This is a genomic window from Amycolatopsis sp. NPDC043887 (assembly GCF_056435665.1).
In genome coordinates this window covers 366303-423973 of record NZ_JBWKEB010000007.1, presented here as the reverse complement: position 1 = coordinate 423973, position 57671 = coordinate 366303, and the positions used below count along the sequence as shown (strand labels likewise).

49 protein-coding genes (2 of these 49 cut by a window edge) are annotated in these 57671 nt (G+C 67.4%); 23 read left to right on the top strand and 26 right to left on the bottom strand.

From position 1 onward, the window contains the following. From AC069H_RS21355 to AC069H_RS21340, 4 genes are all read left to right on the top strand, one after another. Positions 1-505, top strand: the 3' portion of a protein-coding gene (locus AC069H_RS21355) for an SdiA-regulated/phytase-like domain-containing protein (protein ID WP_478233570.1). The gene continues 506 nt to the left of window position 1, outside the view; 505 of the gene's 1011 nt are visible here — the last part of the coding sequence; its start codon lies beyond the left edge, outside the window; the stop codon is at positions 503-505. 92 nt (positions 506-597) lie between these two features. Further along, positions 598-1494 carry a hypothetical protein gene (locus AC069H_RS21350; RefSeq protein ID WP_478233569.1) on the top strand — a complete coding sequence of 299 codons (897 nt, stop codon included), beginning with the start codon at positions 598-600 and terminating at the stop codon, positions 1492-1494. Then, entirely contained in the window at positions 1491-2006 is a 516-nt protein-coding gene (locus AC069H_RS21345; RefSeq protein ID WP_478233568.1) for an ester cyclase, read from the top strand. The genes AC069H_RS21350 and AC069H_RS21345 overlap by 4 nt, the downstream gene beginning before the upstream one ends. A 78-nt stretch (positions 2007-2084) precedes the next feature. Next, positions 2085-2558, top strand: a complete 474-nt coding sequence (locus AC069H_RS21340) for a DUF4383 domain-containing protein (RefSeq protein ID WP_478233567.1) — start codon at positions 2085-2087, stop codon at positions 2556-2558. Positions 2559-2612: 54 nt separating this feature from the next. On the opposite strand, the gene katG is transcribed toward AC069H_RS21340, so the two are convergent. The 4 genes from katG to AC069H_RS21320 all read right to left on the bottom strand — a co-directional run bounded on the left by katG (position 2613) and on the right by AC069H_RS21320 (position 7404). Next, positions 2613-4847, bottom strand: coding sequence for a catalase/peroxidase HPI (gene katG / locus AC069H_RS21335; protein ID WP_478226084.1), 2235 nt, complete (start codon positions 4845-4847; stop codon positions 2613-2615). A gap of 32 nt (positions 4848-4879) precedes the next feature. Continuing rightward, on the bottom strand, positions 4880-5311 hold the full coding sequence (locus AC069H_RS21330) for a Fur family transcriptional regulator (protein ID WP_340681636.1): 432 nt from the start codon (positions 5309-5311) through the stop codon (positions 4880-4882). A 70-nt stretch (positions 5312-5381) separates the two neighbouring features. Further along, the gene (gene hpaB, locus AC069H_RS21325; protein ID WP_478226083.1) at positions 5382-6839 is read right to left on the bottom strand and encodes a 4-hydroxyphenylacetate 3-monooxygenase, oxygenase component; all 1458 of its coding nucleotides are present in this window, start codon (positions 6837-6839) and stop codon (positions 5382-5384) included. A gap of 31 nt (positions 6840-6870) precedes the next feature. Further along, a complete protein-coding gene (locus AC069H_RS21320; protein ID WP_340681634.1) occupies positions 6871-7404 on the bottom strand; it encodes a flavin reductase family protein in 534 nt (177 codons plus the stop codon). 59 nt (positions 7405-7463) lie between these two features. Between AC069H_RS21320 and AC069H_RS21315 the strand changes: the two genes are divergently transcribed. Further along, positions 7464-8153 (top strand): IclR family transcriptional regulator, encoded by a 690-nt coding sequence (locus tag AC069H_RS21315; RefSeq protein WP_478226081.1) that lies wholly within the window; start codon positions 7464-7466, stop codon positions 8151-8153. 345 nt (positions 8154-8498) lie between these two features. On the opposite strand, the gene AC069H_RS21310 is transcribed toward AC069H_RS21315, so the two are convergent. Then, positions 8499-9872: an MFS transporter gene (locus tag AC069H_RS21310; RefSeq protein WP_478226080.1), complete on the bottom strand. Its 1374-nt coding sequence runs from the start codon at positions 9870-9872 to the stop codon at positions 8499-8501. Positions 9873-10019: 147 nt separating this feature from the next. Between AC069H_RS21310 and AC069H_RS21305 the strand changes: the two genes are divergently transcribed. The 6 genes from AC069H_RS21305 to AC069H_RS21280 are packed head-to-tail and all read left to right on the top strand — an operon-like array spanning position 10020 to position 16355. After that, positions 10020-11501 (top strand): fumarylacetoacetate hydrolase family protein, encoded by a 1482-nt coding sequence (locus AC069H_RS21305; protein ID WP_478233566.1) that lies wholly within the window; start codon positions 10020-10022, stop codon positions 11499-11501. Further along, the gene (locus AC069H_RS21300; RefSeq protein ID WP_125676801.1) at positions 11483-12154 is read left to right on the top strand and encodes a GntR family transcriptional regulator; all 672 of its coding nucleotides are present in this window, start codon (positions 11483-11485) and stop codon (positions 12152-12154) included. The genes AC069H_RS21305 and AC069H_RS21300 overlap by 19 nt, the downstream gene beginning before the upstream one ends. Positions 12155-12170: 16 nt before the next feature. Further along, positions 12171-13676, top strand: coding sequence for a 5-carboxymethyl-2-hydroxymuconate semialdehyde dehydrogenase (hpaE, locus tag AC069H_RS21295; protein WP_478226078.1), 1506 nt, complete (start codon positions 12171-12173; stop codon positions 13674-13676). A 31-nt stretch (positions 13677-13707) separates the two neighbouring features. Then, the gene (gene hpaD / locus AC069H_RS21290) at positions 13708-14802 is read left to right on the top strand and encodes a 3,4-dihydroxyphenylacetate 2,3-dioxygenase (protein ID WP_478226077.1); all 1095 of its coding nucleotides are present in this window, start codon (positions 13708-13710) and stop codon (positions 14800-14802) included. Between the two features lie 9 nt (positions 14803-14811). Then, positions 14812-15597, top strand: a complete 786-nt coding sequence (gene hpaH, locus AC069H_RS21285; RefSeq protein ID WP_478233565.1) for a 2-oxo-hept-4-ene-1,7-dioate hydratase — start codon at positions 14812-14814, stop codon at positions 15595-15597. Continuing rightward, positions 15582-16355, top strand: coding sequence for an HpcH/HpaI aldolase family protein (locus AC069H_RS21280; RefSeq protein WP_478233564.1), 774 nt, complete (start codon positions 15582-15584; stop codon positions 16353-16355). The genes hpaH and AC069H_RS21280 overlap by 16 nt, the downstream gene beginning before the upstream one ends. Positions 16356-16586: 231 nt before the next feature. On the opposite strand, the gene AC069H_RS21275 is transcribed toward AC069H_RS21280, so the two are convergent. Further along, positions 16587-17960 (bottom strand): MFS transporter, encoded by a 1374-nt coding sequence (locus tag AC069H_RS21275; protein ID WP_478233563.1) that lies wholly within the window; start codon positions 17958-17960, stop codon positions 16587-16589. Positions 17961-18061: 101 nt separating this feature from the next. Beyond that, a complete protein-coding gene (locus AC069H_RS21270) occupies positions 18062-18304 on the bottom strand; it encodes a winged helix-turn-helix transcriptional regulator (RefSeq protein ID WP_478233562.1) in 243 nt (80 codons plus the stop codon). Between the two features lie 178 nt (positions 18305-18482). On the opposite strand from AC069H_RS21270, the gene AC069H_RS21265 reads away from it, so the two are divergent. Next, complete coding sequence (locus AC069H_RS21265) at positions 18483-19118, top strand: DsbA family oxidoreductase (RefSeq protein ID WP_478233561.1); 636 nt, start codon at positions 18483-18485, stop codon at positions 19116-19118. A 604-nt stretch (positions 19119-19722) separates the two neighbouring features. Further along, a complete protein-coding gene (locus tag AC069H_RS21260) occupies positions 19723-20271 on the top strand; it encodes a hypothetical protein (protein WP_478233560.1) in 549 nt (182 codons plus the stop codon). Positions 20272-20297: 26 nt separating this feature from the next. On the opposite strand, the gene AC069H_RS21255 is transcribed toward AC069H_RS21260, so the two are convergent. Beyond that, positions 20298-20702, bottom strand: a complete 405-nt coding sequence (locus AC069H_RS21255; RefSeq protein WP_478233559.1) for a hypothetical protein — start codon at positions 20700-20702, stop codon at positions 20298-20300. A 307-nt stretch (positions 20703-21009) separates the two neighbouring features. Here AC069H_RS21255 and AC069H_RS21250 point away from each other — a divergent pair, with 307 nt between their 5' ends. Then, positions 21010-21645 (top strand): hypothetical protein, encoded by a 636-nt coding sequence (locus AC069H_RS21250; protein WP_478233558.1) that lies wholly within the window; start codon positions 21010-21012, stop codon positions 21643-21645. A gap of 70 nt (positions 21646-21715) precedes the next feature. Here the strand turns inward: AC069H_RS21250 and AC069H_RS21245 are convergent, their stop codons facing one another. The 15 genes from AC069H_RS21245 to AC069H_RS21175 form a co-directional block, all read right to left on the bottom strand. Then, a complete protein-coding gene (locus tag AC069H_RS21245; protein ID WP_478233557.1) occupies positions 21716-25450 on the bottom strand; it encodes a glycoside hydrolase family 2 TIM barrel-domain containing protein in 3735 nt (1244 codons plus the stop codon). A 22-nt stretch (positions 25451-25472) separates the two neighbouring features. Further along, positions 25473-26930: a family 43 glycosylhydrolase gene (locus AC069H_RS21240; RefSeq protein ID WP_478233556.1), complete on the bottom strand. Its 1458-nt coding sequence runs from the start codon at positions 26928-26930 to the stop codon at positions 25473-25475. A 2-nt stretch (positions 26931-26932) separates the two neighbouring features. Next, on the bottom strand, positions 26933-29467 hold the full coding sequence (locus AC069H_RS21235) for an alpha-L-arabinofuranosidase C-terminal domain-containing protein (protein WP_478233555.1): 2535 nt from the start codon (positions 29465-29467) through the stop codon (positions 26933-26935). 241 nt (positions 29468-29708) lie between these two features. Continuing rightward, entirely contained in the window at positions 29709-30956 is a 1248-nt protein-coding gene (gene mmsB, locus AC069H_RS21230) for a multiple monosaccharide ABC transporter permease (RefSeq protein ID WP_478226065.1), read from the bottom strand. A gap of 3 nt (positions 30957-30959) precedes the next feature. Next, entirely contained in the window at positions 30960-32483 is a 1524-nt protein-coding gene (gene mmsA / locus AC069H_RS21225; protein WP_478233554.1) for a multiple monosaccharide ABC transporter ATP-binding protein, read from the bottom strand. Between the two features lie 4 nt (positions 32484-32487). After that, positions 32488-33615 carry a multiple monosaccharide ABC transporter substrate-binding protein gene (gene chvE / locus AC069H_RS21220; RefSeq protein ID WP_478233553.1) on the bottom strand — a complete coding sequence of 376 codons (1128 nt, stop codon included), beginning with the start codon at positions 33613-33615 and terminating at the stop codon, positions 32488-32490. Positions 33616-33641: 26 nt separating this feature from the next. Continuing rightward, on the bottom strand, positions 33642-35147 hold the full coding sequence (gene araA / locus AC069H_RS21215; RefSeq protein ID WP_478233552.1) for an L-arabinose isomerase: 1506 nt from the start codon (positions 35145-35147) through the stop codon (positions 33642-33644). Beyond that, positions 35144-35830: an L-ribulose-5-phosphate 4-epimerase gene (locus AC069H_RS21210; RefSeq protein ID WP_478233551.1), complete on the bottom strand. Its 687-nt coding sequence runs from the start codon at positions 35828-35830 to the stop codon at positions 35144-35146. Before AC069H_RS21210 ends, araA begins: the two co-directional genes overlap by 4 nt. Continuing rightward, the gene (gene araB, locus AC069H_RS21205; protein WP_478233550.1) at positions 35827-37500 is read right to left on the bottom strand and encodes a ribulokinase; all 1674 of its coding nucleotides are present in this window, start codon (positions 37498-37500) and stop codon (positions 35827-35829) included. Before araB ends, AC069H_RS21210 begins: the two co-directional genes overlap by 4 nt. A gap of 148 nt (positions 37501-37648) precedes the next feature. Continuing rightward, positions 37649-38632, bottom strand: coding sequence for a galactofuranose ABC transporter, permease protein YjfF (gene yjfF, locus AC069H_RS21200; protein ID WP_478233549.1), 984 nt, complete (start codon positions 38630-38632; stop codon positions 37649-37651). Continuing rightward, positions 38629-39666, bottom strand: coding sequence for an ABC transporter permease (locus AC069H_RS21195; RefSeq protein WP_478226059.1), 1038 nt, complete (start codon positions 39664-39666; stop codon positions 38629-38631). Before AC069H_RS21195 ends, yjfF begins: the two co-directional genes overlap by 4 nt. Next, positions 39663-41165: a sugar ABC transporter ATP-binding protein gene (locus AC069H_RS21190; RefSeq protein WP_478233613.1), complete on the bottom strand. Its 1503-nt coding sequence runs from the start codon at positions 41163-41165 to the stop codon at positions 39663-39665. Before AC069H_RS21190 ends, AC069H_RS21195 begins: the two co-directional genes overlap by 4 nt. Before the next feature lie 22 nt (positions 41166-41187). Then, positions 41188-42159 carry an ABC transporter substrate-binding protein gene (locus AC069H_RS21185; RefSeq protein WP_478233548.1) on the bottom strand — a complete coding sequence of 324 codons (972 nt, stop codon included), beginning with the start codon at positions 42157-42159 and terminating at the stop codon, positions 41188-41190. 78 nt (positions 42160-42237) lie between these two features. After that, positions 42238-43251: a LacI family DNA-binding transcriptional regulator gene (locus AC069H_RS21180; protein ID WP_478233547.1), complete on the bottom strand. Its 1014-nt coding sequence runs from the start codon at positions 43249-43251 to the stop codon at positions 42238-42240. Between the two features lie 108 nt (positions 43252-43359). Then, a complete protein-coding gene (locus tag AC069H_RS21175; protein WP_478226056.1) occupies positions 43360-44406 on the bottom strand; it encodes a LacI family DNA-binding transcriptional regulator in 1047 nt (348 codons plus the stop codon). Between the two features lie 224 nt (positions 44407-44630). Between AC069H_RS21175 and AC069H_RS21170 the strand changes: the two genes are divergently transcribed. Genes AC069H_RS21170 through AC069H_RS21155 form a run of 4 tightly spaced genes read left to right on the top strand, consistent with a single transcriptional unit; the run spans position 44631 to position 49176 of the window. Next, a complete protein-coding gene (locus tag AC069H_RS21170) occupies positions 44631-45932 on the top strand; it encodes an ABC transporter substrate-binding protein (protein WP_478233546.1) in 1302 nt (433 codons plus the stop codon). A 3-nt stretch (positions 45933-45935) separates the two neighbouring features. Further along, positions 45936-46916, top strand: a complete 981-nt coding sequence (locus tag AC069H_RS21165) for a carbohydrate ABC transporter permease (RefSeq protein WP_478233545.1) — start codon at positions 45936-45938, stop codon at positions 46914-46916. Further along, positions 46913-47770 carry a carbohydrate ABC transporter permease gene (locus AC069H_RS21160; protein WP_478233544.1) on the top strand — a complete coding sequence of 286 codons (858 nt, stop codon included), beginning with the start codon at positions 46913-46915 and terminating at the stop codon, positions 47768-47770. The genes AC069H_RS21165 and AC069H_RS21160 overlap by 4 nt, the downstream gene beginning before the upstream one ends. 2 nt (positions 47771-47772) lie before the next feature. Continuing rightward, positions 47773-49176 (top strand): GH1 family beta-glucosidase, encoded by a 1404-nt coding sequence (locus AC069H_RS21155; RefSeq protein ID WP_478233543.1) that lies wholly within the window; start codon positions 47773-47775, stop codon positions 49174-49176. Positions 49177-49223: 47 nt separating this feature from the next. On the opposite strand, the gene AC069H_RS21150 is transcribed toward AC069H_RS21155, so the two are convergent. Then, positions 49224-50477 (bottom strand): hypothetical protein, encoded by a 1254-nt coding sequence (locus AC069H_RS21150; protein WP_478233542.1) that lies wholly within the window; start codon positions 50475-50477, stop codon positions 49224-49226. A 389-nt stretch (positions 50478-50866) separates the two neighbouring features. Here AC069H_RS21150 and abc-f point away from each other — a divergent pair, with 389 nt between their 5' ends. After that, entirely contained in the window at positions 50867-52486 is a 1620-nt protein-coding gene (abc-f, locus tag AC069H_RS21145; RefSeq protein ID WP_478226052.1) for a ribosomal protection-like ABC-F family protein, read from the top strand. A gap of 764 nt (positions 52487-53250) precedes the next feature. Here abc-f and AC069H_RS21140 read toward each other — a convergent pair. Further along, positions 53251-53595, bottom strand: a complete 345-nt coding sequence (locus AC069H_RS21140; RefSeq protein WP_125683301.1) for an MmcQ/YjbR family DNA-binding protein — start codon at positions 53593-53595, stop codon at positions 53251-53253. A 124-nt stretch (positions 53596-53719) separates the two neighbouring features. Between AC069H_RS21140 and AC069H_RS21135 the strand changes: the two genes are divergently transcribed. Together AC069H_RS21135 and AC069H_RS21130 are read left to right on the top strand one after the other, a co-directional pair. After that, entirely contained in the window at positions 53720-54349 is a 630-nt protein-coding gene (locus AC069H_RS21135; protein ID WP_478233541.1) for a class I SAM-dependent DNA methyltransferase, read from the top strand. A 2-nt stretch (positions 54350-54351) separates the two neighbouring features. After that, positions 54352-55146: a glycosyltransferase gene (locus tag AC069H_RS21130; RefSeq protein ID WP_478233540.1), complete on the top strand. Its 795-nt coding sequence runs from the start codon at positions 54352-54354 to the stop codon at positions 55144-55146. Here AC069H_RS21130 and AC069H_RS21125 read toward each other — a convergent pair. Then, entirely contained in the window at positions 55064-55660 is a 597-nt protein-coding gene (locus tag AC069H_RS21125; RefSeq protein ID WP_478233539.1) for a TetR/AcrR family transcriptional regulator, read from the bottom strand. The two genes, AC069H_RS21130 and AC069H_RS21125, sit on opposite strands and share 83 nt — an antisense overlap. A 90-nt stretch (positions 55661-55750) precedes the next feature. On the opposite strand from AC069H_RS21125, the gene AC069H_RS21120 reads away from it, so the two are divergent. Continuing rightward, a complete protein-coding gene (locus AC069H_RS21120; RefSeq protein ID WP_478233538.1) occupies positions 55751-57133 on the top strand; it encodes a cytochrome P450 in 1383 nt (460 codons plus the stop codon). A gap of 96 nt (positions 57134-57229) precedes the next feature. Then, a protein-coding gene (locus AC069H_RS21115) for a carboxymuconolactone decarboxylase family protein (protein WP_478233537.1) crosses the window boundary here: on the top strand, positions 57230-57671 show its 5' portion. The gene runs 11 nt beyond the window's last position; the window shows 442 of its 453 coding nt (coding positions 1-442); the start codon lies at positions 57230-57232; its stop codon lies off the right edge, out of view.

The window sequence follows — 57671 nt, the reverse complement described above, 5'->3', positions numbered from 1 at the left end:
GGCCAACGACGGCCTCGAAGCCGTCTCGTGGATCCCGGACAGCGCCCTCACCGCCAAGGGGTTCGTGGACCAACGCACGAAGGCGGCCTACAACCCGAGCAGCTACCCCGGCCACGGGACCGGTCTCTACCTCGTCGGCCTCGAGAGCAACGGGATGATCTACGCCTACGCGCTCGACCAAGCGGGCGGGAAGTACACCAGGGTCGCGAGTTTCGCGAGCGGGCTCGACTCGATCATGGAACTCGAGTACGAGGCTTCCACCGGCAAGCTGTGGGCGGTCTGCGACGACACCTGCGGCGGTGACTCGGCGACGCTCGCGGTGGACGCGCGGGGCGCGTTCGCCGTCACGGCCACGCACGACCGGCCGAGCGGGATGCCGGACTACAACAACGAAGGCTTCGCGATCTCGGCCACGTGTGCCTCCGGGACCAAGCAGGTGGTCTGGGCCGACGACGGGAACGACGGCGGCCACGCGCTCCGCGCCGGCACCCTCTCCTGCGGCTGAACCGGTACTCCATTCCGGCGCGAATCCGCGCCGGAATGGAATGCACCGATTCCGGCCTTTCTTGCATCCCGCTCGTGAACTAGTTTGTCGGAATGAAATTCGCCTCTCTCGCGATTCTTCCCGCACTGGCCGCTCCCCTGCTTCTGCCGTCCGCGGCGCTCGCCGGTGACGGCTGGGAATCCATCGGCGCCGGGATGACCTCGGGCGCCAGCGGCATCGCCGTCCTCGACCGGGACGACGACCGGATCGACGCGCTTGTCCTACGGGACAACAAGAAGCCCGGCGAGAACCGGGCGGTCCGGGTCCGGCTCGATCACGGCAAGGTGTCCAAGGTGGACTCGATCGACTGGCCCGGCGAACTCCCGGTCGATCTGGAAGCGGCCGAAGCGGTGCCGGGAAAGACCGGCGAATTCATCGCGCTGGCCAGCGGCGGCAAGGGCTTTCACTTCAAACTGAAGGACCAGCGGCTGAAAGTGCTCGGTACTTTCCAGGTGCCGAAAGGTGACCCGGAAGACAATTACGAGGGTTTCGCGCTGAAAAAGATGAATGATCGATTGTTCGCGGTCTGGGCGGACCGCGGCCAGGACGCCCGCCCGGCCACGCTCTACACCGCGGAGTTCTCGGTCTCGAAGCTGTCCTTCAAGAAGCCGAAGTCGATCCCGTTCCGGGTCCCGTACCCGGCCACGGACGTCCGTCACACCTCGGACGTCGAGATCACCGCGGACGACCGCGTCCTGGTCTCGGCCGCCTCGGACCCCGGTGACGAAGGCCCGTTCGACTCGGCCGTGTACGCGGCGGGGGTGCTTCGCTCCGACGGTTCGATCGCCCTCTCCCCCGTTCCGGTGAGGATCGGCGACTTCCCCGGCCACAAGATCGAGGCCATGACCTGTCTTTCACGCTCGTGCGGCAGCCTGCTCTACGGGACCGACGACGAGGCCGCGGGCGGTAGGCTCCGGATCGCGACCAGGAACAACCCGGAGGCCCAGTGATCAGCGACGACCTGCGCGAGCGCCGCCACAAGATCATCGAAGAGCACATGGATACCGAGGTGGCCCACGAGTTCGACCGCACGCTGGGCACCTTCAACGGCCATCCGCACTACGAGATCATGGCGACCGGCCAGATCTTCGACGGCGACGAAGAGGTCATGGCGTACTACCGCATGACCCGCACGGCCTTCCCGGACCAGCGGCACGACAACGTCCGGTACCACTTCGCCGACGAGTCGGTCATCGTCGAATTCGACCTGCTCGGCACCAACCTCGGCGAGTTCTACGGCCGCCCGCCCACCGGCAAGGCGTTCCGGGTGCCGATCATCGCGGTGTTCTTCTTCGACGAGGATCGGATCACGAACGAGCGCATCTACTTCGACGCCGCCAGCCTGATCACCCAGGCCGGGCACGCCGAACTCCTGACCCTCCTGGCGTCCGGCGACGGTGCGCGGCGCCCGCCCCATGGACCCGGCCGAGAGCGTCGACCACCGAAACCCGAACTCGCCTGAGGAACAGCGCAAGAGCGTCGAGCAAGGCGACGAAGAGCGGGAAGGTTCCTCGGACGAACGCCTGGACGGCCGCGACTCATGACCGCGCACGGCATCCGCACCCTACGGCGTCCGCCGCGAGTGGCCGCGCTGGCGGTCGGCGCGGTCTTCCTCGTGGTCGGCGTACTCGGCTTCGTCCCGGGCATCACCACCGGCTATGCCGAGCGCGAATTCGCCGGGCATCAGTCCGGCGCCCGCTTGTTCGGCGTCTTCGCCGTGTCGATCCTGCACAACGTGGTGCATCTGCTGTTCGGCGTGGTGGGCGTGCTCGCCGCTCGCAACCGCGCCGCTTCCCGGGTCTTCCTGATGGTCGGCGGCGGGATCTATCTGCTGCTGTGGATCATCGGCCTGGCGATCCCGCAGAGCAGCCCGGGGAACTTCCTGCCGTTCAACGTCGCCGACAACTGGCTGCATCTCGGCCTCGGCGTCGGCATGATCGCGCTGGGTGTCCTCACCACCGCGCTCGAACGCAAGGCCGGCGACTACCCGGAACCGGATCTGCAGCGCCAGTGAAAACGTCCGGGCCCGCCGCGGAAGCGACGGGCCCGGACGCTCGGTCGGCTGGCTTCAGACCAGGTCGTACCGGTCGAGGTTCATGACCTTGTCCCACGCGGACACGAAGTCACGGACGAACTTCTCCTTCGCGTCGTCGCTGGCGTAGACCTCCGCCACCGCGCGAAGCTCGGAGTTGGACCCGAACACCAGGTCGGCACGGGTACCGGTCCACTTGACCTCGCCGGTCGCGGAGTCGCGGCCTTCGAAGGTCTCCGCGTCCTCCGACGTGGCGGTCCACTGGACTCCCATGTCGAGCAGGTTCACGAAGAAGTCGTTGGTCAGCGACCCCGGCTTCTCGGTGAACACGCCGTGCTTGGACTGCTGGGCGTTGGCGCCGAGGACACGCAGACCGCCGACGAGGACGGTCATCTCGGGCGCGCTCAGGTTCAGCAGGTTCGCGCGGTCGAGGAGCAGGTACTCCGTCGGGAGACGGTGGCCCTTGCCGCGGTAGTTGCGGAACCCGTCGACGGTCGGCTCCAGCGGGGCGAACGACTCGGCGTCGGTCTGCTCCTCCGTCGCGTCGGTGCGGCCCGGGGTGAACGGCACGGTGATCTCGTGGCCGCCGTCCTTCGCGGCCCGCTCGACGGCGGCGACGCCGCCCAGCACGATCAGGTCGGCGAGCGAGACCTTCTTGCCGCCGGTCTGGGCGCTGTTGAACGCCTCCTGGACACCCTCGAGGGTCCGCAACACCTGGGACAGCGTCTGCGGGTCGTTGACCTCCCAGTCTCGCTGCGGCTCGAGGCGGATGCGGGCACCGTTCGCGCCACCGCGCTTGTCGCTGCCCCGGAACGTCGAGGCCGACGCCCAAGCGGTGGAGACCAGCTGCGAGACCGACAGGCCCGAAGCGAGCAGCTTCTCCTTGAGGGAGGCGATGTCCGCGTCGTCGATCAGCTCGTGGTCGACGGCGGGCACCGGGTCCTGCCAGATCAGCGTCTCCTGCGGCACCAGCGGGCCGAGGTAACGCTGGATCGGGCCCATGTCACGGTGGGTCAGCTTGAACCAGGCACGGGCGAAGGCGTCCGCGAACTGGTCCGGGTTCTCGTAGAACCGGCGCGAGATCTGCTCGTAGACCGGGTCGAAACGCAGCGCCAGGTCGGTGGTGAGCATGCCGGGCGCGCGGTTGAGCTTGCCATCCTCGGGGTCCGGCACGGTGTTCTTCGCCTTGCCGTCCTTCGGGACCCACTGGTGGGCACCCGCCGGGCTCTTGGTCAGCTCCCACTCGTACTCGAAGAGGTTGTGGAAGAACCAGTTGCTCCACTGGGTCGGGGTCGGCGTCCAGGTGACCTCGAGGCCACTGGTGATCGCGTCGCGGCCCTTGCCGCTGCCGAAGGTGTTCTTCCAGCCCAGGCCCTGCTCCTCGATCGAAGCGCCTTCGGGCTCGGGGCCGACGTACTTGTCCGGGTCGGCCGCGCCGTGCGTCTTGCCGAAACTGTGGCCGCCGGCGATCAGCGCGACGGTCTCCTCGTCGTTCATCGCCATCCGGCCGAAGGTCTCGCGGATGTCGCGGGCCGCGGCCAGCGGGTCCGGGTTGCCGTTCGGGCCTTCCGGGTTCACGTAGATGAGACCCATCTGCACGGCGGCCAGCGGGTTCTCCAGCTCACGGTCGCCGGTGTAGCGCTCGTCGCCGAGCCACGTGCGCTCGGGACCCCAGTACACGTCCTCGTCCGGCTCCCAGACGTCCGCGCGGCCACCGGCGAAGCCGAAGGTCTTGAAGCCCATGGTCTCCAGGGCACGGTTGCCGGTGAAGATCATCAGGTCGGCCCACGAGATCTTGCGGCCGTACTTCTTCTTGACCGGCCAGAGCAGGCGGCGGGCCTTGTCCAGGTTGCCGTTGTCCGGCCAGCTGTTGAGCGGGGCGAAACGCTGCATGCCGGCGCCCGCGCCGCCGCGGCCGTCCTCGATGCGGTAGGTGCCCGCGCTGTGCCACGCCATGCGGATCATGAAGCCGCCGTAGTGGCCGAAGTCCGCGGGCCACCAGTCCTGCGACGTCGTGAGGACGGCGTCGACATCCTTGGCGAGTTCGGCGAGGTCGAGGGTCTTGAACTCGGCGGCGTAATCGAACCCGGCGTCCATCGGGTCGGAAGCCGCCGAGTGCTTCCGGAGGATCTTCAGGTTGAGCTGGTTCGGCCACCAGTCACGGTTGCCCGCGCCTTCGGTGGGGTGGTTGCGGCGGCCCGACGAGACGGGGCAGCCGCCCGCGCTCTCTTCGTTCATTTCGCCGATGACGGCGTCCGGGCTGTCAGACACGGGAATCCTTCCGGGAATCAGAACTGCAGGGCTCAGGAACGGGGTTCAACGGCACAGTCGGGACACAGGCCCCAGTAGATGACCTCGGCCTCTTCGATCACGAAGCCTTGGTCGTTCGACGCGGTCAAACAGGGTGCGGGACCGACGGCGCAGTCGACGTCGGCGATGGCACCACAGGTTCGGCACACGACGTGGTGGTGGTTGTCCCCGACCCGGGACTCGTAGCGTGCCACGGACCCCGACGGCTGGATCCGCCGAACGAGACCCGCGGCGGTCAGTGCCCGCAACACGTCGTAAATGGCCTGGTGAGAGACCTCTCCGAGTTCCGTACGCACGGCACCGATGATCGAGTCGGTGTCGGCGTGCGGGTGGTCGCGTACCGCTGTCAGCACGGCCACCCTGGGACGCGTCACGCGCAGGGAGGCCCCGCGCAGCATCCGCTCGAAGTCCGGGGTCGTGGGCACGGCCGCAGTCTGGCCCATTTTCTGGAATGAATCAAGTTCTTGCATCCCGGGCGTGTCCGGCCCGACTCCCTCACTCCTCCCGCGCCAGCAGTTCCCGGACCCGTTCCTGCAGCGCCTCCCTCGGGTACGCGTTCACCTGGGCACCCGCCATCCGCACCGGGTCGCCGAAGAAGAAGTACTCGTACAGCGACTCCCGCCCGGCGAAGCTCGAGACCGACGCGTCGAACGCCAGCTTGAACAGCCGTGCGCGGTCCTTGGCCGGCAGCGTGGCCGACTGGAGGTACGTGTCGATGTCAGGACGCCCTTCGGCCTCGAAGTCCGCTTCGCCCGGCAGGGCCATGAGCCCGGAGGCGGAGAACTTGCGGATGATTTCGGTCAGCCGCGGCGAGACCTTTGTGGGATACCAGTTCCGGGCGGCGTTAAGGACTTCCCACTTGGGCAGGAAGACGCCGTCCTCGCTCAGTTTTCCGTCTGCCTCGGCGGCGCGCAGCACGGCCTTCTCGATCTCGACGTAGGAGATCAGCTCCGACAGGTCCTGCTGGATGTGCTGGAAACCGCCGATGCCGATCGCGGCGGCGATCTCACTGGCGAGGCCGAGGTAGAACTCCGTCTTGGCCAGCGTGCGCGTGACGACCTGGTGGGTCATCAGCGCGCCGGCGCCGGTCTCGGAGTACCAGGCGTTGCACAGCTCCGGGTGCCCCAGCAGGAAGACCCGCTCGCTCGGGACGAAGACGTCGTCGAACACCACGACCGCGTCCATTTCCTCGAACCGGGAGGCGAGCGGTTCGTCGAAGTGCGAGCGGCCGTGGTCGACTCCGGCCCGGCAGAAGTACTTGAGACCGGGCGCGTCGTTCGGGACGGCGAAAGCGTAGGAGTACGGGGCGTCCTCGGGAGTACCGCGCAGGACTGTCGACGGGAAGACCAGGAGTTCGTCGGCGATCGGCGCGATGGTGGCGAGCATCCGCGCGCCGCGGACGACGATGCCGTCTTCCCGTTCCTCGACCACCTTCGCCGACAGGTTGCCACCGCCCTGCCGGCTGCCTGACACCGAACGGTTGACCTGCGGAGGGATCAGGGTATGCGTCGCGAGGAGGTCGTTCTCGCGCGCCATCTCGTAGTACTTCGCGATGCGCTCGCCGTAAACGGGATCAGCCTGGGAGAAGAACTTCTTCGCGGTCGAGAGCGCGGTGAGCGACGAGTTCATGTAGTCGCCGGTGCGGCCGAGGAAGCCGTTGGAATACTTCGCCCAGACGGAGAAGGCGGCGCGGCGGCGCTTGAGGTCTTCCTCGCTGCGCGGCACCAGGAACGAGGTTCCGACCCGCTCCCCCGTGGTCGGCGATTCGTAGGTCAGGACGTCACGGTGCGCCGGGTCGTGCTGGAGGTCGAACAGCTTCGCGTAGGTCAGCGCGTTGTTGCGGAAAGCGGGGTGCTCGGCGACCTTCGAGGTCACCTTCTCGCCGTCGACGTACAACTCCGGCGTCATCGCGTTGAGCTTGTCGAGGTACTGCTGTCCGGTACGGGCTCCCATGTCGTGCTCCTTTTCGGGATGGACGTCGTTGTCAGAACAGGGATTCGTGGCCTTGCGCGGATTCGTGGATGGTCGAGAACTGCCCGTTGACGAAGCCGAGCGCGTCACCGGAGCGGTAGTCGAACTCCCGCACCTCGCCGAGGAACAGGGTGTGATCGCCGCCGTCGTAGGCGGCCCACGGCGTGCAGTCGAACCAGCTGAGGACGCCGCCGAGCCGCGGCGCGTGCCCGCCTTCGACCCACGTCGGCGCGCCTTCGGGGGTCGGACGGCCGGCGAAGTTCATCGCCAGCGCCTCCTGTTCCGCGCCGAGGACGTTGACCGCGAACGGGCGACCGGCGAGCAGGTCGTGGCTCTTCACGGTGCGCTGGATCGAAACGAGGACGAGCGGTGGATCCATCGAGACCGCGGTGAAGGAGTTCACCGTCAGGCCGTGCCGTTTCGCAGCGGCGTCGAAGGTCACAACGGCCACTCCCGTCGCGAAGCGGCCGAGACAGCCTCGGAAGAACTGCGCGGGTGGCCGATACAGGCTCGAACCCGGCGAGAAACTGGTTTCGCGTGACATCATCGTCGATTCCTGTTCTATAATCGAACAGCCAGTTCAACTATCGAAATGGATCGTATACGATGGTTTCGGAGTCCCGCAAGACCGCGAGCACGTCCCAGACGCTCAGCCGCGGCATCCGCGTGCTCGAAGTCCTTGCCGACGCCCAAGAACCGCTCAGTGTCGACCGGATCGCCGAACGGCTCGGGGTGCACCGCTCGATCGCGTACCGGCTCATCCGCACCCTCGAAGAGCACGGACTCCTCACACGGGAACCCGCCGGGAAGTACGAACTCGGCGCGCGGCTGGCGGCGCTCGCGGCCGGGATCAAACACGATCTGCAGGCCGCGGCGCTGCCAGAACTGACCGCGGTCGCGAACGAACTCGGCATGACCTGCTTCGTGGCGGTGATGGACCGCGAGGAATGCGTGACGCTGGTCAGCGTGGAACCCCGGCACGCCATCGCGTCCGTCGCGCAGCGCCCGGGGTCCAGGCATCCGTTCACCGCGGGCGCTCCCGGCCGCGCGATCCTTTCCCAGCTTTCACCGGAAGACCGGCCCGTGGAAGTACAGGAAGTGGCTGCCCGCGGCTACGCGGACAGCCATGGTGAAGTGATCGAGAATCTCAGCTCGGTGGCCGTGCCGCTCCCCTTGCGCGGCCACGCCCCCGCGGCGCTCGCGGTCGTCTACTTGTCCAGCACGCGCACTCCCGCCGAGCTCGCGGAGCGGCTCAAGGCGGCGGCGAAGGCCGTCCGTGACGCTCTCGGCGGGTGAGCGTCACGGACGGCCGGGGGTCCACTTCTGTCGTGAGTGGCAAAGAAGCTTAGAACGCAATGCCACGGATGGGGGTCTTGATCGTAAGCGGTGAGGGTTGCCGCAGGTCATGCGCTCGGTTGCCGTGGCCGACAGGAGCCGACCGCGCCCCTGGGTGTCCACAAAGGACACTTTTCGTTGACTCAATGTCCGAGTGATGCCCAGATGGGCGATTTCACGACCAACCCGACCCACGACCGAGAGCCTTCACCCCACCTGTCAGCACACGGAGCAGACTCGATGTACCTCGTGGGCCGCTGGGACGAAGACGGCCTGCGCCGCAGGGCCTCGATCACGCCACGTTCGTCACTTGCCGAACCGGAGCGGGCTCACCGCCTGCTCGGCTTCGTGGTCCGGTCCGAGCGGGATTCCCGACCGGTCACGCAGCAGCAAGGTGGCGATGAGACCGACGACGGTCATCCCGGCCAGATAGACGGCCACGGACACCGACGTGCCGGTCGCGTCGACCAGCGCGGTGGCGATCGTCGGCGCGAACGCGCCGCCGAGGATCGCACCGAGCGCGTACGAGATCGAAACGCCGGAGAAGCGGATCGACGCGGGGAACAGCTCCGCGTAGAACGCCGCCTGCTGGCCGTAGGTGAACCCGAGCCCGACGCTGAGAATGATCAAGCCCAGCGCCAGCAACACGATGTTCCCGGTGTCCACCAAGGGGAAGAGCAGCGCGACGCCGGCGAGTTGCGCGATCCAGCCGACCACGTAGGTGCGCCGCCTGCCGAACCGGTCGGACACCGCGCCCGCCGCCCACGTCGAGAGCAGCCACGTCGCCGCCGACGCGGTCACCGCCCACAGCACCGGGCCGCGGTCGAGGCCGATCGGCCCCTTCGGGTTGGTCGCGTAGTTCTGGATGTAGCCGCCGGTGGTCATATAGCCGACTGCGTTGTTGCCCGCGAATACCAGCGCGGCCACCAGGACGAGCATGGCGTGCTTGCGGAACAGCTGGATGATCGGGGTCCGGGTCTGCTCACGCCGTTCGGCGATCTCGCGGAAGACCGGGCTCTCCTCGACGCGGCGCCGCACGTAGTGGCCGACCAGGATCAGCCCGACACTGAGCAGGAACGGGATGCGCCAGCCCCAGTCGAGGAACGCCTGACCGGGGACGAGCAGGCTGGTCAGCGCCAGGACGCCGGAGGCCAGCAACAGCCCGAGCGGGACGCCGATCTGCGGCGAGGCGCCGAAGAGTCCCCTGCGCTTCGACGGCGCGTGCTCGACGGCCATCAGCACGGCGCCGCCCCATTCCCCACCAGCCGAAACGCCCTGCAGGATCCGCAGCAGGATCAGCAGGACCGGCGCGAGGACACCGATCTGGTCGAACGTGGGGAGCACGCCGATCAGCGTGGTCGCGGCGCCCATCAGGATCAGGGTGAGCACCAGGACCACACGACGGCCGTACTTGTCGCCGAAGTGCCCGGCGAGGAACGCCCCGAGCGGGCGGAACAGGAAGCTCACGCCCACCGTGGCGAAGGAGACGAGCGTGCTGTTGGCACCGAGACCGGAGAAGAACAGCTTGCCGAAGACGAGACCGGCGGCGGACGCGTAAACGAAGAAGTCGTACCACTCGACCGTGGTGCCGACGACGGTCGCGAACGCGACCCGGCGCCGATCGGAAGACGGTGGGGCGGTCCGGCCGGGCGTGCGTTCATCCTGCGCTGGATTCGACACCTTGACTCCTTTGACATAGGCCTGACGCGAGTGGCGGCCCGCAGGGATCCCGGGCGAGGCGAAGGCCACTCGGTGACCGCCTTGCCACTGTGGCACGGAATCATATACGTTATTAGATACGAAGCAAGGTCGAGGATTCAGGGGAACATGGGCACTTACGAGGCATCAGCGCCTTCCGGCCGCACGTCCGGTCCGCTGGGCACCCGGCCGGGCAAGATCATCGCCGTCCATCTCAGCTACGCGTCACGCGCGGAGCAGCGCGGACGGCGTCCGGCGAACCCGTCGTACTTCTTCAAGCCGTCGAGCTCGATCGGCACGTCCGGTGGCACGGTCGAACGTCCGGCCGGGACCGAACTGCTGGCCTTCGAAGGCGAGATCGCGCTGGTCATCGGCACCGCGGCCCGGTGGGTCAAAGCGGACCAGGCGTGGGAGCACGTCGCCGCGGTCACCGCCGCGAACGACTTCGGCCTCTACGACCTGCGCGCCGCGGACAAGGGGTCCAACGTCCGCTCCAAGGGCGGCGACGGCTACACCCCGCTCGGCCCGGGCCTCATCGAAGCGCGCGACGTCGATCCCTCGTCGCTGCGCGTCCGCACGTGGGTGAACGGCGACCTGGTGCAGGAGGACACCACTGCCGGACTGCTGTTCCCCTTACGGCAGTTCATATCCGACCTCTCCCAGCACTTCACCCTCGAACCGGGCGACGTCATCCTCACCGGGACCCCGGCCGGGTCGACGGTGGTCTCCCCCGGCGACGTCGTCGTCGTCGAAGTGGACGTTCCCGGCACGTCCGTCAGCAGCGGACGGCTCCACACCACCGTGACCCAGGGCATCCGGTCCTTTTCGGACATCGGCAGCCTGCCCGAGGCCGACGACAAGCAACGTGCCGAGGCTTGGGGCACGCCCGTCGAACAGGTCGAAGAGGACACTCCCGCGCTCAGCGAAGGACTTCGCGCCAAGCTGCTGCGCGCACCTGTGGCGGGCTTGTCCGCTCAGCTGCGCAAACGCGGGTTGAACAACGTCGCGATCGACGGCGTGCGTCCCAATCTGCCCGGTTCGAAGATCGTCGGCACGGCGAGGACGTTGCGCTTCGTGCCCAACCGCGAGGATCTGTTCAAGTCCCACGGCGGCGGCTACAACGCGCAGAAGCGCCTTTTCGACTCGGTCGGCGCCGGCGAGGTGATCGTCATCGAAGCCCGCGGTGACAAGGGTTCCGGGACCCTCGGGGACATCCTGGCACTGCGGGCGCGTTACCTCGGCGCGGCCGGGGTGGTCACCGACGGCGGAGTCCGCGACTTCGAGGCCGTCGCCGCGACAGGGCTTCCCGTGTTCTCGCAGGGCCCGCATCCAGCGGTCCTCGGCCGCAAGCACGTGCCATGGGACACCGACGTCGCGGTCGCCTGCGGCGGTGCCACCGTACTCCCCGGCGACATCATCGTCGGCGACGACGACGGCGTGGTCGTCATCCCGCCGTCACTGGCCGAAGAGATCGCCGACGCGGCGCTCGCCCAGGAGGACGAAGACTCCTGGATCGCCGAGCAGGTCGGACAGGGCCGCCCGATCGAGGGGCTCTTCCCGCTGAACCCGTTGTGGCGGGAAAGGTATGAGGCATGGCAGAAGAAGCAGTGAAGACGACCAGCAAATCCGAACTCGCCTACGAGTGGCTGCGTGAGCGGATCGCCCGGCACGAGTACGGACCCGGCTACCGGCTGGTGCTCGCCGAGATCGCCGGCGCGCTCGACATGAGCGTCGTCCCGGTGCGCGAGGCGATCCGGCGGCTGGAGGCCGAACGGCTGGTGACCTTCGAGCGCAACGTCGGCGCGCGGGTGGCGATGGTGGACCAGAACGAGTACGTCCACGCCATGCAGACCCTCGGCGTCGTCGAAGGCGTCGCCACCGCGCTGTCCGCGCCTCAGCTGTCCGAAGAGAACATCGCGCGGGCGCGGCGGGTGAACGAGCGCATGATCGCGCTGCTGGACCATTTCGACGCGCACGAGTTCACCGCGCTGAACCAGCAGTTCCATTCGCTGCTCTTCGAATGCTGCCCCAACCCGCAGATCCTCGACCTCGTGCACCAGGGCTGGACCCGGCTGTCCGGGCTGCGCGACTCCACGTTCGCGTTCGTCCCCGACCGCGCGCACCGCTCGGTCGAGGAACATGAAGAGATCCTCCGGCTGATCACCGAGAAGGCCGACCCGCTCGACATCGAATTCGCCGCGCGCAATCACCGCTGGGCCACCATGCAGGCCTTTTTGGACGCTCGAGAGCGCGCGAACCGCTGACTGAGGAGGGCTCATCTTGACCACCACGACTCCCCGGCCGATCCCCGACGGTGTCCCGGAGCGGATCCGGCACTACATCGGCGGCGAACTCGCCGATTCGGCCGACGGCGCCGTCTTCGACGTGATCGACCCGGTCACCAACGAGGTCTACGTCCAGGCCGCCGCGGGGAAGAAGGCCGACATCGACCGCGCCGTCGCCGCCGCGCGGAAGGCGTTCACCGAGGGACCTTGGCCGAAGCTGCTGCCGCGCGAGCGCTCGCGCGTGCTGAACCGCATCGCCGATCTCGTCGAGTCGCGGGACAAGCGGCTGGCCGCGCTGGAGAGTTTCGACTCGGGCCTGCCGATCTCGCAGGCGCTGGGCCAGGCACGGCGGGCCGCGGAGAACTTCCGGTTCTTCGCCGACCTGATCGTCGCGCAGGCCGACGACACGTACAAGGTGCCCGGCCGCCAGATCAACTACGTCAACCGCAAGCCGATCGGCGTCGCCGGGCTGATCACGCCGTGGAACACGCCGTTCATGCTGGAGTCGTGGAAGCTCGCGCCCGCACTCGCGACCGGCAACACCGTGGTGCTCAAACCCGCCGAGTTCACCCCGCTTTCCGCGTCGCTGTGGGCGGAGATCTTCGAGGAGGCCGGGCTGCCGCCGGGCGTGTTCAACCTCGTCAACGGCTTCGGTGAGGACGCGGGCGACGCGCTGGTGAAGCACCCGGACGTCCCGCTGATCTCGTTCACCGGAGAGAGCCGCACCGGCAGCCTGATCTTCGGCAACGCCGCGCCGTTCCTCAAAGGACTGTCGATGGAGCTGGGCGGCAAGTCACCCGCCATCGTCTTCGCCGACGCCGATCTGGAGACCGCGATCGACGCGACGGTCTTCGGCGTGTTCTCGCTCAACGGCGAACGCTGTACCGCGGGCAGCCGGATCCTGGTCGAGCGCGCGATCTACGACGAGTTCGTCGAGCGTTACGCCGCGCAGGCCGAGCGGGTCAAGGTGGGCGACCCGAGCGACCCCGCGACCGAGGTCGGCGCCCTGGTGCACCCCGAGCACTACGACAAGGTCATGAAGTACATCGAGATCGGCAAGACCGAGGGCAGGCTGGTCGCCGGTGGCGGCCGCCCGGACGGCTTCCCGACCGGGAACTACGTGACCCCGACGGTGTTCGCCGACGTCAAACCGGACGCCCGGATCTTCCAGGAGGAGATCTTCGGCCCGGTCGTCGCGATCACGCCGTTCGACGGCGAAGACGAAGCACTGGCACTGGCTAACAACACGAAGTACGGGCTCGCGGCCTACGTCTGGACCAACGATCTCAAGCGGGCGCACAACTTCGCGCAGTCCGTCGAGGCGGGCATGGTCTGGCTCAACTCGAACAACGTCCGCGACCTGCGCACGCCTTTCGGTGGAGTGAAGGCTTCCGGGCTGGGACACGAGGGCGGCTACCGCTCGATCGACTTCTACACCGACCAGCAGGCGGTGCACATCAATCTCGGCGAGGTGCACAACCCCGCCTTCGGCAAGGGCTGACCCCGATCCCCCGTCCACGAAGGATGACGCAATGAAGCCGATCCCCACCCCGAAATCGCCGCCGCCGGACGTCCTGCGCTGCGCGTACATGGAACTCGTCGTCACCGATCTGGCGCGTTCGCGCGCGTTCTACGCCGACGTCCTCGGACTGACGGTGACCGAGGAGGACGAGACCACGGTCAGCCTCCGCACGATCGACGAGTTCATCCACCACAACCTCGTGCTGCGCCAGGGACCGGTCGCCGCGGTCGCGGCGTTCTCGTACCGCGTGCGGTCACCGGAGGACCTGGACAAGGCAGTCGCGTTCTACACGGAGCTGGGCTGCCGGGTCGAACGTCGTGCGGACGGCTACACCAAGGGCATCGGGGACTCGGTGCGGGTGCAGGACCCGCTCGGCTTCCCGCTCGAGTTCTTCCACGACGTCCAGCACGTCGACAGACTCAGCTGGCGCTATGACCTGCACGTCCCTGGCGCGCTGGTCCGGCTCGACCACTTCAACCAGGTCACGCCGGACGTCCCGCTCGCGGTGAAGCATATGGAAGACCTCAACTTCCGGGTCACCGAAGACATCCAGGACGATCAGGGCGTCACCTACGCGGCCTGGATGCGCCGCAAGCCCACCGTGCACGACACCGCGATGACCGGCGGCGACGGTCCGCGGATGCACCACGTCGCCTTCGCCACGCACGAGAAGCACAACATCCTGTCCATTTGCGACAAACTCGGCTCGCTGCGGATGTCGGACCACATCGAACGCGGCCCCGGCAGGCACGGCGTCTCGAACGCGTTCTACCTGTACCTGCGCGACCCGGACGGGCACCGCGTCGAGATCTACACGCAGGACTACTACACCGGCGACCCGGACAACCCGGTCGTCACCTGGGACGTGCACGACAACCAGCGCCGCGACTGGTGGGGCACGCCGGTGGTCCCGTCCTGGTACACCGACGCCTCGCTGGTACTCGACCTCGACGGCAAGCCGCAGCCGGTGGTAGCGAGGACCGAGGAAAGCGAACTGGAGGTCACCATCGGCGCCGACGGCTTCTCCTACACCCGCAAAGGTGACGACGAAGGCGAACTGCCGGCCTGGAAACAGGGCGAGTACAAACTCGGCAACCAGCTCTGAGGCGGGGAGATGCTCGAACAGGAAACGATCACCGCGATCGCCGACGAACTGGCGGCCGCGGAGGAGGCCCGGGAAACGATCCCGCTGCTGACGGGGCGCTACCCGGACATGACCGTCGAGGACTCGTACGCCGTGCAGAACGAATGGCGGCGCCGGGGTATCGCGGCGGGCCGCCGTCCGGTCGGGCGCAAGATCGGGCTCACGTCGAAGGTCATGCAGGCCGCCACCGGGATCACCGAACCCGACTACGGCACCATCTTCGCCGACATGGTGTTCGAGAACGGTTCCGTGATCGAGCACAGCCGGTTCTCGAACGTGCGCATCGAGGTCGAGCTGGCCTTCGTGCTCCGTGATTCCCTCTCGGGGCCGGACGCCACGGTGTTCGACGTAGTGCGGGCGACCGAATACGTCGTGCCCGCTCTGGAGATCCTGTCCTCCCGGATCGAGATGGCCGGCCGGACCATCGTCGACACGATCAGCGACAACGCGGCCATGGGCGGGATGGTCTACGGCGGCAACCCGGTCGCCGTGGACGCCGTCGACCTGCGGTGGGTTTCGGCGCTGTTGTACCGCAACGAAACCATCGAGGAATCCGGCGTCGCCGCCGCGGTGCTGAACCATCCCGCGAACGGCGTCGCCTGGCTGGCGAACAAGCTCGCTCAGCACGGTGACAAACTCGACCCGGGTGACATCGTGCTGGCCGGGTCGTTCACGCGGCCGATGTGGGTGCACCCCGGCGACACCGTGACCGCCGATTACCGGGACCTGGGGGCGATCACATGCCGCTTCGTCTAGCTCCGCCGTTCCGGGATCAGCTGGGCGAGCGGCCGCGGATCGGCATGTGGGTCACGTCGGGCAGCCCGGTGGTCGCGGAGATCTGCGCGGGTTCCGGGCTCGACTGGCTGCTCGTCGACACCGAGCACTCCCCCGCCGGGCTGGAGACGGTGCAGTCGTTGCTGCAGACGATCGCCGCGTATCCGATCACGCCGATGGTGCGCGCCCCGTCCGGTGACGCGGTCGCGCTGAAGCAACTGCTCGACCTGGGCGCGCAGAACCTGCTGGTGCCCATGGTCGACAGCGCGGAGGAAGCGGAAGCAGTGGTGCGGGCCGTCCGCTATCCGCCACGTGGCGTGCGCGGTGTCGGCAGTGCCCTGTCGCGGTCGGCGCGCTGGAACCGAGTCGAGGACTATCTCGCGAAGGCCGAAGAGTTCACGTCTTTGTTCGTCCAGATCGAGTCGACGACGGGAGTCGCGGCGGCCGCCGAGATCGCCGCTGTCGACGGCGTCGACGGGGTGTTCGTCGGGCCGTCCGATCTGGCCGCCTCGATGGACCTGCTTGGAAAGCAGACGCACCCCGACGTCACCTCGGCCGTCTTGAGCACCTTCGAGGCCGTCCTTGCTCAGGGGAAACCGGTGGGAGTCAACGCGTTCGACCCTGCGCAGGCTCAGCGCTATCTTGACGCCGGCGCTTCGTTCGTGCTGGTCGGTGCCGATGTCACCCTGCTCGCACAAGGTTCGGAGGCGCTCGCGCGGCGGCATCCGCCGGACTCATGACCGGGCGGTGGGTCGAGGCTTTCGCGACGTCGAAGGTGGCGTGTCCTGGTGGCGTGTCCGTGAAGGCCTCCTTCCCTACTTTCAGGGTAGGGAAGGAGGCCTTCACGGACTTTCCTGACTCGCGGGGTTTCCGGTGGACGCGCCTACGGGGTGGTCGTGAGTGGCGTTTCGGGTTAGAGGCCGAATCGCCACTCACGACCACCTGGACCGAAGACATCCGTGCCCGTGGATTCAAGCCGGATTCATCGACCGCGCCTCACGATCAGCGACCGGATCCACCGGCAATCGACCTGCCGCGACGGCACCGGCCGCGGCAACGACACCGATGAACCCGAAAACAACACCGAAGGCCAAGGTAGGGCTCGATTCGAGACCCGCCAGAACCGCGCCCGTCACCGCCACCCCCGCCACCGCGCCCACCTGTCGCACGGTATTGAACAAACCCGAGGCACCACCCGCGGCGCCCGGTTCCACCGACGCCATCGCGATGGCGGACAGAGGCGACCACGCCATGGCATTGGCGGCGCCCAGAATCGCGGCTCCGGGAACAATCCACCAGGGACTCAGTTCGAGCACGACCACAAGGCCTATGAGCGAAAGACTCACGGTGAGCAGGCTCATGCCGAGTATCGCCGGCCTGCGCGCCCCCACGCGGTCGACCCATCGGCCGGCCGGTGGCGACAACATGACCGCCACGAGAGCGTCCGGCGACAGGACCATGGCGGCCTCGATCGGCCCGAAACCTCGCACCGCTTGGATGTAGAGCATGGTCGGCAGGGCCATCGCGAGAACCGTCGCGCCGAGGGACGCCATCGCGAGGCTTGCCGACAGGTATCCGGACGAGCGATAGAGCCGCAGTGGCGCGAGGGCTTCCGACCCTTCATTGCGTTCGTGGTGGCAAAAGAGGACGAGCAGCGCCACGGCCAAGGCGATAGCGGCGACGATCATGGGCAGCGAGAGGGTACGCCAGGACAGCAGGGCCCACACGAGAAGGCTCAGACCCGCTGTGCTCAACGCGGCACCGAGGAGATCGAACCGTGTGACGCCTCCATGGCTACCTGGGATCAGGCGGATCCCCATGACGACGGCGATGCCGCAAAGTGGCACGTTGACCCAGAAGATCCAGCGCCAATCCAGTCCCGCCGTCAGCAGCCCGCCCAGTATGGGCCCGAGCAAGGTGGCAGCGGCGGCGACCGAGCCCCAGATGCCGAAGGCGCGCCCACGCTCGTCCTCGGCGAAGAGTCGTCGAATCAGCGTGAGTGGCTGAGGGGACATCGCTGCGGCTGCGAGGCCTTGCAAGACTCTGAAAGCGACAAGCCATCCGATTGAGGGCGCGAGCCCACACAGCGCGGAGGCGACGGCGAAGCCTCCCATACCGAAGAGGTAGACGCGCTTCGGATCGAAGAGGTCTCCGAGTCGTCCGGCGATGAGCAAAGGGACCGAAAACGCCACCAGATAGCCGGCCGTCACCCAGAACAGCCCGGCGACGTCCCCGCCGAGATCGGCTTGGATGCTCGGGCTCGCCACGGCGACGATCGTCGTATCGAGCAGGAGCACGAAGAACCCCGCGAGCAGGGCCGTGAGTCCTCCCCACTTGTGTGTCACGCGTCCACCGTTCGCAGTAGGCGGTCAACCGGCCGAATCGTGTCGTTCCCGCGCCGCGAGGATGTCGTCCCGATGCGCGTTCGCCCAAGCGTCGAGCGCACTCAACGGAACGTCACCAGTCCGTCCCGGACCAGAGCGCGCAGGGTCAGCGTCAGCATCCGCTGGCTGATTCCTTCGATCCCGCGGTGCGACTCGCCGAACCGGGAGGTCCGCCTGCCGAGCAGGACCACGATGAGCACGCTCCACTTGTCACCGATCAGGTCGAGGATCTCGCGGGTCGGCAGTCGTGGTCGGCGGGCACGGGCACATCGATGTGCGTAGCTGACATGAAAGTGCCTCCTCACTGGCGCGGCCGATACTGGCGTAGGTTGAGGTTACGAACAAGTAGTAACCAACGGAAGCGGTCATGACTGCCCCTGCCGAACACGAAGCTCCCGAACAACCGGAGCCCGCGGAGCCGAAGCTGGTCGTCCTCGGCTCCGAATACGCGCCGACCCGCACGGACGGGATGTGCTCGTGGTGATGTACATCGACGTATGGTCCGACGTCGTCTGTCCGTGGTGCTACATCGGCAAACGCCGGATGGAGACCGCACTCGGCGAGTTCGGGCACGCCGACGACGTCGAAGTGCGCTGGCACAGTTTCCAGCTCGACTCCTCGCACCCCAAGGGCCACCGCGAACCGGTACACGACATGCTCGCCAAGAAGACCGGCGCACCGCCCGAGCAGGTCAGGGCGATGACGCGGCAGGTCACCGAACTCGCCGCCGCGGAGGGTCTTACGTACGACCTCGACAACGCCGTGTCGGTCAACACACTCGACGCCCACCGCCTCAACCATCTCGCCGACCAGCACGGGCTCGGCGATCGGATGCACGAGCGGCTGCTCAAGGCGCATCTCTGTGATGGCGAGATCGTCGACGATCTCGACACGCTGGTCCGGCTCGGCACCGAGGTCGGCGTCCCCGAGGACGAGGCGCGTGAAGTACTGGAGGGCACGAAGTACGCGGGCGAGGTCGACGTGGATTTCGCCGAGGCACGCAGGATCGGCGTCAACGGAGTGCCGTTCTTCGTGCTGAACGGCGCTTACGGTGTTTCCGGCGCGCAGTCCGCGGTCACATTCCTTTCCGTGCTGGAAAAAGCACACCAATCACGATAGAGCCACGGAACCCGTCCGTCGTGGCAACGCCCGTCCGCTCCGCGAGTGGTAAGCCGATGGCTTCGGCGTGCGAAAGGGGAGACGATCTTAACCGTGTGGGCCGGCCGCCCATCGAGCCGAACCCGCAACGCCGGGCCTCCTCCACGGAAACCCACGAGCTGACGGTCGTTCCCTTCGACGGCCATCACCGCATCGACGCCGACTGCGACGAGCGCGGTTCAGGGCTCCGGAGCCCTTCTCGAAGGCGAACTGCCCGGCACAGACCGACCGGGTGGCGATCACCAAGCTCACCGGGGTCGAATGCGAACACGTGACACCCGGACGAAGATCACTCCCGGCCGGGCCGCCGATCTGGCCCTGATCTCCGACCGGCGTCGCGAATTCGACCGCCGCCCGGTTTCCGGATGCGGATTCGGACGAGGAGCTCAGCGGCGGTTTGGCTGGTCAGCCGATCCCGCGGCACGAGCGGCGGTGCCGTGCTCGGCGGCCCAGGTGGCGATGCGGGTGCGGTTGGGGAGGCCGAGTTCGTCGAGGATGCGTTCGACCCGCCGGCATCTCGCCGAGCCGATTCGGCGCTCGGCCGGTTCGGAGTAGGGTCCTGATCATGCCCGCACTTCCGCGTGGCGGCCGTCCCGCGGAGGCACTGGCCGCCATCCAAGCGAGTATCGACGCTGTCTGGCTGAAGTATCTCGCCGAGTACGGCGTCACGGCGGGAACCGTCGATGAGATCGATCTCGCCGAAACGGTGCTGGCCGATCCGTCGTCCTTCGAGTGGCGGGTGGTCGATGCCGCCCTAGTACGGTTGCGGTGCGCCGAGTGCGGCAGCGAACTCGGCTCCGGACCATCAGGCTGCGAACCGTGCGATCAAGCGAACGCGTTCCGCTTCGCCGCGATAGAGGTCGATCGTCCCGCGACCCCGCCGGGCACCGAACACGGCCTCCGCGTCGCGTCCGCCGTCGCGCGCACACGGCACCGCTACCCACCGAGGGTCCGCTGCGGATACGAGCTCGGGTTGCCAGATCTTCTCGACGGCAGGCTGCCCGGCACCCCACAGGCACAAGCCCTCAAGGCGGCGATCAACAAGCTCACCGACGACGAACGCGAACGCGTCACCACGTTCGACGAAGTGACCGCGCTCGCCGCCTGCCGGTAGGACTCCGTCAGCTCACGACCGGATGATCAGTAGTCGTCACGGCCCGTGAATTGTTGTTCGAGTAGTTCCGCCGAGCCGGCGACGAGTTCGAGCGGGTCGGTGAACTCGTTGATGTCGAGATTCACCAACGGCAGGGAATGGCGCAGCACCAGGTGCTCCCCCATGACCACCAGTCCCCCGACGACGATCGTGTTGCCGACCTCGGTCAGCACGGTCGCCAGGTCGACCTCGCTGACCCGCGCGAACGGTGTCGCGATCTGCACCCAGTCCTCGCGGCGGTCGAAGATCTCCCGTGCGATGACCACGGTCTGCGCCCGCTCTTCGTAGTCGTCGTCGCCGTAGGACAAGCGGATGCGAATTTCGTCCGGTTCGTCCTTCACGACCCGATATTCGTGTCGTACGAACGCGACCAGATCGGCCCATTCCGCCATGATTTCAGTCTCCCTCGCAGTCGAAGATCAAGACTAGCGACTGCCCGGGCGAAGAGACCGGCCTCGGCCCGACATCACCCGGACAGCGGCGGCCCGCGCGTGTTCCGACACCGAAGTTTTAGCCCTGCAGGGTGAAACGGTGCCGTTAGGTCCTACGACCGGATCACCCAAGGTCCAGCGAGAGCCTGCAACAAAAGCCGGTCCTGATGACTTCGCGCTCGAAAATTCCCAAGCGAGCTGAGTCTGAAGCCTATCTCTTCTTGATCTTGTTGTAGTCTCTTTCAGCATCTTTGACAGGGGAGATCATGTGACGAACAACGATCGCGGCCGGTCAAAAACCGACCGGGCGAGAAACGTCAAAACCTCGGATCCGGCAGTGGCCGCGGCGCTTGTCAGCCGACGTGGAGCGATTTTGGCGGCTGTTATAACCGCGGTGTTGGGCCTGGTGGGCGCGGTGGTCGTGGCACTCATCAACACCAGTGCACAGCCGGCGAAAGGCGCCGACGACCGAGGTTCGCCATCCGGGTCGTCGTCGCAAGATGCCACCAGCGTGCAGCAACAGGGGAACAAACCCGCTGAAGCCGTCCCCGAGCAGGTGAAGCTCGATGCGGACATGGGGGTCGACCTCGACGCGTCCCGCGCCACCCCGGTGTCCGCATCGGGCCCCAACGGCGACATAGACCTCTATTTCAGCGGAAGCTATTTGACCGCCAATCGATCGGGCCTGTTCTATTACTACGGAACCGAGCAGGAAGCCAAGGCGCAGTGCCCGAAGATCGTTTCCGAGGGAAAGGGAACGGTTCCCGGCCCCGAGGTGATATTCGCCGGTGGGCAACATTGCCTGAGGACATCCAAGGGAACGGTCGGATGGCTCAGCGCGAACGATGTCAAGATCGCCGAGAATTCCGGATACATCGTGCTCAACTACAAGTTGTTCAACTAGCCGACGGGTGCCGCGAAAGCCACTTTCGAGACATCAAGTGTCGTGAAAGTGGCTTTCGCGACGTCCAAGGTCACCCGCCGGTCGGCACCCCCGCCCGCGCTTCCTGCTGGGTCAGCGGCCGAAGCGACAGCGTGTACTCATACGTGCTGTCAGCTCGGACCTGACTGCGTTCCCGCACCGGGTTGGGCGTGTCCCCGACCCCGGTAACCGCGTGGCTCGCGTGCAGCGTGAACCAGCCCTTGTTGCGCTGCAACTGGAAGGGGTACGCCGCCCGATCGAGGTCGTCGAACGGCGTCACGCTGACGTCCTTCGCGCCGCCGATCAGCAAGCCACCGGACCGGCTGTCGGTGAGCAGCGCCCACCGGCTGTCGGTGTGGTTGCCGTGGTCCTGTGGCCGGTGGTACTCGACGTACTGCTGATCCACCGTGCTCGACTGCACGCCGATCGGCGTCCCGTCCTTCCGGTCGACGTAGCTCTCGGCTTTTCGCCCATACCACGCGAACCGGTCGTATCGGTCCGGCACCGCGAGCGAGACACCGATCCGCGGCAGATACGGCAGTGTGCGCACACTTCCTTGCGGCACCACCCGGTTGCCCATGCTCAGCGTCCCGGTCCGGTCGACGGTGTAGGTCATCGTCTGGTCGAACCACGCGCCGGCGACGTCGGGCGCCGCGACCCGGCTGTCGACGATCACCCGCACGCTTCGCGAGCCGTCCTTCTCGACCCGCACTCCGGTGACCGTGGTCTTCAACCGGTCCAGGCCGGCCTTGCGCCAGTCCTCACCCTCTGCCCTGCCCCAGGCGAAGGTTTCGTTGCTGATGGGCGCCCGCCATGCGTCGAGCTTCGGCCCTGCGGTCAGCAGTTCCTTGCCCTGGTACCGGATGGACGCCAGCGCACCGGTGGTCTTGTCCACCCGGTACGTGACCCCGGCCGCCGACGCCGTCACCGAACCCTCGTCCTCGACGACCCCGACGGACTTCCCGTCGAGCGGAGTCCGGTCCAGGCCGGGGATCCGCTTCCCGCCCAGGGAGAACTGGTCGTGTGCCAGGACGTGTCCCCGCGCGAGCATCGGCTCGCTCTGCGTCGTCACCGCCTCGACGGAGAGGAACCGCTCTCGGTCAGCCGGATTCGGCGGCACGGGAACGGCGACCCGTCCGGTCGTCCCTGCGCCGACCCGCAACGGCTGTTCGCCACGGGCGACGATCCGGGAGCCTTCCTGGATCCGCCACCGCAGGTTCAGCTCGTCGGTGCCCTTGAACTGCCGTTCGTTGGTCACCGACACCGTGCCACCGGAGTAGGCGAACCGGAGCGGCTGATGCGCCCACGCCATCTGCGCGGTCTCCGGCTGCGCCGAACGATCCGAGTCGATCAGACCGTCCACACCGGACAGACTGGAGCCGTACGACAGGTGGCTCCCCCGGTCCGTGACACTGTCGAAGTCCAGCGCCAAGACAGCCCCGCCCGCCGGTGTGGAGCCGGACAGCTCCGCGGCGGACAGCGGCTTGTCGTAGATGCGGACATCGTCGACGGCGCCGCGGCCCATCCAGCCGATGCTCGACGGGTCGTTCCACGACGTCTCGAAGTCGCGGCCGATGTTGACCTCCGCCGAAGACGAGTCGATCGCGCCGGTGAACGGCTTGCTCGCTACCTCCTTGCCGTCGAGATAGAGCCGCAGGGCGGTTCCGTCATAGGTACCGCTCACCCGGTGCCAGTTGCCGTAGAAGTCGGCGGGCACCTTCGCCTGCACCGCCTGCCACGTTCCACTGTGGATGAAGAACTCCAGCGTGTCCTGCGTCTTCATCTTGAGCGCGTACTGGTGGTCTCCCTTGCCGAGGATGCGGAAATCGCCGGTCCACTTCCCCGGTTTCACCCAGGCGTCCAAGGTCAGCGCCTTCCCGGTGATGTCGAGTTTGCGGTCGCGGTAGACCTCGACGAAATCGTCCAGCCCGGACAGTCCCAGCGCCTTGCCGCGATGACCTTCGATCAGATCCGGCTTTCCACTGATATGCGCCGAGATGTCGTTGCCCGACGCATCGGGCGTGATCCGGATCGGCTGCCGGATGTTCTGCTCCGCCCAGTCCCAGATGAACCCGCCCTGAGTCTGCGGATTCGCCCGGATCGTATCCCAGAACTCCCGGAAGTTGCCGAGACTGTTGCCCATGGCGTGGGCGTACTCGCCGAAGATCAGCGGTTTGGTGGTGTTCTTCGCCTGCTCGGCGAACTTCTCCGGAGACGGATATCGCGGCCCCCACACATCCGCGAACGGCGCGTCCCCGTCCGGACTGTTCGACTGGTGGTAGATCGGCCGGGTCGGTTCGTTCGCGTCCAGCCATTCCGCCAGCGCGAAGTGATGCGCGCCGAGGCCCGCCTCGTTGCCGGTGTCCCACAGGAAGACGCTCGGGTGGTTCTTGTCCCGTTCGACCATGCCGATCATGCGATCGAAGAACGCGTCCCGCCAAGCCGGGTCGTTCGCCTGGCAGTACCGGGCGCAGTTCTCGTGGTTGTGGGTCTCGATGTCGATCTCGTCGTCGATCCAGAGCCCGTGCCGGTCGGCCAGCTCGTAGAAATAGGGATCCGACGGGTAGTGCGAGGTGCGGACCGCGTTGACGTTGAGCTGCTTCATCAGCGCGACGTCGCGTTCCTGCGCACGCCGGGGCACGTGCCTGCCGTGGTCGGGGTCGGTCTCCGCCCGGTTGACGCCCTTGAAGAGCACCCGCTTCCCGTTGACCAGCAACTGTTTGTCGCGGATCTCGATCTCGCGGAAGCCCACCGTCTCGCTGGTGATGTGCGTGACGCGGCCGTCGGGCGCGCTCAACGTGAGTACCGCCGTGTACAGGTTCGGTGTCTCGTCGGTCCACTTCGCCGGGTTGCGGACGAGCAGGTTCAGCGTGGTCTTGCCACCGGCCTCGACCTCACCGCTCGCGGCCCCGGCCTCCTTGCCCGCGGCGTCGCGCAGGCTCAGCCCGACACGGTGCTTGCCGGTGGTCCCGCCGGGTTTGGTGGCGACCTCGACCGCGGCCTTGAGGGTGGCGTCGGTATAGGTCGCGTCGAGGTCCGTCGTCAGCCCGACGTCCTGGATGAACGTACGCGGCGCCGAATGCAGGGTCACCGAGCGGAAGATGCCCGAGTACCGCCACTGGTCGACGTCCTCCAGATAGGCGCCCGCGCTCCAGCGGTGCACCTGGACGGCGATCCGGTTCGAGCCCGGTCGCAGCGCGGAGGAGAGGTCGAACTCCGCCGGCGTGTAGCCGCCTTGGTCGTAGCCGATGTACTTCCCGTTGACCCAGACGAAGTACGCCGACGTGACACCCTCGAAGCGCAGGAAGGTCTCGCGTTCCGTCCAGTCCGCGGGCAGGGTGAAGTCACGGACGTAGGCGCCGGTCGGGTTGACGTCACGCGGGACGCGCGGCGGGTCGTCGGGCTGGATCTCGGTGGCGATGTTGCGGAAGATCGGATGGTCCAGACCGTCCGTCTGCCAAGTGTGCGGCACGGACACTTCGCGCCAGCGCGACGCGTCGTAGCCGTCCTCGTGGAATCCCGCCGGGACCTGCGACGGGTTGTCCGCCATCGCGATCCGCCACTTGCCGTCGAGCGACATCGCGTACGGACTGCGTTCATCTCGGCGGGCCGCGGCGGAGACGTCGGCGTAGGGACGTAGGAATGCGTGCGGTGACTCCTGGCCTTCGGCGACTTTTCGTGGATCGTCGAGATAGGACTGGACGTCGGCGGCCGCCGGAGCGGCGGCCGTGACGAGGGTCCCGGCGAGCATCGCCAGGACCACGACGATGGGGCGTGTTCGCAGCACTGCGTTCAACCTCCCAGAGAGTTCAGCTGAGCCGGAAGCTGACCCGTTGACGATCCCGCACCGCGGTACCGGGACGGAAGACCAAGATCCTTCCCTTGTCGTGGGCCAAATAGGTGGCGACTTCACCCGCGAGGCGGAACGACACCGCCAGCCGGTCGGACAGGCCCGGCACCTGGGTGAAACTCGCCGCCCGGCCGTACGCGTCGCTCTCGTCGTACGGATCGATCCGCACGGTCGCCGGGTCCACGACGCGGACGTACCGGTCCGGGAAGTTCACCGATTGCAGTGCGACGGTTCCCGCTCCGCGGAATCCGTCGACGATCCGGAACTGCGAGTCGGCGAGCTCGCGGACGTTGCCATCGGCGGTCAGCCGGTACTCGTAGTGCCGTACGTACAACGCCGGATCGTCCATCGGGGACAGTCGCACGCAGGGACCGCCTCTGCCCACCGGGACACCGAAACTCGGCGTTCCGTCGTCGTTCCAGTACAACCGTTGCACTCTCGTGTGCCGGTTCGGGTCGTACAGCGGGTCGCCGATGATGTCTCGGTAGTCGCGGGCGTGGTAGACGAGCACGTCGGATCCGTCTTCGGCGACGGTGAACGAGTTGTGCCCGGGCCCGTACTGGCGGGTGGCCTCGTTCGTGGTGAACACCGGCTGCGGTGACTTCGTCCACGACCGCGGGTCGAGCAGGTCCGAACGTTCGTCCGCGGTGAGCAACCCCATGCAGTAGCGCGCGTCGGTGGCGCTCGCCGAGTAGGTCATGAACACCCGCCCGTTGCGGACGATCACCGCCGGCCCCTCGTTGACCTTGAACCCCTGGATCTCCCACGGCAGCGTGGGCACCGCGAGCCGGACAGGTTCACCCTTGAGCGCCAGTGGCGAGGCCATCTCGGCGAGGTAAAGGTTGCTGTTGGTCGCGATGCCGGGTTCGCTCTGCGCCCAGGCGAAATAGCGTTTGCCCCGATGCTCGAACGTCGTCGAATCGAGGGTGAAGGTGTCCCATTTGGTCACCATCTGCCCGCGCAGCACCCACGTGCCCGCGCGTGGATCATCCGAAGTGGACTCGAGCACGTAGGTCCGGATGCGGAAGACGTCGTCCGAGTCACCCGCGGCGAAGTAGACGTACCAGCGCCCGTCGATCCGATGCAGTTCCGGCGCCCAGATGTGACCGCCCATCTTCCCGGACGACGGCCGCCGCCAGATCGTCGTCTCCCTCGCGGTGGCCAGGCCGTCGATCGTAGCGGCGCCACGCACGACGATGCGGTCGTACTCCGGCACCGAACCGGTCAGGTAGTACATCCCGTTCACCGGCCGGGTGATGAACGGATCGGCCCGCTGTTTGACCAGCGGATTCCGGGTGGTCAACGACGCGGGAGCGGCCTCGGCGGCTTGGGCCGTACCCGGCGCCAGGCCGCCGACGGCGGTGACGGCAAAAAGCCCGCCTCCGGCTTTGAACAGGTCACGACGGTCGATGGTCATGGTCATCCCCTCACTCGGGCCGGGAACCGCAGGAAGGTCACGGAGTTCGGTGGGAAGGTGTAGGTGAAGGCGTTCGACACTCCGGAGAACCGCGACTCGCGTGGCGCGATCGGCGTGCTGAACGCGGTGTTGACGTCCTCCGGCGAGCCCTGGAGCGTCGTCACGCGGGCGGTGGAACCCGGCTGGACGCGGGTGCCGAGATCGACCCGGGTGCGGGCGGCCGAGGTCTGGGCGTTGACCACCTTGACCATGAGTTCGCCGGTCTTGACGTCGCGGGTGACGACCTGGCGGAACGGTTCGGCGACCTTGTCGTCGGTGAACGAACCCCACTTCTGTCCGTCGAGGAACAGCGTCACCTGACGGCCGCGGACCTCGACCCGCAGGTCGTACTGCTTGCCGGTCTCGATCTTGGTGTCGTTCTGGAGCAGGGTCTGCTTGCCCCCGCCTTCGGTCTTCTCGACGGCGGAGACGGTGTTGTTCCAGCCGCCGAGGTTCCACCAGTAGTTGTTGCCGCTGTCCTTGACGCCGAAGGCGACCAGGAAGCCTTCCCTGCCACCGGTCTTGGTCGCCTTCACCGAGAAGTCGTAGTTGCTCCACGACGGATCACCCGCGGTCACCAGGGTGTTCTCGGCGGCCTGGTCCGACTGGACGTAGGCGCCGTTCGACACCGCCCACGAACCCGGGCCCGCCACCTTCGACCAGCGCGAATCGTCGCCGGAGAAGTCGTCCGAGAACAGCTGTGCGCCGTCGGCCGACGTGACCTTGACGTCGTCGTAGGCGGCGCTCGTCGCCCAGGTGGACAGTCCGATCGCGCCCGAGATCGGCGCGACCGTGGCAGGCGTGGCCGACGCCCTGCTCGGGACGACGTGGTCACCGACGTTGGTCATGAACAGCTTCTGCGTCTCGTAGCTGGCAGAAGCCCACGAACGCTGGTTGTCGAACCAGATCATGTCCGGTTTCCACTGCACGTAATCGGTGTTCGCCAGCAGCGGCGCGTACGACGCGAGCTTGACGACGTCGGCGTTCCGCTCCAGCCCGGTCATGTACGCGGCTTCGGCCAGCGCGTTGCCGAACTTGTTGTCCAGCGACGCGTACTCGCCGAGGAACACCTTCGGGCCGTTGCGGTCGTAGGTGTCGTAGCGCTGGTTGTTCTGGAGGAACCACTGCGGGCTGTTGTAGTAGTGCTCGTCGACCATCGAGACCTTCGCGTTCCGGTTCAGGTCCCACAGCCGGTCGAACGTCGTGCCGGTGTCGTCCGGTCCGGAGTTGCTGATCACCGTGATCCCCGGGTACTTCGCCGCGATCGCCTCGCGGAACTCGGTGAAGCGGGCGAAGAACTCGTCGGGCAGGTTCTCCTCGTTGCCGACGCCGACATGCGTCAGGTTGAACGGCGCCGGATGCCCCATCTCGGCCCGCTTCCTACCCCAGGTCGAGGTGACCGGGCCGTTGGCGAACTCGATCAAATCGAGGGTGTCCTGGATGTGCCGCCGCAGCAGCGCCGGGTCGTCGGTCGCCCTGTTCTGCCCGCAGCCGGTGACCAGCGCCGGGACCACCGGCAGCGGCATCGCGCCGATGTCCTCGGAGAACTGGAAGTACTCGTAGTAGCCGATACCGTAGGACTGGTTGTAGCCCCAGAAGTTCGCGTTCGTGGCCCGCTGCTCGACCGGGCCGATCGTGTCCTTCCACTGGTACGAACGCTTCCGTTCCCAGTTCGGCGCCTCGTAACCCTGGTGGCTTCCGGTGTTGACGAGGCATCCGCCGGGGAAGCGCACGAAACCGGGTTTGAGCGCGGCGATCTTCTCCGCCAGATCCGCCCGCATGCCGTTCGGACGGTTCTTGTAGGTGTCGCGCGGGAACAGCGACACCATGTCCAGCCGCAGCGTGCCACCGCCGGACGCGGTCAGCGCGAGCCTGCCCAGCGCGCTCGACTCCCGCACCCGGACGGCGCCGGTGTACTTCACCCAGCCGTCGCCGCGGACCTGCACCCGCAGCGGATCGGCGAGCGCCTTGCCCGCGGGATCGGTGACGGCCACCGTGAGCGGAGTGCCCGCCGCCCGATCGGTCCGGGCGAACACCGAGAAGTCGTACTGCTTGCCCTTCTCGACCCGGATCCCCGAGTTGTAGCCGGAGTTCGCGACGCCGTACTCGCCACTGCCCAGGTCGAGCTTGAGATAGCGACGGTTCCGTTCGTTGAGCCGCCGGTCGTCGTCGGCCACCGTCGCCGTGCCGGTGCCCCCGTTGAGCGACGTGGGCGCCCACGACGTCAACGGCGTGTACGACGCGTTGTCGGCCTTGTCGTACTCGAAGGACCGGTTCTGCACGAGCTCCGCGTACAGCCCGCCGTCCGCGGCACGGTTGATGTCCTCGAAGAAGACGCCGTACATCGAACGGTCGATCGTGGCACCACGTCCCGCCGCGTCCACGGCGAGGCTGTACTCGGTCGTCGGTGTCTGGCCCGAAGCGGTCTGAACGGGCACGAGGACACCGGCGGCGATGGTCAGGGACAGCACACTTATCCGGGTGAACCTGCTGCGCACAGCACTTCCTTTCGCGACGTTGCGAGGAAACCGGGGTTAGGAAGGTTCTTCGTGTTCTGCGGGGGTATGACGATCGGCGTTCCGCGGAGTTTTCTGTGTCGCGAAAGCCACTTTGGGGACGTCTGGTGTCTAAAGTGGCTTTCGCGACACGGCCCCGGGGCTCCACCCCGAATACGGGACGCGAGCCGGCAGCCGGCCAGGTCCCCCTCACCGCTTGACATGAGGGGAAAGTCCCCGACCATCAGGCGGCGGTGCGGGCCCGCCGCTTGGTCCAGATGTCGTAGGCGACGGCGGCGAGCAGCACGAACCCCTTGACCAGGTTCACGCTCTCGGTCGGCGCGCCGATCAGGGACATGCCGTTGTTGATCACGCCCATGATGAGACCGCCGGTGATCGCGCCGACCACCTTGCCGACCCCGCCCTGCACCGCGGCGCCGCCGATGAACGCCGCGGCGATCGCGTCGAGTTCGAACATGTTGCCCGCGGTCGGCCCGGCCTGGTTGAGCCGTCCGGCCACGATGATCCCGGCGAGCGCGGAGAGCACGCCCATGTTGACGAAGATCCAGAACGTCACGGACTTGACCTTTACCCCGGACAGCGTCGCCGCCTGGAGGTTCCCGCCGATCGCGTAGATGTGACGGCCGAAGACCGCGCGCGTCGTCACCAGCGAATAGCCGATCACCAGCACCGACAGCAGGATCAGCACCCAGGGCAGGTTCTTGTACCGCGCCAGCTGCACCACCACGAACAGCACCACTGCGGCCGCCGCGACGATCTTCAGCAGGAACATCGGCAACGGGTCCACCTCCTGCAGGTAGTTCAGCCGGGCCGTCCGCTTGCGCCAGCGCGACGCGACCGCGCCCGCGATGGCCAGTGCGCCCACCAACAGGCTGACCACGTCGGCGCCGCCGAGCGGGCCGAGCCCGATGTTGCCGAGGTAGCCGCCGGTGAACCCGTTCGCCAGCGTCCGCACCTCGTCCGGGAACGGGCCGATCCCCTGGTTCCCGAGCACGGTGAGGGTGAGGGCGCGGAAGATCAGCATTCCCGCCAGCGTCACGATGAACGCGGGGATCCCGAAGTACGCGACCCAATACCCTTGCCACGCCCCGATCACCGCGCCGACAGCCAGCGTGATCAACAGCGCGACCGGCCACGCCATGCCCATGTTCACCATCAGCACGGCCGAGATCGCGCCGGTCAGCGCCACCACGGAGCCGACCGACAGGTCGATGTGCCCGGCGATGATGATCAGGATCATGCCGATCGCGAGAATCAGCACGTACGAGTTCTGCACGATCAGGTTCGAGATGTTCTGCGGTTCCAGCAGCGCGCCGCCGGTGAGGATCGAGAACAACACGACGATCAGCGCGAACGCGACGTAGATGCCGCTCTCGCGCGGGTTGAACGAGATCCGGCGCGGCGCCCTGGCCGGCGCGGCTCCCTGCTGGTCCGGGACACCGGTGACGGTGTCGGCGGAGGCGGTGCTCATGTCTTACTCCTGTTCCCTGGTCATCGCCCGCATGAGGACCTCTTGGGTGGCCTCGGCCCGGCCGACCTCACCGGTGATCCGGCCCGCCGACAGCGTGTAGATCCGGTCGCACAGACCGAGCAGCTCCGGCAGCTCGGACGAGATGACCAGGACGGCCTTCCCCTCGTCGGCGAGCCGGTTGACGATCGTGTAGATCTCGTACTTCGCGCCGACGTCGATGCCGCGGGTGGGCTCGTCGAGGATCAGCACGTCCGGATCGGTGAGGATCCATTTGGACAGCACGACCTTCTGCTGGTTACCGCCGGAAAGCGTGCCGGTCACGCTGCGCACGTCCGGTGCCTTGATGTTCATGCTCTTGCGGAATTCTTCGGCGACACGGTGTTCTTCGTTCTCGTCCACCCATCCGCGCCGGGCGAGTTTGCCCAGCGCCGCGCCGGAGATGTTGCGCTGGATGTCCTCGATGAGGTTGAGCCCGTAGCGTTTGCGGTCTTCGGTGGCGTACGCGATCCCGTTGGCGACGGCGTCGCCGACCGTGCGCACCTCGATCTCCTTGCCGTCCTTGATCAGGTGCCCGGAGATGTCCTTGCCGTACGACCGGCCGAACACACTCATCGCGAGCTCGGTCCGCCCGGCGCCCATCAGTCCCGCCAGCCCGACGATCTCGCCGCGCCGCAACGTCAGGCTCGCGCCGTCGACGACGATCCGGCCGTGCTGCGTCGGGCTGTACACGGTCCAGTCCTCGATCCGGAGGACCTCGTCGCCGATCCGCGGTTCCCTTGGCGGGAAACGGTTCTCCAGTTTCCGGCCGACCATCCCGGCGATGATCCGGTCTTCGGTCACCGTGCTCGCGTCCAGCGTCTCGATCGTCCTGCCGTCGCGCAGGATGGTGATCGAATCGGCGATCGCGGCGATCTCGTTGAGCTTGTGCGAGATCAAGACGCAGGTGACGCCGTCGTCGCGCAGGCCGCGCAACAGTTCGAGCAGATGCGCAGAATCGTCGTCGTTCAGCGCCGCCGTCGGCTCGTCAAGGATCAGCAATTTGACCTCTTTGGACAGTGCCTTGGCGATCTCCACCAGCTGCTGTTTGCCGACACCGATGTCGAGCACCGGCGTCACCGGGTTCTCCCGCAGGCCGACGCGCCGCAGCAGCTCGCCCGCCTGCTGGTTGGTCCGGTTCCAGTCGATCAGCCCGCCGCGGGCCTTCTCGTTGCCGAGGAAGATGTTCTCCGCGATGGACAGCTGCTGGCACAGCGCGAGTTCCTGGTGGATGATCACGATGCCGCGGCGTTCGCTGTCGCGGATCGCGGAGAACGCGCACGGCTCGCCGTCGAAGACGATCTCGCCGTCGTACGAGCCGTGCGCGTAGACGCCCGAGAGCACCTTCATCAGCGTGGACTTGCCCGCGCCGTTCTCGCCGCAGATGGCGTGGATCTCTCCCCGGCGCACCGACAGGTTGACGTCCTGCAGCGCCTTGACGCCGGGGAAGGTCTTGGTGATCCCCCGCATCCGAAGGATTTCGTCGGTCACGTCGCTACCTCAGCTGTTCCGCTTTGTAGTAGCCCGAATCGATGAGTTCCTTCTGGTAGTTCCCCTTGTTGAGGATCACCGATTCCAGCAGGAACGCCGGGACGACCTTCTGGCCGTTGTCGTAGTCGGTCGTGTTGTTGGTCTCGGCCTTGCCGCCCTTGAGCACCGTGTCGGCCATCTTGACCGTGGTCTCGGCGAGTTTGCGGGTGTCCTTGAAGATGGTCGAGTACTGCTCGCCGGCGATGATCGACTTCACCGACGCGACCTCGGCGTCCTGGCCGGTGACCACGGGGTACGGCTGGCCCGGGGTGCCGTAGCCGTTGCTCTTCAGCGCCGAGAGGATGCCGATGGAGAGCCCGTCATACGGCGAGAGCACGCCCTGCACCTTGTCGCCGGAGCTGTAGGTCTTGGTCAGCAGGTCTTCCATCCGCCGCTGCGCGGTCGCGGCCTGCCAGCGCAGGATCGCCGCGACGTTGAACGCGGTCTGGCCGCTCTTGACGACCAGCGTCCCGTTGTCGAGGTACGGCTTCAGCACCGACATGGCGCCGTTGAAGAAGAACGTCGCGTTGTTGTCGTCCGGCGAACCGGCGAAGAGTTCGATGTTGAACGGTCCCTTGCCCTCACCGGGCGAACCATCCTCTTTGAGGACCTTGAGCCCGGTGAGCAGCGACGTCGCCTGCTGCACACCGACCTTGAAGTTGTCGAAGGTCGCGTAGTAGTCGACGTTCGGGGTGTTGCGGATCAGCCGGTCGTAGGCGATGACCGGGATCTTCTTGTCCGCGGCCTCCTGCAGCTGGGTGGTGATCGCGGTGCCGTCGATCGAGGCGATCACGAGCAGTTTCGCGCCCTTGGTGATCTGGTTCTCGATCTGGTTCACCTGGGTGGGGATGTCGTCCTCGGCGTACTGGAGGTCGACTTGGTAGCCCAGCTTCTCCAGCGCCGCCTTGATGTTGTCGCCGTCGTGGATCCAGCGCTCCGACGATTTGGTCGGCATGGTGACGCCGACGAGGCCGCCGGCGGCACCTCCCGCGGCCGCCTGCTGATCGACGGTCTTCTGACTCGAACCGCAGGCCGTCAGCGCGGCACCGAGGCCGACCGCCACGGCCAGTGTGGCCAGTTTCGTGAACTTCATTGTTCCTTCTCTCCGGTGGGGACCGATCAGAATCCTTGTGCGAGCCGGTAGTAGGCCTGGTTCCAGCGCATCCGGTCGGCGATCGAGGCGGGCGTCGTGGTCTGGTCGATCACCAGCAGCTCGACGTCGAGCATGGTGGCGAAATCCCGGATCGATTCGGTGCCGACGGCCTGCGTGAGCACCGTGTGATGCGGCCCGCCCGCGGTGATCCACGCTTCGGCGGAGGTCGCCAACGACGGCGCCGGCTTCCACACCGCACGCGCGACCGGAAGATTCGGCAGCGGCTCGTCCGGTGCGACGACCTCGACTTCGTTGGCCACCAAGCGGAATCGGTCGCCGAGGTCGGCGAGGCCGATCACGACGGCGTCACCGGCGGCGGCGTCGAACACCAGGCGGACGGGATCCTCGCGGCCGCCGATACCGAGCGGGTGGATCTCGCACGAAGGCCGGGCGGCGGCAATGCTCGGGCAGACTTCGAGCATGTGCGCGCCGAGGATCTTCGGTTCACCGGGCCCGAAGTGGTAGGTGTAGTCCTCCATGAACGACGTTCCGCGCTCGGAGTCGCGGCCCATCGCCTTGACCGCGGTCAGCAGCGCGGACGTCTTCCAGTCCCCTTCGCCGCCGAAGCCGTAGCCATCGGCCATCAGGCGCTGTACCGCGAGCCCCGGCAGCTGCCGCAGGCCGCCGAGATCCTCGAAGTTCGTGGTGAACGCGCCGAAACCGCCGTCCGCCAGGAACGTGCGAAGTCCCTTCTCGATCCGGGCGGCGTAGCGCAGCGACTCGTGCCGCTCCCCCGACTCGGCCAGATCCGGCGCGAGCGCGTACGAGTCGGCGTACTCCTCGACGAGCGTGTCGACCTCGGCGTCGGGCACCGCGTCGACCAGCGCGACGAGTTCGTTGACGCCGTAGGTGTTCACCGAGACGCCGAACTTCAGTTCCGCCTCGACCTTGTCCCCGTCGGTGACCGCGACGTCGCGCATGTTGTCACCGAACCGCGCGAGCTTGAGCGAACCGATCGTCTGGCGGCCGACCGCCGCGCGGACCCACGCGTCGATCCGGTCGGCGACCGACGGATCCGCCGCGTGCCCGGCGATGGTCTTGCGCGGCACCCCGAGCCGGGTCTGGATGTAGCCGAACTCGCGGTCGCCGTGCGCGGCCTGGTTCAGGTTCATGAAGTCCATGTCGATGGACTGCCACGGCAGCGCCTCGTTGAGCTGGGTGTGCAGATGCAGCAAGGGTTTCCGTAGCGCGTCCAGTCCGGTGATCCACATCTTCGCCGGCGAGAACGTGTGCATCCACGCGATCACGCCGACACAGGCGTCGTCCGCGTTCGCCTCGAGCATCACGCGCCGGATCGCCGACGGCTCCGTCAGCACCGGCTTCGCGACGATCCCGGCAGAGATCCGGCCGGTGTCGGCCAGCATCCGCTGGATCTGCAACGACTGACCCGCGACCTGTTCGAGGGTTTCTTCGCCGTACAGCGCCTGGCTCCCGGTGAGGAACCAGACCTCGGTCTTCCGCTGTGTGCTCACTTCTCTCCCTGCTGGCCGTAGACGTTCTGGTAGCGCGCGTAGAGCCGGTCCACGTCCTGTTCGGACAGTGGTTCCGGGGTTCCCAGCGCGGAAGCGATGTGGACGGTCTTCGCGACGTCCTCGACCATCACCGCGGCCTTGACCGCGTCGCGTGCGGTGCGGCCGACGGTGAACGGCCCGTGGTTGCGCATCAGCACGGCGGGCGAGCGGCTGGCCCGCAGGGTCTCGACGATGCCCCGGCCGATCGAGTCGTCGCCGATCAGCGCGAACGGCCCGACCGGGATCTCGCCGCCGAACTCGTCCGCGATCATCGTGAGCACGCACGGGATCGGCTCCCCGCGCGCCGCCCAGGCGGTGGCATAGGTCGAATGCGTGTGGACGACACCGCCGACCTCCGGCATGTGCCGGTAGACGTAGGCGTGCGCGGCCGTGTCCGAAGAGGGCGCCAGATCACCGTGGACGACTTCGCCGTACAGGTCGGTGACGACCATCGTGTCGGCGGTCAGTTCGCCGTAGGACACGCCGGACGGTTTGATCACCATCAGGTCGTGCCCGGGGACGCGTGCCGACACGTTGCCCGCGGTCCAGATGACCAGTTCGTAGCGGGTCAGCTCGCTGTGCAGCCGCGCGACGGTGTCCCGCAGTTCTTCGAAGGTGTCCGTGATCTCCACAGCGAGGCTCATCGGTGCTGTCCTTTCCTGGCGGCACGGCGGCGGGCGGCGAGCCGGTGCATGACGTCGTTGGTCCCGCGGCCGAAGTAGTCGTGCAGCGCGGCGTACTCGGCGTAGAGGTCGTCGTAGGCCTTCACGTTCTCGGCGATCGGGCGGTGGACCGCGCGGCGGACCGAGCCCATCGCGAGGGCCGCGGCCGGGACGTCCGGATGCGCTCCGGCCGCGACGGCGGCGTGGATCGCGGAGCCCAGAGCGGGACTCTGCGCCGAACCGGCCACCGAAAGCGGCAGGTTCGTCACGTCGGCGTAGATCTGCATCAGCAGGGGGTTCTTGACCAGGCCGCCGGCGACGATCAGTTCGGTGACCGGCACCCCGGCGCGGTCGAAGGTCTCGATGATCGTCCTGGTGCCGAACGCGGTCGCTTCGAGCAACGCGCGGTAGGTGTCCTCAGCGCGCGTCGCGAGCGTCTGCCCGACGACGACGCCGGACAGTTCGTGGTCGACCAGCACCGACCGGTTCCCGCTGTGCCAGTCGAGCGCGACGAGACCGTGCTCGCCGATCTCCTGTACCGCGGCGAGCCGGGTGAGCAGTTCGTGGACGGAGATCCCGGCTTCCCTGGCATCGTCCACATAGGACGCCGGGACACCGTGTTCGACGAACCACGCGAAGATGTCACCGACGCCGCTCTGGCCCGCCTCGTAACCCCACTGCCCGGAAACGATCCCGCCGTCGACGACGCCGCACATCCCCGGCACCTCGCGCAGTTCGGCGCCGTTCATCACGTGACAGGTGGAGGTGCCCATGATCGCGACCATCTGGCCCGGCTCCACCGCCTGGACGGCGGGCGCGGTGACATGCGCGTCGACGTTGCCGACGGCGACCGCGATCCCTTCCGGCAGCCCGGTCCATTCCGCCGCCTGTGCGCTCAGGCTGCCTGCCTTGGCGCCGAGAGCGCCCAGCGGATGGACGAGCTTGTCGTCCACGAAGGACCCGAAGCCGGGTGCGAGCTCCTCCAGGAACTCCGCGCTCGGGTAGCGGCCGTCCTGGAGAATGCCCTTGTACCCGGCGGTGCACGCGTTGCGCACGTAGGTCCCGGTGAGCTGCCAGACGATCCAGTCGGCTAGTTCGACCCAATGCCGCATCCGGTCATAGACCTCGGGAGCCTCTTCGAAGACCTCCAGCGCCTTGGCGAACTCCCACTCCGAAGAGATCAGCCCGCCGTAGCGCGGGAGCCACGACTCGCCGCGCTTTCGTGCCAGCGCGTTGATCCGGTCCGCCTGCGGCTGCGCGGAATGGTGCCGCCACAGCTTCACGTAGGCGTGCGGGTTCCCGCCGAACTCGGGCAGTTCGCACAGCGGCGTGCCCTCGGCCGTGGTCGGCACCATCGTGCACGCGGTGAAGTCGGTGCCGATGCCGATCACGTCGGCGGGGTCCGCACCGGCGGCCCGGATGGCTTCCGGCACGGCGGTGCGGAGCACGTCGACGTAGTCCGACGGCACCTGCAGTGCCCAGTCCGGCGGCAGACCGTGCCCGGTCTGCGGCAGGATCCGGTCGATCACGCCGTGGCGGTATTCCGAAACCGCGCTGCCCAGTTCCGCGCCGTCGCGGACGCGGACCACGACGGCCCGGCCGGACAGCGTCCCGAAGTCGACGCCGACGACCAGCGGCTCCCCTGTACTCACTTCTTCTCCCGAACTGTTAGCGTTCACATTTCTGGTCGAAAACCACGTTCATGCGTGCTTGGAGCCGTAACTCGCGTGCTTGAAGGCGGATCACGCGTGTTCCGCCTTCAAGCACGCGAGTTACGGCTCCAAGCACGCGAGTTCCGTCCTACGTTGCTCGCCTGCCGACGAGGCGTTGCAGCACGATGAAGGCGAACAGCAGCGCGCCGGTGATGATCGAGGTCCACCAGGAGTTCAGCGTGCCGTCGAAGGTGATCAGGGTCTGGATGACGCCCAGCACCATGATCCCCAGCACCGTCCCGAGGACGTAGCCGGAACCGCCGGTGAGCAACGTGCCACCGATGACGACGGCCGCGATCGCGGTGAGTTCCAGCCCGACGCCGTTGAGCGGATCGCCGGAAGACTTGTACAGCACCAGAAGCAGGCCACCGAGCGCCGAGCAGAACCCACTGAGCGTGTAGACCGAGATCCGCGTGCGGCCGACGTTGAGGCCCATCAGCAGCGCCGACTTCGGGTTCCCGCCGATCGCGTACACCGTCCGGCCGAATCGTGTTCCGTAAAGGATGTATACAGCGGCGGCGACCACGACCAGCGCGACGACCACGCCGATCGAGATGTGCAACTCCCCGCCGAGCGGGATCTGCGTCTGCGCGAGGCTCGCGACCGTCGGGTCGTCGATCGAGTACGCCTGGGTGCTGATCGTGTAACACAGCCCCCTGGCAAAAAACATCCCGATCAGGGTGGCGATGAACGGCTGGATCTCGAAGACCTGGATCAGCACGCCCATCCCGAAGCCCAGCGCCGCGCCGATCGCCAGGACCGCGGGGATCACCGCGAAAACCGGCCAGCCCTGGTTCTGCAGCAGGTCGGCGGAGACCACTGTGGACAACGCCACGACCGAACCCACCGACAGGTCGATCCCGCCGGTGAGGATCACGAACGTCATCCCGACGGCGACGACCAGCAGGAACGCGTTGTTGATGAACAGGTCGAGCACGACCTGTCCGGAGCCGAACGCCGTGTAGCTCGACGCGCCGTAAACGTACGCGCCGATGAGCATCGCCATCGTCGCCAGGATCGGCAGATGCCGCTGCCGCGGCCGGTAGCCCTTGATGCGGTCGAGTGTCGTCATACCCCGGCCTCCACCTTCTCCGGCACGACGGCGGCAGGCGGCGGGGCCGCTTTTCGCCGCCGGGCGAGCTTCTTGCGGAACACCGGCGACTGCAACAGGCAGACCGCCAGCACGACCACGGCCTTGAACAGCATGATCGCCTGCGGCGCGATCCCCAGCGCGTACACGGTGGTCGTCAACGTCTGGATGAGCAGTGCGCCGATCACCGAGCCGGTGAGCGAGAACCGGCCACCGGTCAGCAGCGTCCCGCCGATGACGACGGCGAGGATCGCGTCGAGTTCGATGAACTGCCCGGCGTTGTTGCCGTCGGCGCTGTGCACGTTCGCGCTGATCATCAGCCCGGCGATGCCGGCGCAGAGCGCGCAGAAGACGTAGGTGAGCCAGATCAGCCTGGCCGACCGGAGCCCGGCGAGCCTGCCCGCCTCCGGGTTGCCGCCCACCGATTCGACCAGCAGCCCCAGCGCCGACCGGCGGACCAGCACCGCGGCGATGGCGAACACCGCCAGCGCGATGAGGATGGCGCTGGGCAGGCCGAAGGTGAACCCGCTGCCGATCCACTCGTAGGGATGCGAATTGACGGTGATGATCTGGCCGCCGGTGATCAGCTGGGCGATACCGCGGCCCGCGACCATCAGGATCAGGGTCGCGATGATCGGCTGGATGCCCAGTACCGCCACGAGCCAGCCGTTCCACACCCCGAGCGCGAGGGCCAGACCCAGTGCCATCCCGACCGCGGCGAGCGTCCCGCCGAGGCTGTTCTGGTCACCGAGTCCGCTGATGTGGAGACACGCCAGCGCGCCGCTGATCGCCACGACCGCGCCGACGGAGAGGTCGATCCCCCGCGTCGCCACCACCAGGGTCATGCCGATCGCGATGAGGATCAGCGGGGCGCCGTTCTTGAGGATGTCGATCAGGTTCCCGTAGAGATGCCCGTCGCGGAATTCGATCGCGAAGAACGCCGGGTGCACGATGAGGTCGCCGAGCAGCAGCGCCAGCAGCGCCACGACGGGCCAGAACAACCGATGCTTGGTCATCGTGCGACTCCTTCGGCCATCGTCGCCATGACGCGGTCCGCGGTCAGCGATTCGTTGTCCAGTACGGCGACCACCGCGCGGTCGCGCAGCACGACGACCCGATGGCTCAACCGCAGCACCTCCTCGAGTTCGGCGGAGATGAACACGACGGCCATCCCCTCGCTCGAAAGCCGGGCGACCAGCCGCTGGATCTCCGTCTTGGCGCCGATGTCGATGCCGCGCGTCGGCTCGTCGAGGATCAGCAGCCGGGGTTCGGTGATGAGCCATCTCGCGAGCAGCACCTTCTGCTGGTTGCCGCCACTGAGGTCGCCGACCTTCGCTTCCGCGTTCGCGGGCCGGATGTCGAGCATCTCGATGTAGCGCTCGGCGATCTCGTCCTGCCGCCGCCGCGGGATCGGCCGCGCCCAGCCCCGTGAGGCCTGCAACGCGAGCACGATGTTCTCGCGCACGGTGAGCTCCTCGACGAGTCCTTCGGTCTTGCGGTTCTCCGAACAGAACGCGATCCGATGGTCGAGCCCGGTCCGCGGCGTCTTCAGCGACACCGGCTCGCCGTCGATCCGCACGGAACCGCTGTCCGCGTGATCGGCGCCGAACAACAGCCGCGCCAGTTCGGTGCGGCCCGAACCGAGCAGCCCGGCGAGGCCGACGACCTCGCCCGCCCGGATGTCGAGCGAGAACGGCGCGACACCGCCCTTGCGGCCGACATCGCCCGCTTCGAGGAACACCGGCGCACCGGCGAGGTCGGACCGGCTGTGGCCCGAGTCCTCGATGTCTTCGAGTGCCTCGAGTTCCTTGCCGATCATCCTGGTGACCAGGTCGACCGGGGTGATCTCCTCGGTGCGGTATTCGCCGATCAGCTTCCCGTTGCGCAGCACCGTCATCCGGTCCGCGACGGCGAAGACCTGCTCGATGAAATGGGAGACGAACAGGATCGCCATCCCCTGATCCCGCAGCGAACGCACCACGTTCAGCAGCTGCTCGACCTCGCCGGCGTCCAAACTGGACGTCGGTTCGTCGAGCACGAGGACTCGCGCGTCGACGTCGAGCGCCCTGGCGATCGCGACCAGTTGCTGCACCGCGATCGAGCAGCTGCTCAGCTCGGCCGAAACGTCCACCTCGACGTCCAGCCTGGCCAGCAGCGCGGCCGCCCGGCGGCGCGTCTCACGCCAGTCGATGCGGCCGCGCCGTCGCGGTTCCTTGCCGAGGCAGATGTTCTCCGCCACCGACAGGTTCGGGCAGAGGTTCACTTCCTGGTAGACGGTGCTCACGCCGGAGTGCTGCGCTTCTCCCGGGCCGCTGAACGCGACCCGGGAGCCGTCGAGTTCGATCGTGCCCGCGTCCACCCCGTACACGCCGGTGAGCACTTTGATCAGGGTGGACTTGCCGGCGCCGTTCTCACCCATCAGGGCATGCACTTCGCCGGGGAACATCCGGAAGGAGACGTCGTCGAGGGCGACCACGCCGGGGAATTCCTTCCGGATGTGGCTCATCCGCAGCATCGCGAGGGGTTCTGTCATCGGGTCAGTACTGGCGCTGCGGCAGGGCGGCCTTCGCGGACGCCTGGTCGAATTCGGTCTCGGTGGTCTCGATGCGCGGTGGCACCTGCTCACCGGCGGCGACCTTCTTCACCAGGTCCATCAGCTGCGGGCCGAGGAGCGGGTTGCATTCGACGACGTGGTTGATCTTGCCGTCGGCCAGTGCCCGCAGGGCGTCGCGGACGCCGTCGACCGAGACGATCTTGATGTCCTTGCCGGGCACCTTCCCAGCGGCTTCGATCGCTTCGATGGCGCCGAGGGCCATGTCGTCGTTGTGCGCGTACAACACGTCGATCTTGGGCTGGGACTTCAGGAAGGCCTCCATGACCTCCTTGCCCTTGGCCCGCGTGAACTCACCGGTCTGCGACGCGACGACCTTGAACTTCGGGTTCGACGCGATGACGTCGGCGAAACCCTTCTTGCGGTCGTTCGCCGGCGCGGAGCCGGTGGTGCCCTGCAGTTCCACGATGCTGACGTCGCCTGCCGCCGAGCCGAACTCCTTGGCCAGCCACTCGCCCGCCTTCCTGCCCTCGGCGACGAAGTCCGAACCGAGGAAGGTCTTGTACAGCGACTTGTCCGGCGAATCGACGGCCCGGTCGGTCAGGATCACCGGGATGTTCGCCGTCTTCGCCTCCTTGAGCACGGTGTCCCAGCCGGATTCCACGACCGGCGAGAAGGCGATCACCTTGACCTTCTGCTGGATGTAGGAGCGGATCGCGGCGATCTGGTTCTCCTGCTTCTGCTGCGCGTCGGAGAACTTCAGCTCGATCCCGGCCGCCTTCGCGGACTCCTGGATGGACTTCGTGTTCGCCGTGCGCCAGCCGCTTTCCGCGCCCACCTGGGCGAAGCCGAGGGTGAGGGCGCCGCCGCCACCCGTTCCACCGCCACCGCCGCACGCGGAGAGCAGGAGCAGCCCGGCCACTCCGGCCACGATCGCCGTCCACGGTTTTCTTGCCACATCGACTCCTAGATCCGCACTGATCAGTTGAGTTAGCGTTAACACTTGTGCCTCGAGCCTTGAAGACGGCTCAGTGTGCTACGAAAGACCGGTGCTCTCCCGCACGATCAGTTCGGGGACCACCAGGTCGCGGTCTCGGTTCTCACCACCGTTCATCCGGCGGCGGAGCAGGTCGAACGTGCGCCTGCCGACTTCGACGAAGTCCTGGCGCACCGTCGTCAGCGGCGGTGTGTAGTAGGCCGCCTCGGGAACGTCGTCGAAGCCGACGATCCGCATCTCCCCCGGCACGTTCACCCCGGCTTCGGTGCAGGCACGGAGAAAACCGAGGGCCATCTGGTCGTTCGCCACGAACACCGCGTCCAGGCCCTTTTCGCCGACGAGGGATCGCCCCGCCGCGTACCCGGAACGCGCGCTCCAGTCGCCGCGGATGACGGGCGGGATCCGTGCGCCGTGCCGCTGCAGGGTCTCGCGCCAGCCGCGTTCGCGGTCGAGCGCCTCCAGCCAGTCTTCGGGTCCGGCCACATGCCAGACCGTCTCGTGACCGAGGCCGAGAAGGTGCTCCGTGGCGCGCCGCGCGCCGTCGTACTGGTCGACCGAGATCACCGGGACCGGCGCTTTCTCCCCACCGCCGACCGCGACGAGCGGCACGTCGCTGGGCGCCGCTTCCAGCGCACGCGCGGCGGTGACGTGCGGCGCGATCACGACGATGCCCTCGACGGCCTGGCGGCGCAGGCGCTCCACCGCGTCCGCGATGGACGACCGGCCCGGACGGCTGATGCTGGTTATGGTCGTCGCGTACCCGGCTTCGCGGGCGGCGTGCTCGATACCGCTCAAGGTACTGGCCGGACCGTAGAGATTGGCCTCCAGCGCGACCACGCCGAGCGTGCCCGAGCGGCCGGTGACCAGCGCGCGGGCGACCGAGTTCGGCCGGTAGTCCAGCTGCTCGATGGCGGCGTTGACGCGGACGCGCGTCTCGGCGCGGACCGGCCCGGTGCCGTTGATGACCCGCGAGACCGTCATATGCGAAACACCCGCGAGCGCGGCCACGTCGGTGAGACTGGCCTGCTTGCTCTCGGTGGTTTCGCGCGCCATCGCCTGTCTCCAAATCCCGGTACCGTGTGACGAGTGCCGCAAGTGTTAGCGATAACACGAGCCGGGTCAAGCGCTCCCCGAGTAACAGTCGGGTCACGGAGCCCTGGATCAGCTGGAGGCGCGATGCGTGAGCGAGACCGGCAAGATCCGCTGGCGGGGCTTGAGATCCCGGTCGTCCATCACCGCGAGCAGGGTCTCGACCATCACGCGCACCTGCTCCCGCGGGTCCTGGTGGACCGAGGTCAGCGGCGGGTCCATCTCCGGTGCGAGGGTCGCGTTGTCGTCGAAGCTGACGACGGCGACATCCGACGGGATCCGCCGTCCGGCGGAATGCAGGGTGCGGAGCGCGCCGAGGGCCATCATGTCGCTGGCCACGAAGACGGCGTCGAGGTCGGGGCGCCGCGCGAGCAGATTCGCCATCGCCCTCGCGCCGCCGGTCAGGGTGAAGTCGCCTTCCTCCATCAGGTCCGCCGGGTCGAGCCCGGCGTCGAGGAGGGTCTTGCGCCAGCCGGAGAGCCGGTCGATCGCCGCGCTCTGGTCCTGCGGGCCCGCGATCGTGGCGATCCGGCGGTGGCCGGCCTCGACCAGATGCGCGACCGCGAGCTTCGCGCCGCCCTCGTTGTCGAAGTCGACGACGTGGACACCACGTTTCAACCCGGCCGCCTGCCCGCCGTACACCACCGGGATCCTCAACTGCCGCAACGCCTTGGGCAGCGGATCGGTCCGATGCGGCGCGAAGACCAGTACGCCGTCGACGTGCCCGCCGTCGAGAAACCTGACCGTGCGGTCGAGATCCTCGCGGGTGTCACTGAAGATCAAGACCATCTGGCAGCCGACGTCGGCGAGTTCGCGATAGCCCGCGCGCATGACCGCGGTGCGGTACGGGTCGTCGAGCAGCCGCGCCTCCGGCTCCGAAAGCACGACCGCGACCGCGCCGGTCCGCTTGGTCACCAGCGATCTGGCCGCCTGGTTCGGGGAATAGCCGAGTTCGCGCGCCGCGGCCTGGACCTTCTCGCGGGAGCGCGCGCTGACGTAGCCGTCGTCGTTCAGCGCACGGGACGCCGTCGACCGGCTGACCCCGGCCGACGCGGCGACGTCTTCCAGTGTCGGCCTGCCGTCTTCCCCTGGTCGAGGCCCCACCCGCGCCACCTTCACTCTTCAGCTCCATCCGGACACCGACAGCTTAGTGCTCGGCGCGCGACGACACTGAGAGCGCTCCCCTGATGGAAACACTCTCATTACAAGCCCTTGACACGGCCATACCTTGGCGACAGACTCTGCGCGTCCTGGGAGCGCTCCCATTTTCTCCTCACCCCATCAGCAAGGGACAAAAGCGTGAGAAGAGTCCACCAACCCATCGGCGCAAGGGGTTAAGAACCGTGAGAAGCATCCGGAACGGCCTGGTGCTGGCACTGGGTATCACGATGACGGCGTTCGGACTGGCGGCGTGCGGCGGTGACGACGGCGGGGCCCCCGCCGCGTCGGACCCGAACGCCAAGGTCGAGCTGTCGCTGGCGACGTTCACCGAGTTCGGCTACGAGGAGCTCATCCCCGAGTACGAACGACTGCACCCGAACATCAAGATCACCCACCGCAAGACCGGCCAGGGCGGGCCGTACCACCAGGATCTGATCACGAAACTGGCCGCGGGTTCCGGCCTCGCCGACGTCACCGCCGTCGAGGAAGGGCATCTGTCGAACGTCCTCGACAAGGGCTCGAAGTTCAACGACCTGCCCAAGATCGGCCCGGCGGAGGCGTCCCCCGACCGCTGGCTCGGCTGGAAGTACGACGCGGCGAAGACCAAGGACGGCAAGGTCATCGGCTACGGAACGGACATCGGCCCGCTGGCCATGTGCTACCGCAAGGACATGCTCGAAGCGGCGGGAATGCCGTCCGATCCCGAAGCGGTCAAGCCGTTGTTCGCGACCTGGGACAGCTACTTCGCCGCCGGCGAACAGTACGTCACCAAGACCGGCGGTAAGGCGTGGTTCGACTCGGCCGCGCAGAACTTCAACGCCATGGTCAACCAGCTCCCCACCGGCTACATCGGCAACGACGACAAGCCGACGCTGGAATCGAACCAGGGCATCAAGGACGCCTGGACCAAGGTGACCGGCGCCGTCGCGAAGGGACAGTCGGCCAAGCTGACCGCGTTCAGCAACGAGTGGAACTCCGGATTCAAGCAGGGCGCCTTCGCCACGAAGGTGTGCCCCGCGTGGATGCTCGGCGTGATCGAGGAGCACTCCGGTCCCGAGAACGCCGGCAAATGGGCGGTCACCGCGGCCTTCCCCGGTGGCGGCGGGAACTGGGGTGGCTCGTACCTGACCGTGCCCACGCAGTCGAAGCACCCGAAGGAGGCGGCCGAACTCGCCGCCTGGCTGACCGCGCCCGAACAGCAGATCAAGGCGTTCAAGGCGAAGGGCACGTTCCCCAGCCAGGTCAAGGCACTGGAAGACCCGGCGCTGCTGAGCGAGACCGACGCCTACTTCGGCGGCGCCAAGATCGGCCAGTTGTTCGCCGAACAGGCGAAGAAGGTCGCGAAGCCCCAGTACAAGGGCCCCGGCGACGGTCAGATCCAGGAGAACGCGGCGAGCCCGGCGCTGCAGGCCGTCGAACAGGGCAAGTCGGCGGACGAGGGCTGGACGCAACTGCTCGACGCCGCGAAGAAGATCACGCGCTGACCGATGACCGTCGTCGACAAGATCGCGCCGGACGAGGAGAAGGCCGGGGTGTGCACGTCGCCCCGGCCCACCCTCCGCCATCGGCTGAGCCGGTGGGACGTCAAGGTCTCGCCGTACCTCTACATCGCCCCGTTCTTCGTCGTGTTCGGGATCGTCGGGTTGTTCCCGCTGCTCTACACGGCTTACGTGTCCCTGTTCAGCTGGGAGGCGGGTGACGACAACCCCGTTTTCATCGGGCTGGACAACTTCAAGGAGTTGTTCGCCGACACGCAGTTCTGGAACGCGCTCGAGAACACCGTCAGCATCTTCCTGCTCTCCAGCGTTCCGCAGCTGATCATCGCGGTGCTCCTGGCGGCGCTGCTGAGCGCCAGGCTCCGCGGGGCGACCGGCTGGCGCGTCGGCGTCCTACTCCCCTACGCCGCCAGCCTGGTCGCGCTCGGGATCATCTTCGCGAATCTGTTCGGGCCGAAGTACGGGCTGGTCAACGGTCTGCTGCAGACGATCGGGCTCGATCCGGTCGACTGGCAGGCAGGCCGGTTCAGCAGCCACGCCGCGATCGCGATCATGGTGAACTGGCGCTGGACCGGGTACAACGCGCTGATCGTGCTCGCGGCGATGCAGGCCATCCCGAAGGAACTGCACGAGGCCGCACTGATCGACGGAGCGGGCGCCGCACGCCGGTTCTTCAGCATCACGCTCCCCCTGCTGAAGCCGACGCTGATCTTCGTCACGATCACCTCGACGATCGGCGGACTGCAGATCTTCACCGAGCCCAAGCTGTTCGACGCCATGCCGGGCTCGAACAACGGCGGTTCGTCCAACCAGTTCCAGACCGTGACGCTGTACCTGTACCAAACGGCCTTCGAGAACTACGAACTCGGTTATGCCTCGGCGATCGCGTGGGTGCTGTTCGTGATCATCGTGCTGATCGCGCTGGTGAACTTCTTCCTCACCGGCAGGCTCACGGCGGTGAAGAAGAAATGACAGTGATCCACAGTGGACTCAAGCGAGGCGTTTCGGCGCTGGGCAAGCCGCGCAGGGCGACCTACGTCGTGCTCACGATCTTCGTGCTGGGCTCGCTCTTCCCGTTCTACTGGTCGTTCCTGGTCGCCAGCCGGGACAGCGGGATGCTCACCGAACGGGTCCCGCCCTTCCTGCCCGGCGGGAACTTCTTCGCCAACGCGGCGAGGGTGTTCGACACCGTGCCGTTCTGGAAGGCGCTCGCGAACAGCCTGATCGTGTCCGGCACGGTCACCCTCACCACGGTGCTGTTCTCGGCACTGGCCGGGTTCGCCTTCGCCAAACTGCGATTCCGCGGGCGGAACGGGCTGTTCGTGTTCATCGTCATCACGCTCGCCGTACCGACCCAGCTCGGCATCATCCCGCTGTTCATGGCGATGTCGGAGTTCGGCTGGGCAGGCGGATTGCAGTCGGTGATCGTGCCCAACCTGGTGACCGCGTTCGGCGTCTTCTGGATGCGGCAGTACACAGTGGACGCCGTACCGTACGAACTGATCGAGGCGGCGCGCGTCGACGGCTGCAGCATGATCCGGATCTTCTGGAACGTCTGCCTGCCCGCGGTCCGGCCGGCGGCGGCGATCCTGGCGATGTTCACGTTCATGACGTCGTGGAACGACTTCCTCTGGCCGCTCGTGGTGCTGGACGCCGGCAACCCCACCGTCCAGCTGGCGCTGGAGAAGCTGCAGAGCGGCTACTACGTCGACTATTCGCTGGTGCTGGCCGGGACCACCCTGGCCACCATCCCGATCCTCATCGTCTTCCTCCTCCTCGGCCGCCAGATCGTGGCCGGGATCATGCAAGGTGCCGTGAAAGGGTGACCATGTCCGCTCATCCCGACAGTGTCCGGGCGAAGACCGCGCTCCTGTTCCCGCCCGGATTCGTGTGGGGCGCCGCCACCGCGGCCTTCCAGGTCGAAGGGGCGACGGCCGCCGACGGCCGGACCGACTCGATCTGGGACGTCTTCGCCCGCCGTCCCGGTGCCGTCGTCGGCGGCGACACCGGGGAGCCGGGCGCCGATCATTACCGGCGCTATGCCGAAGACGTCGATCTGATGCGACGGCTCGGGCTCGGCGCGTACCGGTTTTCGCTGTCGTGGCCGCGGATCCGGCCCGGCGGCGGCGCGCCGAATCCGCGGGGTCTCGCGTTCTACGACCGGCTCGTCGACAAGCTGCTCGAGGCCGGAGTCGAACCCTGGGCGACGCTGTATCACTGGGATCTCCCCCAGTCGCTGGAAGACGAGGGCGGCTGGGCGGCACGCGAGACCGCCTTCCGGTTCGCCGAATACGCCGAAACGGTCGTGGCGCGCCTGGGCGACCGGGTACCGCGCTGGTCCACCCTGAACGAGCCGTGGTGTGCGGCGATGCTGGGCTACGCGCGCGGAATCCACGCGCCCGGCAGGCAGGAACCCCGCGCCGCCGTCGCGGCCGCGCACCACCTGCTGCTGGGACACGGACTGGCGATGGACGTCCTGCGGCGACACGCGCCTGCCGCGTCGTCGGGGATAACGCTGAACCTGTACCCGGTGTCGGCGGTCGATCCGTCGTCCACTGTGGACTCCGAGGCCGCGCGCCGGATAGACGGCCTGCAGAACCGGCTGTTCCTGGATCCGGTGCTGCGTAGCTCCTACCCCGAGGACCTGCTGACCGATCTCGCGCCGCTCGGCATCGGAGAGCTGGTGCGCGACGGCGACCTCGCGACCATCGCCGCTCCGATCGACTGGCTGGGCATCAACTACTACCGCGGCTACCAGGTCGCGGGCACCCCGCTGCCCGGCAGTGAACCGGCGGGCCCCGACTGGCTCGGCTCCCCCGACGTCCATTTCGTGCCCGACGAAGCGGCGCCCCGCACCGACTCCGGCTGGGAGGTCCAGCCTTCGCGGCTCACCGAGTGCCTCCTCCAGGTCCATCGCGAGTATCGGCCGATCCCGTTGTACATCACCGAGAACGGCGCGTCCTATCCGGACGCGTTGATCGGCGGGGATATCGCGGACACCGACCGGATCGCCTTCCTCGACTCGCATCTGCGTGCCGCGTACGAGGCGATCGAGGCGGGCGTCGACCTGCGCGGCTACTTCTATTGGTCACTGCTCGACAACTTCGAGTGGGCCGAGGGATACGGCAAACGGTTCGGACTCGTCCATGTCGACTACGCGACGCAGCGGCGGACGCCGAAACAGAGCGCGCTCTGGTATGCCCGGGCGATCAGTCTCAACGGGCTGAGCTGAGGGCAAGTGTCAGGAAAGGGTCGTTCAGGACGACCCTTTCCTGACCTTTACGCGCGGGAGCGCTCGGCGCGTTCCGCGAAGACACGGTCGGCGGCTCGCCGGTCCTGCCCGTCGGCCCGGAACCCGTTGACGCAGCCGGGCACGTCCGCGGTGGAAGTGCAGTTGTCCGGCCGGTTGCCACTCAACACGGCCCCGTTCACCAGCGTGACGCGTCCGCTGAGCGTGTGAATGCCGCCGCCGGAAGCCGGGAGAGGGTACAACCCGGCCCCAGGTTCGCCCGCGACGTTGTCGCTGACGGTCCCGCCGTCGAGCGTGAGACTGTCATCGAACACACTGAGTCCGCCGCCTCGACCTCCGTAACCGGAGATCCCGGAGTACCCGCCCGGCCCCGCGACGCCGGCATCACCGCCGCGTCCCGCATGGTTTCCGGTGATGGTGGTGCGGGTGATGACCGGATTCAGCAGCACACCGGGGCTGGTCGACATGATCAGGCCGCCGCCCGTGCCGCCGCTGCCGCCGTGTCCGGCTCCGCCGCCCTCCGAGCCTCCCGCGCCGCCCTTGCCCCCGCTCCCGGCACTGTTGCCGGTGACGACGCTGTCGGTGAGCCGCAGGACGGTACCGCTGAGCACGTCGACACCGGCGCCGAAGCCGGCTGAACCGCCTCGTCCACCCGCCTTGGCCGCCACCCCGTTCCCGCCCGGGCCACCGGAGCCGGAGGCGTTGCCGGTGATCGAACTGCGGGTGATCGTCAACTCCGTCCGAGCGGAGGCGTAGGAGGAGATACCACCGCCGGAGCCTCCGGAGCCGGCGGCGTTGCCACTGATGACGCTGTCGGTGATGGTCGGCGGACCCCAGTTCTTGATACCGCCGCCGGACCCGCCCGGGTTCGCGTCTCCATAGGAGTTGGTCCCGACACCGTCAGGAGCATGACCGCCCGCGATCGTGACCTCGTTGAGGGTCCGGTCGCCCCAATTGTTGATGATGCGGAATCGGGGCGCGTCCTTGGCGCGTTCGATGGTGGCGTGATTACCGTTGACGGTGAGCTTTCCCTCGATGGAGGGCAGCCCGGCACTCCAGTAGACATCGGCGACCGCGGTGAGCGTGTAGACGCACTTCGCCGCCAGGGACAGTGTGTCCGGCGCGGCGGTGGCGTTGGCCTCGGCGATGGCCTGGACCAACGCGGCGGAGTCGCAGGGAACGGCGATTTCGGCGGCGTGCGCCGGTGGAGCGACCAGGGCGAACGCCCCCAGTGCGGTTACCGTGGTCGCGATTCGTCTTCGGGTTCCGGCATTCGACATCATCGGAAAACCTCCCAGATCAAGGAATCGGGTGATGGCCATCGAGAACATTAGGAGTCCCGCCTTCACCCCTCAATGAATAGGATTCCGACCACACGATTACCGATCATCGGGAATCGTGGTGAATGAATGAACACCGGATTTCGCGCCTTGCCGACGCCGCGCCGAGGGATTGCGGTGGCCACACTCCGGCAGGTCTTGTTATCGTAGGTGCGGACCTGATCGACGAGCAGTGGAGACCAGACGTGGCAGGTGAAGACGACATCTCCGGGTGAGCCGGAGTCGGCGGGCCACCGGCGTTGACGCCGACGTGGCCTCTTTGTCGTCCCCTCAAACCACGTCCACTGCGGTGCAGCCTCAAGGCGCCCGCTGTCTTTCACGAGGTCATTTCCATGTCAGACGCCTTCGTCGTCGTGTCCGCCCTCTCCTTCTCCTGGCCGGATGACACCCCGGTCTTCGACGACCTGTCCTTCACCGTGCCCGGTGGCCGCACCGGTCTGGTCGCGCCGAACGGGGCGGGCAAGAGCACGCTCCTCAAACTGATCGCCGGAGAGCTGCGACCGGTGTCGGGGTCGGTCTCCACCCAGGGAGTCCTCGGCTATCTGCCGCAGTCTCTGCCCCTCACCGCCGACCTGAACGTGGCCGAAGTACTGGGGATCGCACCGCAGCTCGCGGCGCTGAGCGCGATCGAGTCCGGCGACGCGAGTGAAGAGCACTTCACCACCATCGGGAACGACTGGGACATCGAGGAGCGCACCCGCGCCCAGCTCGATCGGCTCGGCCTCGACGGCATCTCGCTGGACCGGAGCCTGCGTACGTTGAGCGGCGGGCAGATCATCTCCCTCGGCCTGGCCGCGCAATTGCTGAAGCGGCCCGACATCCTGCTGCTGGACGAACCGACCAACAACCTCGACCTCGACGCCCGCCGCAAGCTCTACGGGGTGCTCGAAGACTGGTCCGGCTGCCTGCTGCTGGTGAGTCACGACCGGGAACTGCTCGACCGGATGGACCGGATCGCCGAACTCGACCGCGGCGATCTCAGGTACCACGGCGGGAACTTCACCCAGTACGAAGCGGCGGTCAAGGCCGAGCAAGAGGTCGCCGAGCGCAACGTCCGCAGCGCCGAACAAGAGGTCAAACGCGAGAAACGGGAGATGCAGCAAGCCCGCGAGCGGGCGGCGCGCCGGGCGGGCAACGCCGCCAGGAACCTGGGCAACGCCGGACTGCCGAAGATCTTCGCCGGCACCATGAAACGCAACGCCCAGGAGTCCGCGGGCAAGGCGAACGAGACACACGCCGCGCGGGTCAGCGAAGCGAAGAACCGCCTCGACGAGGCCGAACGTTCCCTCCGCGACGACCAGAAGATCGCGCTCATCCTGCCGGGCACCAACGTCCCCACCGGGCGCACGATGTTCCACGGCGAGCACATCCAAGTCCGCTACGGCGACCGGAACGTCTTCGCGGGCGACGGAGTCGACCTGACGATCCGCGGCCCCGAACGGATCGCCCTGACCGGCGGAAACGGGACCGGCAAGTCAACCCTCCTCCGGGTGCTCAAGGGAGACCTCACGCCCGACAGTGGCGTGGTGAAGCGAGCCGAAGGGCGGATCGCGTACCTCTCCCAGCGGCTCGACCTGCTGGACTTAGGCCGGACCATCGCCGAGAACTTCGCCGCGTTCGCCCCGAACCTCCCCGAGTCACAGCGAATGACCCTGCTCGCCCGCTTCCTGTTCCGAGGCGCGCGAAGCCAGCTTCCCGTCGGCGTGCTCTCCGGAGGCGAACGCCTGCGGGCCACCCTGGCCTGCGTCCTGTTCGCCGAACCCGCGCCGCAACTCCTGCTGCTGGACGAGCCGACCAACAATCTCGACCTGGTCAGCGTCGGGCAATTGGAGAGCGCGCTGGGGGCGTATCAAGGGGCTTTCGTGGTCGTCAGCCATGACGAGCGGTTCCTTCGGGAGATCAAGGTCGATCGGCGGGTGCGGTTGACCGGCGGGACTCTCGTGGAGTCGTGAGGTCTCTGCGGCCCGGGTATGTGAGTGGCCTCGGGCCCTGATTCGAAACGCCCAGCAACACCCTCCACCACTGACCCCGAGGAGCCCGCCAGCCACACCGGCGACGGGTCCCTCGCCATGCCCACGTCGACTCGGAATAGAGAAAAGGCGCCCTCGCCGGGCCCCTGATATCCGTGAATGCTTCCTTGAGGGACCCAGAGTCACGGCGCCACCAGGCTTCGAGACAACGCAGGACGCCGTTGATGAGGGATTCGGGACGTTCAATGTCCCCAATCCCTCATCGACGAAACCGCCGGCCGCACAGGTGGGTGGACAAATACGAATCCGTCAAGGAGGGCTTCACGGACTCCAAACCCGACAACCACCCCGGCACAGTCACGCGAGCAGGTAGCGAAGGCCTCCTTCCCTACCCTCAAGGTAGGCAAGGAGGCCTTCACGGACCACCGACCGCTTCCTTCCGTCCACACCCGACCGCAAAACAAAAAACCGCCACCGAACCGGCGACGGGCGAGGAAAGAAAAGGTCCCGCTTCCGCTCAGCGAAGGCTGGGGGTTCCTGCGAGCAGGAAGCGGGAGTTTGTGGCCGGTACGGGGGCCGCCTCTCGGCGAGTGGCTCGACACGGCTCCGGCCGAACCGGTATTCCGTGAAGGCGAAGGGTGAGGCCCGGGGGCACCATCCGTACCGACACTCTCTACAACGCCACGGCTCGGAAAATGTTCCCCGCGAAAAAAGTGACGCGCGTCAACACACGAATGCGGTAACGCTCAGCAGGGTGGCGGAACCTGATCCACCAGTTCTTCGGGAGCGGACAGCCGCCATGCCTCGTAGACCAATTCGTTCAGCTCGTCGGATTCGATGCCGTCGAGGTACACCACCACCCAGCCGAATCCCCCGGCCGTGAACTGCACCTCGAAGACGTCGGGCCGTTCGGCCACGAGGGCTTCCTGTTCCGAGAGCGTCTGCTTCAGGCCGACGGTCTGGGTCCGCGGCCAGTAGTAGCCGAACCGCTTCCCGCGCACGCTGAACGACTCCCACTCCTTCGCGTCGGATCGCTCGACGTCGGCGAGCGACTTCAGCATCCGGTGGAACTCGTCACTCGACACGCTCATCTTGAACCCCAAACCCCAGTAACTCCGTCGGCTCCAGTCTAAGGGCCCGGGTGGGCCCGTCCTTTGAGGATGTCGATCGGTAGATTCGCCGGAGGGAGAGCCACTCGATCCGGGGAGCTGCGCAATGGACCGACCGGTCACGGCGGCAGAGCTGTTCGACGCCATCGGTTCCGCTTACGAGGACGTCTTCGGACGGGCGCCGGCGGTTGACAGGGCGGTGCGGCATCTGCTGGACAGCTTGCCGCCGTCGTCGAGGGTGCTCGACATCGGAAGCGGAACGGGAAGGCCGGTGGCCGAGGACCTGTCTTACGCCGGTCATCGGGTGACCGGGCTCGACGTGTCGCCGGTGATGATCGATCTCGCGCGTGAGCAGGTTCCCGCAGCCACCTTCGTCCACGCCGACGTGCGGGAATGGACCTCGCCGTCCGAATCTTGGGAGGCCGTCTGCGCCTTCTTCCCCTTCCTCCAGATGCCGCGCGCGGACACCGAAGCCGTGCTCGCCGACATCGGGCGCTGGCTGGTGCCGGGCGGGCTCTTCGCTCTGGTCACCGTTCCGCGCGACGCCGAGGACGTGCCGGCGGAGTTCTTCGGCCGCACCTTCCTCGAGACCAGTTTCGCCCCGGACGACCTCGTCCGGCGGGTCGAGGCGGCCGGGCTGGAGGTCACCGGCACCCATTCGGAGCTCTTCACCGCGGACGAGCCGGGGACACCGCCGGAGGAGCACCTCCTGGTCCTCGCCCGCCGCCCGGAGTGAGCATGCCGGTCGTCAGCGTGATCACCCCGGTCCACCCGCCGAGCCTGCCGTACTTGACCGAGGCGTACGAATCCCTCGCCTCGCAGGAACTACCGCCGGACTGGAGCTGGGAATGGCTGGTACAGGAGGACGGCGAGACCGGCCTGCTCGACGGCGTCCTCCCCGCGGACGAGCGCGTCCTGCCCGGCTCGGGGCGCCCAGGCGGTCCCGGAGTCGCGCGGATGATGGCTCTGTCACGCGCCTCCGGGGAGCTGATCAAGGCACTCGACGCGGACGACCTCTTGGCACCCGGCGCGCTCGCACGAGACATCGCGGCGCTGGAGGACCCCGAGGTCGGCTGGACGACCTGCCGGGTCCTCGACCTCTTTCCGGATGGGACCACGGCCGGCGTCGACAGCGATCCCGGCGAGGGACGGATCGAACGCGGCGCGATCCTGCGCCACTGGCGGCGCAACGGCTACGTGTCGTCGGTGGTGGCCGGGACGCTGTGCATCCGCCGCGACCTTCTGCTGGATCTGGGCGGCTGGATGGCGCTGCCCGCGTCGGAGGACACCGGGCTGATCCTCGCCGCCAACGCCTGCTCCGACGGCTACTTCGTCTCCACGTGCGGCATGTTCTACCGGAAGTGGGCCGGTCAGGTCACCCGGTCCGCGGCGCACAACGACGACGGCGAACGGCTCGCGCGGATGAAGCTGATCGAGGAACGCGCCGAGGTCATGTTGGCACGTCGACGATGTCGAGCAACGCCTTCGCGCACAGATCCCGGATCTGGTCCCGGGTCAGCTTCCGGTACTTGAGCCAGTCGAGGCACACCGCGACGACGAAGGCCAGCCAGCCCCGCACGAGCACCCGCAGGGCCTCCGGCGGCTCGCCCTCCGGGCACAGCACCTCCAGGATCCGGCGTCCCTGCTCGGCGAAGTTGTTGTCCACGACTTCACGCACGCCGTCGACGGCGATCGACGTGCCCGAGTGCAGTGCCCGGTAGCCGTCCTCGTTGGCTTCGACGTAGCGCAGGTACGCGTCGAGGCCGGCCGTCAGTTGCTCCGCGACCGGGAGCGTGGGATCGGACTTGGTCATCTCGAGCAGGCGCTCGCCCTCTGACCTGATGACCTCGGTGACGAAGTCCCGTTTCGTCGGGAAGTAGTGGTACAGCAGCCCCCGGGAGACCTCGGCGATATCCGCGACCTGCTCGATCCACACATCGTCGTACGGCCGCTCCGCGAACAGGCGGGCGCCGATCCGCAGCAGCTGTTCCCGCCGCTCGGCGGTGCTCAGCCTGCTGCGGGGCTTCCCGGAAGTACTCGGCGCCATCCGGGCATCGTACTTACTTGACACGAGTTCAGTAACAGGCCACGCTCCCTATTGGATGCCGGTTCAACAGCGCACACCTGGAGGGGCTCGATGGCCACCGCTCTCCCCCATCCCCCGCGACGGATCCCGCTGATCGGCGACGTGCTCGGCGTGTCGCCGAAGACGCCGGTCCAGGACTCGATGCGGCACGCGGCCGAACTGGGCCCGGTCTTCGAGCGGAAGGTGTTCGGCCGGAGCATCGTGTTCGTCAACGGTGCCGAGATGGTCGCCGACCTCTCCGACGAGAAGCGCTTCGCGAAGCACGTCACTCCCGCGATCTCGAACCTGCGCCCGCTCGGCGGCGACGGCCTGTTCACCGCCCACAACGAAGAGCCGAACTGGCGGCGCGCGCACGAGATCCTCGCGCCCGCGTTCAGCCGCAACGCCATGCAGCGCTATCACCCGACGATGCTGGCGATCACCCGCGAGCTGCTGGACACGTGGGACAGGGGCGGCGAGGTCGACGTCGCGGATGACATGACCAAGCTGACGCTGGAGACCATCGGCCGGACGGGATTCGGTTACAGCTTCTCTTCGTTCGAACGCGCCGAGCCGCATCCGTTCGTCGCCGCGATGGTCCGCACGCTGCGGCATGCGCAGCGAAGGGCGATCCAGCCGCCGGTCATCGGCCCGCTTCTCAGCCGCAAGGCGAACCGGCGCAACGAAGCCGACCTGGCGTTCCTCCACTCGGTCGTCGCCGACGTCATCGAAGCGCGCCGGAACGACACGAGCACCGAAGACCTGCTCGGGCTCATGCTGAACACCACTCAGCCGAGCACCGGCGAGGCGCTGGACGAGGACAACATCCGGCACCAGATCATCACCTTCCTCGTGGCCGGGCACGAAACCACGTCGGGCGCGCTGTCGTTCGCGCTGTACTACCTCGCCAGGAGCCCGGACGTCCTGGCCCGCGCTCGGTCCGAAGTGGACAAGGTCTGGGGCGAGAACCCGGACCCGTCGTACGAAGAAGTCGCGAAGCTCCGCTACGTCCGGCGAGTGCTCGACGAAGCGCTCCGGCTCTGGCCGACGGCGCCCGCGTTCGCGCGCCAGGCCCAGGTGGACACCGTCGTCGGCGGCGAGTACCCGATGCGCAAGGGACAGTGGGCGCTGGTCCTCATCCCGGCGCTGCACCGTGATCCCGCCTGGGGAGACGATCCCGAATCGTTCGACCCGGACCGCTTCTCCCCGGAACGCAACCGTGCCCGCCCGGCGCACGTCTACAAACCCTTCGGCACCGGCGAGCGGGCCTGCATCGGGCGGCAGTTCGCCCTGCACGAGGCGACGCTGGTACTCGGCATGCTGCTGAGCCGGTACGAGCTGCGCGGCGACCCGTCTTATCGGCTGAAGGTGCAGGAGCTGCTGACCCTCAAGCCGGAGGGCTTCAGGCTGGAAGTCTCGCTCCGCGATCGCGCGACGGTGTCCGCGCCCGCCTAGGGCAAGGTGGCGCCTCGGTAGAAACTCGGTCACATCTCCGCTCCGGGATCCGTCAGTGCGGTGAAAGCAAGACGGAAACCCTGAAGGAGAACCACCATGGAAACCCGCATCCCGAACCCCGCCCTCGCGAACCCCGCGACGTTGAAGGCCCTGATCGCGCTGGCGGAGTCGACCGGCGACACCGGTGTCCCGAAGACCACGCACTACCTCATGCACGTCCGCGCGAGCCAGATCAACGGGTGCAGCGGTTGCCTGGAGATGCACACCAAGGAGCTGCGCGAGGCGGGCGAGTCCGACGAGCGGATCTTCACCGTGGCGGCGTGGCGCGACACGGCCTACTTCACCGACGCCGAACGGGCGGCGCTCGCGCTGGCGGAGGCCCTCACCCGCATCGCGGACCGGGCCGACCCGGTCGACGACGAGATCTGGGACGAGGCGGCTCGTCACTACGACGAAGCGCAGCTGTCGAGCCTGGTCCTCTCCATCGCCGCCATCAACACCTGGAACCGGCTCAACGTCGCCACCCGGCAGATCGCCG

What these genes read in the sequence shown, in the direction of transcription:
- abc-f (WP_478226052.1), top strand. Translation starts at nt 50,867, where the DNA reads ATGTCAGACGCCTTCGTCGTCGTGTCCGCCCTCTCCTTCTCCTGGCCG.
- AC069H_RS21155 (WP_478233543.1), top strand. Translation starts at nt 47,773, where the DNA reads ATGTCCGCTCATCCCGACAGTGTCCGGGCGAAGACCGCGCTCCTGTTC.
- AC069H_RS21120 (WP_478233538.1), top strand. Translation starts at nt 55,751, where the DNA reads ATGGCCACCGCTCTCCCCCATCCCCCGCGACGGATCCCGCTGATCGGC.
- AC069H_RS21320 (WP_340681634.1), bottom strand. Translation starts at nt 7,404, where the DNA reads ATGATGTCACGCGAAACCAGTTTCTCGCCGGGTTCGAGCCTGTATCGG.
- AC069H_RS21240 (WP_478233556.1), bottom strand. Translation starts at nt 26,930, where the DNA reads ATGACCATCGACCGTCGTGACCTGTTCAAAGCCGGAGGCGGGCTTTTT.
- AC069H_RS21195 (WP_478226059.1), bottom strand. Translation starts at nt 39,666, where the DNA reads ATGACCAAGCATCGGTTGTTCTGGCCCGTCGTGGCGCTGCTGGCGCTG.
- AC069H_RS21150 (WP_478233542.1), bottom strand. Translation starts at nt 50,477, where the DNA reads ATGATGTCGAATGCCGGAACCCGAAGACGAATCGCGACCACGGTAACC.
- yjfF (WP_478233549.1), bottom strand. Translation starts at nt 38,632, where the DNA reads ATGACGACACTCGACCGCATCAAGGGCTACCGGCCGCGGCAGCGGCAT.
- AC069H_RS21190 (WP_478233613.1), bottom strand. Translation starts at nt 41,165, where the DNA reads ATGCTGCGGATGAGCCACATCCGGAAGGAATTCCCCGGCGTGGTCGCC.
- AC069H_RS21140 (WP_125683301.1), bottom strand. Translation starts at nt 53,595, where the DNA reads ATGAGCGTGTCGAGTGACGAGTTCCACCGGATGCTGAAGTCGCTCGCC.
- AC069H_RS21305 (WP_478233566.1), top strand. Translation starts at nt 10,020, where the DNA reads ATGGGCACTTACGAGGCATCAGCGCCTTCCGGCCGCACGTCCGGTCCG.
- AC069H_RS21280 (WP_478233564.1), top strand. Translation starts at nt 15,582, where the DNA reads ATGCCGCTTCGTCTAGCTCCGCCGTTCCGGGATCAGCTGGGCGAGCGG.
- AC069H_RS21255 (WP_478233559.1), bottom strand. Translation starts at nt 20,702, where the DNA reads ATGGCGGAATGGGCCGATCTGGTCGCGTTCGTACGACACGAATATCGG.
- hpaB (WP_478226083.1), bottom strand. Translation starts at nt 6,839, where the DNA reads ATGGGAGCCCGTACCGGACAGCAGTACCTCGACAAGCTCAACGCGATG.
- AC069H_RS21160 (WP_478233544.1), top strand. Translation starts at nt 46,913, where the DNA reads ATGACAGTGATCCACAGTGGACTCAAGCGAGGCGTTTCGGCGCTGGGC.
- hpaH (WP_478233565.1), top strand. Translation starts at nt 14,812, where the DNA reads ATGCTCGAACAGGAAACGATCACCGCGATCGCCGACGAACTGGCGGCC.
- AC069H_RS21165 (WP_478233545.1), top strand. Translation starts at nt 45,936, where the DNA reads ATGACCGTCGTCGACAAGATCGCGCCGGACGAGGAGAAGGCCGGGGTG.
- AC069H_RS21340 (WP_478233567.1), top strand. Translation starts at nt 2,085, where the DNA reads ATGACCGCGCACGGCATCCGCACCCTACGGCGTCCGCCGCGAGTGGCC.
- AC069H_RS21350 (WP_478233569.1), top strand. Translation starts at nt 598, where the DNA reads ATGAAATTCGCCTCTCTCGCGATTCTTCCCGCACTGGCCGCTCCCCTG.
- hpaD (WP_478226077.1), top strand. Translation starts at nt 13,708, where the DNA reads ATGAAGCCGATCCCCACCCCGAAATCGCCGCCGCCGGACGTCCTGCGC.
- AC069H_RS21210 (WP_478233551.1), bottom strand. Translation starts at nt 35,830, where the DNA reads ATGAGCCTCGCTGTGGAGATCACGGACACCTTCGAAGAACTGCGGGAC.
- AC069H_RS21130 (WP_478233540.1), top strand. Translation starts at nt 54,352, where the DNA reads ATGCCGGTCGTCAGCGTGATCACCCCGGTCCACCCGCCGAGCCTGCCG.
- AC069H_RS21300 (WP_125676801.1), top strand. Translation starts at nt 11,483, where the DNA reads ATGGCAGAAGAAGCAGTGAAGACGACCAGCAAATCCGAACTCGCCTAC.
- AC069H_RS21125 (WP_478233539.1), bottom strand. Translation starts at nt 55,660, where the DNA reads ATGGCGCCGAGTACTTCCGGGAAGCCCCGCAGCAGGCTGAGCACCGCC.
- AC069H_RS21260 (WP_478233560.1), top strand. Translation starts at nt 19,723, where the DNA reads ATGCCCGCACTTCCGCGTGGCGGCCGTCCCGCGGAGGCACTGGCCGCC.
- AC069H_RS21315 (WP_478226081.1), top strand. Translation starts at nt 7,464, where the DNA reads ATGGTTTCGGAGTCCCGCAAGACCGCGAGCACGTCCCAGACGCTCAGC.
- chvE (WP_478233553.1), bottom strand. Translation starts at nt 33,615, where the DNA reads ATGAAGTTCACGAAACTGGCCACACTGGCCGTGGCGGTCGGCCTCGGT.
- mmsB (WP_478226065.1), bottom strand. Translation starts at nt 30,956, where the DNA reads ATGAGCACCGCCTCCGCCGACACCGTCACCGGTGTCCCGGACCAGCAG.
- AC069H_RS21180 (WP_478233547.1), bottom strand. Translation starts at nt 43,251, where the DNA reads ATGGCGCGCGAAACCACCGAGAGCAAGCAGGCCAGTCTCACCGACGTG.
- AC069H_RS21265 (WP_478233561.1), top strand. Translation starts at nt 18,483, where the DNA reads ATGTACATCGACGTATGGTCCGACGTCGTCTGTCCGTGGTGCTACATC.
- AC069H_RS21135 (WP_478233541.1), top strand. Translation starts at nt 53,720, where the DNA reads ATGGACCGACCGGTCACGGCGGCAGAGCTGTTCGACGCCATCGGTTCC.